Raw genomic sequence first — 55,591 nt, forward strand, 5'->3', positions numbered from 1 at the left:
CAACCAAATAAAGCAATACTACTGATAAGAGAGCAATAAGAGATAAACTTATTAGCTTTTTCATCTATAATCCCTCCTCACTTATTATATTACTATTGAAAACTAAAATCTTGTTCCACTAACCTGCAATTTAACGCAATAAGGTCTATATTTCTTGTTCCAGAAAAGCTCTCCGTTAGTGAAAAATCATATTTCATTATTATTTTTTTCTATCATCTAACTTTCGAACAATTGTAATAACTTCAAGTATGGCTATCCAAGCAAGAATAGTTGCTCCGTGTTCACCAAGTGGCATAGAATAACTACTATTTCCTAACAAAACAAACGCTAATGCTGTGTACAGTAAAGCCTTGAATGAGTAAAGAATTTTATCTAAAGGTCTCATATTCTATCTCCTGTCATTTTTAATCATCCTGCCTCTTTAGTTTAAGATCAACATTTCACAAACTAACAGTTCCTTATACCAAAATTTTACCATAAATGAGAGTTTTATTGTTCTTATTCTTTAGAAATATGGAAATAATTTCTCTATGACATTTAAAATATTTTGGAGGAATCAAGCTATGCAATTAACTAAAGCTTGGGAAACATACAAAAATGAAAAACGGATTGAAGGATTTTCACCTCACACATTAAATGCTTACCGACTGCAAGCGAACCTCTTAGTCCGTCACTTTCAAGATATCAACCCTCAATTCATTTCGACTCAAGGAATTAAAGAATACTTAGCTTCATCCAGCGTAGCATTAAAACCATCAAGTATTGCTCACCGCGTTCGTTTTATTCGGTCATTTTTCCGTTGGTTACATGAAGAAGGACATATAACGGCTAATCCAGCTGCCAAGATTAAAGAACCAAAGGTCGGAAAACGAATCCCGAAATTCTTAACAGATAGGGAAATTGAACATTTGAGGGAAGGTTGCCATACCTCAATGGAGAAGGCTTTATTTGAATTTATGTTTTCAACGGGGTGTCGAATTGGAGAGATTGTTTCATTAGAAAGAATTGTATTAATTGGGGGAATTAATCAGCGATTGTAAGGGGGAAAGGGGATAAGGAGCGAGAAGTGTATTTTAATATCAGATGTGATATTTGGTTAAAACGTTACATTCAAGAGCGTACAGATCAAGACCGAGCTATATTTGTGACGGAGCGCATCCCTCACCGAATGAGCATTGCTCAGATGAGGTATGTCATTAAACGAATATCGCATCGAGCTGGTATAGATAAAACCATACACCCTCACCAATTGCGCCATAGTTATGCAACTCATTTACTGAATAACGGGGCTCCTCTTGATGTTATCCAGAGTTTACTTGGGCATGAAAAGAGTGAAACTACTCGTATTTATGCTCAGTTGAGTGGAAAATTGAGACAAGAATTTTATAGGAAATATTTTTAGTACTGAGTTGTAAACCAATAAGATTTGATTACAATTTAACATTTATGATTTCAAATTCAAATACTACGCTTTTTAAACTTAGAAATATAAAGTGGCAAAGAGTCTTGTCATCTACTTATACATCCTTTGTCACTTGGGGGGGGAATATGTAACAGGCGGTATATCTCAATGGCCGAAATCACCACCTATTAAACTCTCGTATTCACTTACCACTTTATAGAAGGTTGTTTTCTTCATACCAACGTTGTCCATAGTACGTGTAGCGGTCTGTTTACCACCTTTCCAACGTTTATACTGTTCGTTGAATAATTCTTTTTGGTTTAGTGTCAATGTGTAATATGTTAGCGTAGGATGCCCTAAACGTTTCCCTTTTCGTTTAGCAGCTGCAATCCCTTCTGCTTGTCTTTCACGTATATCCGTCCGTTCCTTCTCGGCAAAAGCAGACAACAACGTTAAAATTATATCGGATATAGCACGCTGTAGTACGTCCTCATTTTTGGTTACCCCTGCGGTTGCATGCGTGTTTAACATAGGTTCATGTACGAATTGTAAAGATATACCGTTATCTATGAAATATTTATATTCCGCCTTGATATCATTCATGTTACGGCTCATTCTTGTAATACTATCGAATATCACTGTATCACCTTCACGAAGTACTGCTTTTAACGCCTGATACTGTGGTCTATCAGTATTCTTACCACTTAATTTATCAGTAAATATATCACGTTCATGGACACCTAAGTCTTGCATAGTATTTACTTGCCTAGCTTCATTTTGTTCCTTTGATGAAACGCGAATGTATGCAAATGTTTTTCCAGTTGTCATATCGGTACCTCCGTAAGAGTTATCTTTATCTATAGTATAAACAAACGTCCGTAAAAGTTAAACAACTTTACGGACGTTTGTATTTATAATTTGCGCACTTTTACGAACGGAAAATTGCTAAGGTTTGCTGTGTTCGTATATGTATACTTTTATGAACAGCTTAACTTTAATTGCCTACTTTTTGTTTAATATTAAAGCTAAAAGCACCTTATAAATGACTTATTCAAAATGTACATTTTTGCTCATCTAAGCATGTACACTTCGCCAGTTATTATGCTTCCTATACAGGTGAATGCATAATTACAACTTGACACGGAGCCTCTACGGGCATGACTATTTAGCCGAAAAGCCAGCATTATCAAGGGCTGGCTAGCCAATCAAGGCTATCATGCCCGCCACTCCATGTAAAGTTGTAATATACATAGGAAATCAAAAATGTACATCTTTAAACGAGCGTTTTTGTACATTATTAAATTAGCATTTGTAACCTCAAACCGCAAAATATTTCAAAGTACTAAATGATAATAAAAATGTACTTATAATTCAAAATTATGGATAGACTTCATCAAATATTAAATCATGCCGCCCATATATTAACCATTGAAATAATTAAAAATATTGACCAAAAAACTTGTTGTAACAACATTTATTTTTATTACTTAACATCACTAGTGTTGCATTAATTTTTTCTGAGTTTTCAGTTTAATTTATTGTTCTGTTTAGAGCCAAAAAAGTAAATACCCTAATAAAGGTGGCTCCATCCATTTGATTTTAATTTACAATTATGCTAATGCAACGACGACAAAATGCGCATTAAGGGATCGTTTTCCCTTCAATCTTTCGAAGCCAGATTCTTGCCGGTTTCCATAAGGAAACCCTAAGATAACGGCTGATCTGTAAGGTTTTTCGTTTGCTTTTCGTCTCGATTTGAGCGAGAACGTGTAGGCAAAAAACAATTAATGCAAGGAATACTTGATTTTGGATTGCCCACTCGCTTTGTCCATAGAACTTCTTAATGTTGAGATGCTGCTTGATCCATTTAAAAAATAATTCAATGGTCCATCGTGATTTATACATCTCTGAAATTTCTTCGGCACTTAAATCAAAACGATTCGTAATCAAATGGAGTTCATTTCCCTTTGAATCCAATACCTTAATCAGGCGAAAGTAGTTTTCAGCACGATTTTGTGTAGTACCAATTAAGACCATTTGGTCTGTCAAAACAGCCGTATTTTCGGGAAGTTTAAAGTTGTAAACTTCCCGTATAACAGCGTTTTTCCGTAGTCTTGAAAGAAAAAAGTAGCCATCATCGGTCATTCGGTCAAAACGTTCATAATCTAAGTAACCACGGTCAAACACATACATGCATTCTTTATCGTCTACCATGATTTCAAGTTGGCCACGGTCATGTTCTTTTGCTGTTGTCATAACGGCTTTTTCTGGGTAATACCTACCTTTTTCCATAAAAACAAGACGCAGATGTAGCTTCACTCCTGCCTTTGTTTTGCGGAACTTTGCCCATTTATGATTCGTCAAATTGAGTGGCAATGTGCTTGAATCAATGATTTTTAATGGCATCACAAGTTTTGTATAGTGCGTTTTTGCATGAATTTGTCCGACTAAATCAAGAAATAGCTTTTGAAATAGATCGGGATTCATATTATTTAAACGGCGTGAAAGCTGAGAAATACTGATCGATTCTAATTTAATTCCTTTTTGAAGCTGGTCATCGAAGAGACAATCGCTAAGTGCATGAAGACTTTCAACTTCTTGTAGCTGTGCAAAAAGCAGTAACTTTAGAAACGACTCCGTCGTTGATTATTGCGGATAAATTAGGCCACTTATGCGGACTTTTGAGCCAGTCATTGCGGATAAATGAGCCACCGTTTGCGGAATGGAGAGCCAATAACACAATTAATAAAGTAACCTCTTGTATAATATAGTTGCATGCAAACAAGCATGACACTATTATACAGGAGGTTTTTTTATGGTTAATTGTCGTAAGATTCTAGAACTGTATTTTGAAGGAGTCAGTCAAAGAACAATTAGTTCTAGCACTGGACATTCAAGGAATACAGTATCTGATGTCGTTCATCGCTCCAAGAAACTTGGTGTGGACAGTTTAAACGATACCATGACCAATCCATGGCTAGAGGCGTTTCTCTTTCCAGAGAAACAAGCTATTGAGAAAGGTTACTTCCCGGTTGATTGGGAAAAAGTGCATAAAGAGTTGCAAAAAAAGAATGTAACCCTAACTTTATTACATCACGAGTATGCCACAGAAGCACGTGAGGGTGGAAAGATTCCCTATGCTTATCGAACATTTGCCGAGAAATATGGCAAGTATGCGAAGAAGTATAAATTGACAATGCCTATTCTAAGAAAACCTGGTGAAAGCATGGAAGTAGATTGGGCAGGTTCTACACTGGGAATTACTGATCGTTCAACAGGCGAAACGATTCCTGCGTACATTTTTATTGCAACCTTACCTTATAGCCAATTCAGCTATGTGGAAGCATTTTTAGATATGAAATCAGCTAATTGGCTTACCGCTCATATCCATGCATTAGAGTACTTCGGAGGTGTTCCTGAAACCTTGGTGCCTGATAATCTGAAAACAGGGGTTACGAAAGCAATTCGGAGTGAGCCAGTACTTAATGAAGCCTATCGTGAACTAGCAGACTATTATCGCAGTGTGATTGTTCCGAGCCGTGTTCGAAAGCCAAAGGATAAAGCAAGTGTTGAAGGAACGGTTGGATATATTTCACGGCAGATTATCGCTCCCTTAAGGAATTATCATTGTTTTCATATCGAAGATTTGAATCAACAAATATTTGAAAAGCTAGAAGAAATTAATACAATTGATTTTCAAAAACGCCCTGGTTCTCGTAAGAAGGTGTTTGAGGAAGAAGAGAAATCCTACCTTCAGCTGCTTCCTCAAACAAGGTATAAACTTACGGAATGGAAAACATCAAAAGTTCAACTGAACTACCACATCCAAGTTGAACGCATGTATTATTCTGTTCCGTATGATTACGTCCGTGAGTATGTCGATGTTCGACTAACAACGGATCTAATTGAAGTTTACTTTAAAGAAGCCCGAATTGCATCCCATAAACGATTAAACGGTGAGTTTAGTCAGTATTCGACGAATACTGATCATATGCCAGATAACCATCGGTTATACCTAGAACATAATCCTGAAAACAATCGTAAATGGGCAGAGACTATTGGACCTTCTACGGTGCAATTTGTTTCTTTTATTCTGGAAAAGAATGTGGAAAAGAAAGCATTAAATATTCTTAGCACTCTCAGGAATCTATCAACGAAGTATACAAAAAAAGAACTGGAAAAGGCAACGCAAATCTTACTTGAGATATCAACAAACCCTACAATTTCTGTGTTAAAGGGTGTGTTGGAGAGAAGCAAGAAGCGAAAACAAAAGACGGATACAAGTAATGATCAGATTAACGCTAATAACTATGGATTTGTGCGTGGAGCTAATTACTATGGGGGGAATAAAAAATGATGAACCAAGAAACAATGCGTAAATTAACCGAAATGAAAATGGGAGCAATGGCAGAATTATATCAGCAACAGGAGCAGAATAAAGAATATCGCAGCATGGATTTTGATGATCGCTTTAACCTCTTGGTAGATTATGAGTATGACCGACGTAAATCAAACAAACTTGAACGATTAATAAAACAGGCAACATTTAATGAGCCCACAGCCGCTATTGAAGATATAGAATATCATCCTGATCGCAATCTAGACAAGAAATTAATCCTAGAGTTGGCAACAGGAAACTATATTCAAAATCACCATAACATTATTTTAATGGGAGCATCAGGGAACGGGAAAACATGGATATCTAATGCTTTTGGAGTCCATGCCTGTCGGCAATTTTACAAAGTAAAGTATATTAGATTACCAGAATTACTTGATGAATTAGCTGTAGCAAAGTATGAAGCTGATGGTAGCTTTCGAAAGATCATTCAAAAATATAAGAAGATTGACTTATTAATACTTGATGAGTGGTTACTAACTGAGCTTTCAGAAGAACATGTGATTCACGTATTGGAAATTATAGAGGCAAGGCTAAAAAGAACATCGACTATTTTTTGTTCTCAATTTTCACCAGAGGGGTGGCATTCAAAGTTAGGACAGGCACAAATAGCAGATGCGATACTTGACCGAATCGTTCACGATTCATATAAGATTCTAGTAGATGGAGAAGTTTCGATGAGAGAACGTCATGGATTGGCGGGATCAAAATGATTCCTATTGAAGTTGAAAACCGAATAGCGAAGTATTTTCTTCATAGGTATTTACCTGAGGAGATCATGATAGCGATAGTTGATAAACTACTTCCAACTTGTGTATTTAGCATGGAGGAAGAAGATTTGAATTGTGATGAACTTGTCCTTTGGGCTATCGATATTATTGATCATCAATTAGAAGATAAAAGATTTAGATAAGAATATCAGCCATTGGAAAAGACATTATTATTCCGATGGCTGTTTATTTTAGTGCAGTGGCTCTTTCTCGCACTAAGTGGCTCTATTCTCCGCAAACGGTGGCTCAAAACTCCGCACAGCTGGCTCATTCTTTCCGCAATACTCAGTCGTTAATTTCTTCGTATAATAATCTAATTTCAATGTTTTCACTTGTTCATCAAATAAATTAATGTTTATCGGTGAAAACCATTGTCCAAATGAAGTTTTTCGTGTAATCTTGTCCATGAGATTGGTCCTTTTTTAGTGGATTTGGACGGGTTACCACCTGACTTATTCATTATAAAGGACTTTTTCTTTGCGCGAAATAACTTTATTGAATATTACGAATCTTTTCAATAATCAAATTAAATTAATGCAACACTAGTGACTTAACATGAAAAAATAAGATTTTAAAACTTGTCGGTCACTTTTCGGACACTAAAACATCCGTAAAATTCATTTATTTCAAAGTAAAGAAGGTGAAAGTAATGAGTAACATTGAAACCGATAAAATCATTAAAAAACTATAAGAGGATTTAGATATATACAAAAAAGTAACAGAAGACTATAAAAAACTCATGCAGGAGCAAATCAGTATATTAAACAATACTATTGAAAGATGCCTGCCAGTAATGAAATGGTACGTAAGAAATAGTGTTAATTAACTTTTTATCCTAATTTCGGGATAATGGATGATTTGAAGCTTACTTTTATATTCACAACTTGCGAAATGGAAATAATTTAGTAATAGAACATATATTATGCCTTAGAATTATGCTACACTTAATATAAATTTTATGGAGGGATAATCATGAAAGGTAATATACAAAGATCTATTATGTTTATTTTAGGAGGAGTCGTAGGGTTGGTTATAGTTAGCACCTTGAAAGACGAAAATTATCTAACTTGGAATACAATTTTATCAGTAGTTATAATTACCATAATAGGATGGTTTAGTGGTACAAAAATTAAAAACTTATTGAAAAAAGATTAATACCTTTTCATAAATATTACTTTTTTTAAATAAAATGTATGTTACGCTAGTAGATGTAATAAAAAATAGTTTAAATAATGAGAGGAGAGATTCAAATTGAGAAAAATTCAGAAACTTTTGGTAGGCATTTTAAGTTTAGCTATGGTGACATCACAATTCGCACCTTTTACCGTAGAGGCAGCATCTACTACTAAGTTAGATAACAAGGTAAACATTGTAAACAAGGGTGAAAATTCATGGGAGTACATTCAAGAAATTGATAGTGAAACATATAAGATTATTGAAGAATCCGACCCAAATACTGGTGAAGTGACTAGTTATGTCAAGAAAAAAAATGACAATGGCGAATTTGTCCTAGAAAAAACGCATTATACTAAGCCTATAGAAAATGGAATTGAAGTAGAGACAATAGAGAACGGCTCTAAGACTATAGAACAAATAAACACAGATTATAAGATTAAAAAATCAGAAAAGATAGATTTTGATAATAATTTAGTTACTTTTGATAATAATTTAGTTACTTTAGATAATGATGAACTAACCCCTTGGCTTTATTCTTACACAAGTTATAATGATATTAATTTTAGTGCTATTACAGTTGGTATTGTATCAGCTGCATTATCAAGCGCATTGGGCTTACCTTCAAAAGCAAGCTTCATTTTTAGCGCCGCTACAACAATTGCAAGTTCATTTATCCCTACTGTATATACTAAACAAGTAAGGTATGTTAAAAATATGAAAGGTACTACTATACTTGCTGGAATTATGGATTATAATTATATTTATGAATATAGTAATTTCACAGGATTAATTGAAGCAGGGACAGAAATAGATTGTGCGACAGGTTTTGTATGTAATTAATCATTTTTAATGAGAACCCTTTGTGAGAAGTTGAGAGTAGGTAAAGTGACTTCAAAGTAGATTACAATGCATTTAAACTAAACTGCGAAGTAAGAGTGCATATAGCTCTTACTTCGCAGTTTAGTTTAAACTCACTATTTTTAAGTTTTTACATTAGTTGAAAGTATAACCGCGTAGAACCACATTTTTTAGGATCTATCATATTAGTTCTTGTATATATCGCTTGGAAAATAAAGACAAAATTAGTAATAAGTTAATCTTTATTAAACTAGCATCACGAACTCAGATAGTTAACAATTTAGCCAACTTAAAGTTATATTATTAAATGAATTAAGAACCCTCATCGCAAAAGCGAGAGTTCAACACAATCGGAAAGGACTTTTTTTCTTCCCCACATCTGACCACATCTTTTTTATACCTGTTTCTACCTTAAACATCTTATACTGCTCTCTAATTGCTATTATATACCGTCAGTAAGGCGCTTTATATCCATCTCTCCTGTTAGAACTTTCCTAATAGCTTCTTTGTCCTCAGTAGTAGGTTTTAAACCTTCAATCTCCAATTGGTAATTTATTTCTTTCCAATGTTCTTCAAATTCTTTTGCTGTGATTGGTTTGCCTCTTTCCTCATTGATCACTCTCTCCCTTTCTTACAATTCCATTTCATTCTCTTTGTGTAATGATTTATCTTTCATCTTAGACTTACTTTTGCGCTTTATTTCATCTACATCTTTATCATTATTTTGTGCTTGATTACCTAAATCAACAAACAATTTAGCTACACCACCAATACTAGCCCCTGCTTGAACATAATCTTTATCATACAAATGAGAAATATCTTTTCCTTCTTTTGCAAGATCCTTTTCAACTGTTTTAAGATCTTAAGAAAGTTTACCTGTTGCTCTTTCGTCAAGGTGCAATTCAAGTAATTTTGCTTTTAATTTAGTTGGTATGCGTTCAATTAGTTCAGAAGGTTGATTTTGATACTTAAATGATAAGGTTTCATTCAATCTACCATCTAACTCGTATTTCTGATTTTCTTCCTTCTTCGCACGTTATTCATAAATTAAAATAACGTGCGGAAAGAGCAATTAAACCCTTTGTTTTAGGAAGAAAAAATTGGCTTTTCAGCAACACGGCGAAGGGTGCAAAAAGTAGCGCTCTTATTCATAGTGTCGTTGAAACATCTAAGGCGAATAACCTTAATCCCTTTGCATACTTAAAATATTTATTTGAAGAACTTCCGAATGTAGATCTGACAGATTCTACTGAAATCGAAAGGTATCTGCCTTGGTCAGACTATATACCAGAAAGTTGTCGCATACCAAGTAAGAAGTAAGCTAATCATAGCATGAGCCCAGATCTGAATGATAGGTGTGGGCTATTTGACGCTTACGTTTTAATAGGATATTTAATGTAACATCTTTACCTCCTTTTTACGCTTTTTAATGGGATTGCGTTAAATTAATGTTAAATTTATCGGTACGGATAAAACTAGAAGATAACAGAGATATTGTTTTAATATACTTTAAGTGGACAAAGAGAGAATCACTATAGATTGTCCTTAAGCTAAAAAAATTAAGCTAGATGAAAATAAACTAGTTTATTTATAAGTCTATAATCAATTATTGAATTTTACTCTCGTTAATTTTAACGCTTTGCAAACTTAAGTATTTAAAAGCCCAGAATCGTTGTTACACAACATTTCCAGGGCTTTTCTTTTATCTACTAGTGATGCAAAACAAGTCCTTTTTTCGGGACCTATTGGAACCATTCTAGGGTCAATATTAAAATGTGTTGCATGCGTAAATTGTAAAGTTATTTGTAGTTTTTTAAAAGGGGTAATTCACAGCCCTATTCAATCTACTATTATTTATGGTTCATCAATAATTATTTTTAAGAGAAAATATGTTAACTCTATCATCCAGTAAACTCTTTTTCCAGTTATTTATTCTAAAATTGTACCATATTTGAGAATCGTACTCCTACCTCGTTTGTGATCTCATTATATACATCAATTTCATCATAAGGATCTTCTACCGAAATTAATACTGCAAAGTCTTGTTCGTATCCTTCTGGAACTCCCCATCTATGAGACATTCTTAATTCTAGATTCCATAATCCACTTTGAATGTTACGTTCAAACATTTTCTCTAACCTTGTAACCGGATAAAATTTTTCTTTATAGGACTCTCCATCTAATGTTGAAGCTCCTAAAGGAATTTTACCTTCTTCTCCTTGATCATTGATCTTAAAGATATTTGAATTTATATGAACAAGTGAGTATCCACTCTGTTTTCGCCTATCTACCAATGGATCCCAAATTATAGTTGCTCTAAGCTTTAATTTTTTTCTGCCCCTTCGAACTCTGCCCGAATCCGTTAGTGCACTTGGAATCCAAAAAGGAATTCTGTAATAAGTCTGCTGTTCTAGAATGCCTTCATGAACGTAAGTAACTCTACTCTTTAATGACTCTATACACATATTAAAATTAGTAATCCCAAAACCCATATGTTCAAATTTATCCCTAGGATAATTATTTGCTTCATAAGGAATATTAGCAAAATGAATAAGCATCCCTTTCACTAAATTATTTGATATATCTGGGAATGCATCAAATAATTCAGCTGCATATGAAGATATTATAGGAGCTGCAAAACTTGTACCAGAATCATATACTAAGGAATTTCTCGGACCTCCCAACGCTGATGTTTGTATTTCATTATTATCTTCACCGTTCGCCATTATATTACCACCATCAGCAACTAAATCCGGTTTTCTAGTCCCACCAAATCCCGGACCCCTTCTTGAAAAGGGAGAAGGATGATTTATAGGTGTCAGGGCACCTTCACCATATTTTGTTACCACAGCTCCAACAGAAAGAGCGGTAAAAGCCTCACTGGGGGGAGTAATTCTAGTTGCATCATCATAAGAAAAATAGTTTGGATAACCATGAGCATTTAGATACCTATAGAGAAAATTACTTTTAATATTACCTGCTGATATTACAAACAACACCCCATATTTCTTTGACAGGAAATCAATTTCTGCAGCAATCCTACTTACTTGTACATCGCTTAATGCCGTTTCATCAGTATCCTTGTTTAAAAATCCTAACGATAAATTATAGACTTTTACTTCCCTGTGAAATTTCTGTACGGTTTTCCTTATAGCAATAATTAACTCAGTTTCAGTTAAAGATATTTCTGCACCGGTTCCATCCATACCATAAATACGAACATCTAAAACACGAACTTTTGGTGTTAACGTCCCAACTGTAACCTGCTCTTGTAATGTATCTCTATACACAGCCCTACTAGCCACGAATGTACCATGTCCTGTATCATAATCTTGTGCAACAACTTCATGTACATTATCAGTTATATATGGAGAGAGTAAGGCATTCTCCATATTAACACCTGAATCAAATATACATACAGTCGCTCCACCTTCTAAATTTTCAACTTTTATATTTTCAAGAAATGTTGTTTTGTCTTTCACTTGAGTCAATTTAATATTTGATATAGGTTCAATAAATCTGATAGATTGAAAATTTTCAGCTAAAAACTTGATATTTGAAGGCGAAATTTCTGTTTCTACTACAACTGACCCACTAGAATGAATATAGCTTGAAAAAACCTGACCTTTTTGGCCATTTACAAATTCTTGGACTTTTTCCACAAAACCTTTTTCCTGTATATCTCTTGGTAACGAACTAAATGACTCAATTATCACTTTTACTTTTTCATTATTTTCTTCATCTGTTAACATTTCTCTCAGCTTACTACTAATTTTATCTTTATAATTTATATTTCTATATTCCTCAATAAAAGAGAAATAACTTTTTCCTTTATGGTCTCTACTATTAGAATACTCAAGTATTCTATCCAACAATATTTCCATATCTTGTTTTTTTATCATACCGTATCCAACAGAGTCATTTATAACATCTAGAATTTCTACTCGAGAGTTATCTTTTAAGTTATTATACTTATCTTTTATTTTTTCATCTTCTGCCAAATGAATCTCAAAAAAGTACCTATCTTTTATTAGATCTTCGTCATAAACCTCAGTCTCTTGAATATTATTAAGATTGTTTATTAAGTACCTACCATGACTAGAGTAGTCATTTCTTCTATGAGTTGACCCACCTCCGTCAAAGTCAGTAGGTCTTTTGTTAATGATGTCCTCGTTAATCATAAAATGCGGTCTTTGTTTATTATCAGACATATAATCCCCTCCAAAAGTTTATAAAGAGTTTATTAAGACACTTTCATTTTTTTATGTAGTGTGGATTTAGGTATATTCAAGATTGAGCTTAAATAATGAAATGTATAGCTTTTACTTTGCCTTCTTAATTTCTTAGCTATTTCAATCTTTTCTTCAACACACATAGATGTCAAATCAATAAATTTAAGAGCTTCTTCGACAATTAAATACTGACATTTAATTTTTTTAGCACTTTCATTTAAAATCCATTTCCTAACGCCATTCTCAACAATTCTTTTAATAAATGCAGGGCTTAAACCATTCGTTATTTCAGCTATAAATTCAATCCAATCATTTTCAATAACTAAGTTTACGGACTTTACTAAGCTCTTAACTAGGCTATATCTTTCTTTAAGACCGGGATAAGTAAATTGAACATTGTTATCGAACCTTCTCCATAAAGCAGGATCTAACAAATGCTCATGATTCGTACAAGCAATAATTAATGAATTAGATCCGAAGTTATCAATTCCCTGCAATAGAGAAATAACAATTCTTTTTAATTCACCCAGTTCTTGTGAATCATCTCTTTTCTTTCCAATTGCATCAAGTTCATCTAATAATAAGACACATTTATTTCGATTTACGTAGTCAAAAATATCACTTATGTTTTCGCCAGTTTTCCCTAAGAAAGAAGAGATTAATTTTCCAAAATTAACATAAGCTACTTCTAACCCTAGTTCACTAGCTATCTTGTATGCACTAATGGTCTTTCCAGTTCCTGGTGGTCCATAAAATAAGATTTTGTTCTGTGGCAGCAAATTATACTTGGACAACTTTTCAACTTCATCCCATTGTTTAACAATACCTTCAAGTTCAAATAAGGTTTCCTGTTTTAATACTATTTCCTCTTTACAAACAGGCTTTTTGATGTCTATTAATCCTTCCAAACTTTCATTAAGTTTAACTTTACTATTAAACTTTAAAGTATCTAGCTCAAATATTGCAGATGATGTTTTTTGTGAATTAGTTTTCTCTTTAGGCGTTTCCTCAAGAGCATTTCTAATTTTTGCTGCTATTCTATAATTCCCTTTTTGCTCTTCATGTTTTATTAGTTCGATACAATCCTCAGCAAAAGCATCTCGGTCATTATTAACATGTGAATGAATCATATTCAAAATAAAATCATTTCTTGATAATTTATTCATATTCACAACCCTCCTTTTCAAAAGATAACGAAACAAAATAAAGCATTGTTAAACAAGTATTTATTAATGATAATATCTATATTTTATCATTAATTTCACTTTGTGAACAAAACAAATACAATTAATTATAAAAAATTATATTTATTAATACACTAGCTTAGAATTTATTAAAAGCTAATATTAAAGCTTCCTGAAAACACCTATATAAATTGATAACACGGATTGATAATTTTATAAATTCCTTTATAAGTTGTATTCCTTATAACGAATGTTTTAGGAACATTTTTATTTTTCTGCATTTTGTAGAGTTTTGGGATATTTCACTTCCATTAACTTTTTTATAATTCAAAGTAATATAACTATTGGATTGAAACATTTTATGGATGATGATGCTGTGCAAACGATAAAGTAGGTTATTCTCGTCTATCAACTAAAGGAGCAAAACTTAGATTTATAACTTGATGTGTTAAAATTAGTAATATAGAAACTGTAAGAAATAAACTCTCTCCTTTTAATTTTTGGGCACTAAAAAGCACAAGAACGGAAAAGACCCCCTCAAGGGAACTCTCTAGCCTTGGGGGGGCAGTTTTTCGTTATTTCTCTTAATTCTTTCACTTCATCTGGATCTAAACCTGTTTCATTAAACACTCATAATTTCACCTTCTTAGCACGAATTAGATTACTTATTGTTATTACTACAAAGGAGGTTTTACTACATTATTGATAATCAGTTCATACCTTTCTCATATTTAAACACAACCCTTAACGAATAAGTGTACTGGTTCAATAATTAAACTTCTAATTCCGAGATATCTTCTTTTTCGCACGGATTAACATACTTTTAGAAATTCCGGTCATATTCTCAACTCGTTTATACGAATTAGTTTCTAACAGTACAGTTTTAAAGCGTGGTTTATTTGTTCCTTACCATACTTATTTGGCCTACCTTCTCTAAAGTCATTACGTTGCTTAGCAATAGCTTTGCCTTCTTGAGTACGTTCCTACAATCATATCAACAAACTCAGCAAAAGCACTCATTATATTGAATATAAGCCTTCCAGTATGTGTATCCTCAACCAGCCCCAATTTTCTATATGTTTTAAAGCCCACTCTAAGGATTCATTCTTTATTTTCAGCAATTGTGCAGTAAATGACTGTTTTGTTAATTAATTTTCCTCAAGTTATGTAGGAGTTTATGGAAGTTTTTAATAAGATCCAAAAAATTAATTGACATGTATGTTAAATCAATCAGAGTGGCGAAGATGAACTAATTCAGGGCGTCCAGTAACAGAAAAAAAGGTACCCTACACGCCCCCTTTACCTCGTATACGTAAACACCCTAAGCCTTTTCTTTTCTAGTTTAAACTGTGAGATGTAGTCTTTTCTATCCAACTCACTTAGTAGCGCTTGATTCAGATCGTTATTGGCAATGGCTGGTCTTTTTCCACCTTTCGTGATGCCAGCATAAGGGGTGCCGAGTGCTTGTAGTAGCTCTGTGATTTTTTCCTGTTCCAAGGTTTTCACCTGGCTCGTTAAAAGCATCACCTTGCATCTCTTTGCCATATCGAAGGAAAACAGAACGTCTATTAATGCTGCACCAGCCTCCATACCCTGATGGACGATAAACTCGACTACTTCCTCGGCAAAATCGATCGCCTTTTCTGACTCTGATAAGATAGCAGGATCGATTTGTTTCATCAGTTTCGTTTTGTAGATATCGGGAACATCGGAGTGGAATAACGTTTCGATTTCTTCTAGATTAAGGACATAATCGTCCTGATGGTTGACAAACTTCGCTATATTTTCTTCGATTAAAAACAAATGTAAGCTCGGGTGATTCGCTTTAATATTCTCATAGTTTTTCACTGTTAAAGATAGTATGTCATTTTCAATCATGATTCTTACGCGAGCTTCAGGTAAATCATCTGTGTAATAGAAGTCCCATTTTGTGATACTGGCTGCTAACTTTTCAAACGAAGCATTCTCGATCTCTTGACATTTCATGATCTCTTCGGAAAGCATGTGTCGTTCGTCTTCCTCCATCGCTTCCTCATCTGCTAAACGGTACTTAGCAAGCTCGCGGGCGTGGTAGATATCATTTAGGTAGTCAATCATTGTCTCATCAAAAACTTGTCCCACTTTGAAATACTGAAAAACATTGTGCCAGCTGATAATGAGTTTATCTTTTTCTAGTAAAACATTCCATAATTCCTGATCGACCTCAGTGATATCTTGAATCAGCAAAGCTTGTTGCTCAATAATGAGCTCTTTTAAGCTCCTATACAGATAGTTTCTATTTAATAACTCTATGATTGCCTCCTCTGTCTCCTGGCTGATTTCTTGATCCAACAAAACCTCCCTGACAAACACATTTATATTCTGGTCAATGTAAGCAAGCACCTTTTCCACATTTGCATCCTCTATAGCAGAATAAGTTAAGTTACTAACTTTTCCCTGTAAAATATCAGACAGTGTTTGCTTATTAATTTGATAGAGATTTTTCTCCACAACATAAGTAAACAATTCCCCTTTCGGTCTAAGGTGCGTTGTATTTGTAAATTTGACCCGGAGCCTGGAGAGAATGTCTTGTTCTTTTACGGATGGTAAATCCTCTGACACCTTGAAATAATCATCAAGCTCTGCAAGATAGGCTGCGAGCTTATCCTCTTTATTGAGTTCCTCGAGATCGGCAACATCAGCGAAAAGCAGAATGTCAGCTAAAAAGACTTGAATCTCCTCATCAGATAAGTTAGATGCTTCCTCGATATACACCCATATGTTATCCCAGTTATGACAAAGCGATTTTATAAACGATTGTTTATGTGCAGTTCTTTCCTTAAATCCAGTTACGAATTGGAGGGACGTGTCCTTTTCGTTCGTCAATTGAGACAGGATCAGCTTGAAATGTTCCTGATACTGGTCTTTCTCTAGGATAAAATCCAACAAATCATAATTTAGTATTTCTGCCTGTTTAAATTCGCTGATTCTTAGGCGTGAAATAACTTTTTCAACATGCAGCAAGGAATACGAGAAATCACGACCCTTATAATTTTTAACGCTAAGAATAAAGTCCATATCCCTTTTGGTCAGACTACCCGGGTAGAAATAGGAAATATAATAATGGTACGTATCATCAATATATCCATGCCGCAAGAGATAAACAAGCAGATCTTTATCCAACAGCTCTTCTGGGAATACCCTCTTGTCGCTTTTAGCAATCAGTTCTTTTAGGGATAAATCATGTACTTCCGTTCTCTCGCGTTTTAATTGCGAGATTTGCTGCTTAAAGGCCTCCAGATTTTCTTCCTTTTTTAATTTAATGCTTGTTTCCCTTTCAAAGTAATTGTCTTTCGAGCCAAACACTGTTGCGATTTCATCGATAGTGGCGGTTTTATTGCCATTTCCCATGTTATAGCTGACGTTTTGCGCATTCTTTAATTGTTTAAAAAAACTCGCTGTAATGGTTGTGTTGTTTCCAAAGTTAGTATTGTTAAGTCGAATAAACTTATTATAATTTCCTGTTCTTGCATTTAAGCTTTGTAGATAGATCTGCTGCAATTCATCGATAGAAACCAGCTGTTCTGCCTTAGCCAATTCAATTTTCTGCTCCATCTGTTTTATTCTGTCATCTAGCATCGTCAATTGTTGCTCAATGATCGCATCCTTCTGCTTCATCATTTGATAAACGAGCCCTTGATTATACTGGAGTTGAGAAAAATCAACCGGATACAGATTTTTATAAATGATCAACCCTAGCAGCTTGTTCGTATCTAGTTCGAGGTCTCCCCCAAGTTTTTTCTTATAAATATCGAACTCCGTATAAATATTTTTTAGAATCCGCATATCATCGACATAGAGGCTGACATCTTGGAGAAAATTCGGATCTATTTCGTCAATATATGGAGACTCTATTAATCGGTCACGTAGCACCTCCACGGAATTGTAAGCGTGTAGAATTGGAATTACTGGGATTATGAAATCAAAAAACTTTGTCCGGCTGCGGCTATGTTCAACCGTATCGATTTGGCCAAAGATATCATCCTTGATTGCATAAATAAAAACCACCCGCCTTTTTACAAGCTCCGAATTATTAATAAGTGCATTGAGTTCCCTTAACCGTTCAAAAATATCGAGACTATCAAACCGATCTAGGTCTTCAAATAGCACAACATCATATTTAGTTGCTTGAAAGAAATAAAGGATTTCATCAATGAACCTATCAAAAATCGAATTGTCATCCTTGGTTTTATCCATTTCTAGTGAGGCATTCGCAATTGTTACCTTATTAAAATTGAGGTTACCACGCAAAAATCGATACATTTGTTTTAATAGGAAAAAACCATAGACGCTAATGAAAACAAGCAATAGAATAGCGCCGATTAATGACATCGTTTCCTCACTCTGGTTGAGCACGGTATTTTCATAGAGTGTTCCAAATAGATTCGGGACAAAAAAATAGATAACCCCTGCAATAAACGCGAGAAATAAGAAGAGCTGCTGAATCGTTTGTCTACTCTTCATATGTTTAATCTTTCTGAACCTAGAGAATGGGATAGTCCTATCCCGGACTCTGTATATCATTTGCTGAAGGATACTCTTTTCTAACGCTCTTTCATCCTCCTGACCGCCCCCACCTTCGTTATTGCCAGATGGTGTGTTGGGTTTACTACCAAAGGTTGCAAGCGAAATGTTCAAAAAGTGATAGGTCTGGTTGTGATTTTTCTCAAAGGTTCTCAAAATACTACTTTTTCCCGAGCCATACGGACCGGTTATCGCAATGTTTTTTACCTTCTCATTTTCTAAGCCAGATCGAATGGCCCCAGCATAAATGCCATCATTATCAATATCATCATTCGGGGTCAAATCTTCATATAAGGGTGTAACAGGAGGGTCTTTTAATTTGCCGACAATCCTTTCCAACGAGCGAACGAACCACCTCTTCCATCTATCCTTCCACGAAACCAACATAGAAGTCTCCCCCATTCTATAAGAATACGTCCATTTTACCATTTTTTTCGGGTTGGTGCTGTGAGGTGCGGAGTTGTGTCTCCTTACTGATTACAATACATACAACCTCAGAGGTGGTACATTACAATGTTTGTAATCGAGCATCAATTCTGGAAAAGGAGTACATCACTACTACTTTTTATGCATTTCTTCTTTATATTTTTTAATAAACTTTCTAGTTAGCCGATTCGCTACTTCTAATTTCGCTGAATCTGTGTTCGGTGGTGCATACACTTTATTTAACATTTGATCAATCTGATTCACCAACTCTTTCTCTACCTTCTCTTCTGACCATAAACCGTCTTTTTGAGAAGAATTCAAATTTCGACAAGACTTATTCCAAATTTGATCTACTTCTCTACTTATTCTTTCTCTATTTATCTTATTTAAGTTAGATTGATTTATTTCTTTCTGCGAACGGAAATGTATTTCTTTAAAATATTGATTTTTATTACTCATATATCCAACAACCTTTCTCTGATTACATCGGAACTCCTAAAAATTCATCAATAAATTTATATTCGCAATTGTAAAACTTAGAAATCATCTGATCTGTTGTAGTTATTCCAGCAAGTTGAGCTATATTATAAGTATCTACACCACTGTTAATTAGGTTATATATGTAGGTGTCCCTTAAAATTTGACTTGTAAGACCATAATTATTAAAGATTGTCGCAGCCGCCTGCCTGCTACACCTATTGTTTAACCGAGAGCTAAACATGGCTTCTCCACTATACCCACTTATTTTATATGATTTGAGGATATAGGAATGTAGCTCTTCAGAAATTGGCAAAGTTCTAGTTATCGCCCCTCTAATCTCCACATAAGAATTATCGTTAATAACGTGAAGATCATCTCTATTTAATGCGATTAATTCATATAATTTGATACCAGTCTCTAAGGTCAATAATATCATAGATATGTTTCTCTTTTTCCAAGTTTTATTAGCGTACTTATACATTAAATCTTTAGCATCTTTACTAATTATAGTTTTTTTAGAATGGGCAGATGGGATGTTATTTACAATAAACATTTTCATTGAAAGCCTGATGTTTTCTTCTTTAAACTCAGCGTATGCATTAACAGCTGCTATATAACGATTAAGGATTGCTTTATTCTTGCTCTCTTTGTTTTTTTCTTCTATGAAATTAATTGCATCTTCTTTCTTAAACGAAAGCAGACTACATTTATTTTTTGTAGATAGTCGTTAAAACATTCAATAGAATTTGAATACTCCTTTATCGTTTTAATCGCTTTATCTTGGTTTAACATCCACTTTCTAAACAATACTAACTCTTCATCCATCATAAAATTTCCACCTTTAAGTAAGATAATAAAATAAACTCAGTTGCTCTTTATCATTTATTTCTGCTTCTTAAAATGGTTTAGTTTCCTTTACCTCCTAATCTTTCTACAATCGCTTCCCTAAGCATTGTGAGGCAAATAGGAAAATGTGAGGCGATTCGAATCGCCTCACTATTTCTTTATTACAAATAACCCTTAAATAAGCTGTCACATCAACATATAAAACTGCCTCACAATAATTTTATTTTCATAAATTATTTCGTCATTTAATTACAAATCTCCTTTTTTTAGAAGCAATAAATTTACAATAGATAACAAATTGTAGTACTGAACTGCCACACACATACCTCTTTGTTCATTTTTTTACTAAACACCGTGCTTTTTGTCGAATAAACAGATATTATGTCGAAACTATTAACAATTTATAATGACTCTTTTATACTGTACTTTGCTTTAATTATATTAGGATGTAAGGAGATAGAAATGACTATCAAAATTATTAAATTTAAAATAAAAATTTTAAGAACTATTATGATTCATAAAGCTAAAACTAAAGGAATAACCCATCCAGAGACAGTTAAATCTAGTCAATTATTAGATTCAGTTTTAAATAGATACCAACGAATTAAACAAAAGTCTCGCTATAATTACCAGCAATGACAAGCTCACAGTTTAGTGGTAGTAACAGTAATTTAAAATGAATGGATGTAAAATCCTTTTAATCAGATGACATCGATTTTTGATAACAAATTAAATCACATCACAGACAATTTTCTATTTAAAGATATAACGTAGTGCATTTATTTAGTTATTTTTATACCAAAAGGTTCGGGGATGCATTATTCTAAAATACAACATAATTATCAATGATTTTTCAGTTGAGTGGTAATAACCTTAAAACTAAAGCTATTCATCTCTTTTTTTAAGCCTATATTTATTTTGCTCCCTCCTTTTTGCTATCATTTCTTTTAATTATGGCGACATTTCTTCCTTGAATTTTTATTCCTTTGCATTATGGTAAAGCATTTTAGACACGTCAAGTACTCTATAATTATCTTCATCCGGTAAATATTGACGAACAAATTGTTTCGTTCTTTCATGATCAAAAAAAAGATCTACTTGTTTCACTTCTTTGGCAATATTAAGTGCCAAAAGTGCAGTCTTTTTCCGATAACTTGTTCCACCATTTAATAAATATTCATATTGGTCTTTGAGAGCTTCATAAAAGTTATCGTAAGTATTAGTCACATCTAACTTCCTTTCTTATTTTTGATTCAGTTCAACATATAATTCCCTATGAACATTCTTACACTAAAGAATTAAAACATAAGTAGTTCACATACTTTTCTATCTGTAATCTCAAAGCAGAAAAATTTCTCCGCTCATTAAAAAACGATACGCTCCTATACCGTCTTCATCAACATACCAGCAAATATTAGATGCTAAGCTAATAGATGATTGGTGATCATGTAGTGGATATGGTGAAGCATACGTTTTACCCTTTTTAGATAACTGCTTATTACGATAAATCTTATCAACAGACATCAACGTTTGCTCAGAATGGTTCACTATCCAGCATCCAAAGCTTTGATCTGGAGCTACATACCAAATAGCATCATCTCTATTAGAATCGATATCTGGGGCTAATGGATACTGATAATCTATCTCCACAGACGGTTCTCCTTGATAGCATAGTGTCTCAAACGTATCTATCATTCCCTCTTCCGCAATAGGCTCTTCAAAATCGCTATGTCTCTCTTCCTCTACCTGCTCTATTGATTCATAGTTAATTTGATCTTTACAAGAAGCAAAGTACTGTGGGTTTGTTGTATCTACTCCTTTCCAAATAGCACACTCTTCTGTAAATGCATCATACATAGCACAATGAGTTGCACATGTTTTTTGATCTGTTTTTCTTTCCACATTGTTATTCGTTATTAAGCGAAGCATGGACATCATCCTTTCCTTATAAATTATTAAGTTGGAAAATTATTGATAATACCTACATTCTATGATACACTAATTATAATATATTGTAAAAGTATTTATGTTTTTTGAATATGGTAGATTAAAGGGGGGCTTTTCCTGTGAGAACTTATTCCTGGATCGGTTTACAGACAAATGACTATGAAGATAAAAAAAAGATAAGAGATTATATCTATTTTTTATTAAAATGGATGATTATTCCACCCTTGTATATTATTATGACTTTTCCATATGTTCCGTTAGTGTTAATTTATGATAGCTTCCGAAGGAAAGAAAATCGGCTCAACATAGAAGGATTTAAAATAAAAAGACCGCAGGAGACTGCTGCAGCTAGGGTAGTAGCCAAGGGTAAAAATATGACTGCAGAAAAGTTAAAAGATGGTCGAATGAATATTGCTGAAGCAGTTTTTAGTACACATAACTTTGAAGGAATGGAGATGCGCGTAGATGAAGCATGTGCGGTGTTGCACCGCTGTTACACACAAGACGGCTTAGAATCGGCTTATTTAGCATTAGTTGCGCCATTCAAAGATGAGAAACCTTCTTTATATATAATTGCTTCCACGGCTGATATCGTACAAACACATGGAGATATCATTTTGAAAGATGATTACTTTAACGGTTATCGTATTCACATAGAAATAAACGAAAATGATCAAAGATATACATCTCACGTTGAGAGGGCTTTAAAGGCCGCATTTTTAGAAGAACAGACATACTACTACCATACAGGGTCATATCAAGGATATAAGACAGAGCGCATACCTAAAAGCTCAATTCAGCGTATCCGGTTGTTTCATCAATACGACCCCGTCTATTCTATGTATGATCAATTAGTTCATGGTAAGAAACCAGAACATACTACTCCACCATTAGCAACACAATGGCGATATGAAACAGAGAAATACGTTACTATTAAGACTTATATATTGAAAATGATTGATGAGAACCGAATACCTCGCCCTCTATTTGAAGAAGTTGGAGAGAGATTTCATAGAATGCATGCCTTGGATGATGATTTAGCATTAATGTTTTTCAATGAAGATGAATTATTTTTTTATATGTTGCGTTATGCCGAATATCTATATCCGAATCCCTTTCCGGTAGAACCCAGAGAGTTACTTGTAGATGTCTATGTAAAAGCTTATTTGACTGATAATGCTATTTATACAAAAGAGGAAATGATTGAAAAATTAAAAGAGGATGGTTACGGTTTAGAGACCATGTTTGGGGAGTGGATTAATTAATTATGGTGCATCACCATTGGCAATCTAAAAATCAACGATTACTATATCAACTAAAAAAATATGGTTCATCCGATATTACAGTGCGAAGCTGGGACGAACTTGCAGAGAGAAAAGGATTATCTCGTTCGAGCGTCTATATACAACGATTTGGTACTTTTAACGAGGCCAAAATAAAAGCTGGATTTGATATAGAGCAAAAACAGCAAAGAAAGCCGTTATACACAAAACAAGAGATTTTATCAATCATTAAACAACATAAGGAAGCGTTGGCTGACCAAACATACCTTAAGAAATCATGGGAATCATATCGAAAAAACCAAAAGATAGCTCTTCCTACTTATCAAACTATCATGCGTCATCTCAAGTATGATGAGTTGAACGAACTACTTCAAAGGCCAAAACAACGCTATAACCAATCAGATGAACAAGATTTAATTCAAATTGCTAAGCTTCATGCAGCACACTTTACGACGCATATGCATTGGGATATGTGGGCAAAGAAAAGAAAGCTACCTACAAGTGATGTTTATATCTATCATTTTAATGGTTGGGAACAAGCAAAAAGGAAAGTTTTCGGACAAACCAGTAAAGAACAAAAAAAAGAAGAACTCAAACAACTAGCGAGACTACACTCTTCTTATTTCACTACTACAACAAAATGGGATCAGTACGCTAAAAAAGAAAATCTTCCTCGTACCAATCAGTTCATTTATCATTTCGGTACATGGAAAGAAGCAAAAAAGCAATGTAAGTCTTAATGTCACTTGATTGTCTCAGCAAAATTACATAGAGAGGAGATATAAAATGAGCAGAACTACACCATCATTATTAGCAAACTTAATTACTATTTTTATTGGCATGTTACTAATCGGATTAAAAACGGCAACAGGGTTAAATATAGAATCAATCATAGAACTTTTAAAAGGAGCATTTTTAGCACTTGTAATTTTTCATAGTATCATGTTTTTCATCCAATACTTTTTCAACCTATTAACAGTTCTTACTATCTGGTTTATTCCCGTTGTTTTTCCCATCTTATTAGGTCTTAGTATTATTATTGGATTGATCATTGCTATACCACAATTTATTCGCTCAATATATTACACTATTAAAGATCGACGACAAGTTAGATACGATATTGCTTCATAATTTAAGCCAAAGGAGGGGATATTCTATGACTAAAGGAACCAGATCACCAGAAGTAATAGTAAACGCCTCTGTACGAAAAGTATTAGGTACAGAGGATATCCTATACTTTTTGAAAAAACATCAAAAAGGTGAGTGGGGAAACATATCAAAAATTGAAGAAAAGATAAATGATGCAGCTCTCCAACACGGTTACATGGTTGTTTCTTCATTTGTTTTGGGAGCAGAAACGTTGATTATTAAAACTAACGGCGAACGCACCAAAACATCTATTAATTTGGCAACTAATTAGATGTTCAATTTAGAGGAGGGGTAATGATGTGGTGGACAATAACAGACTGGTTCCTTGCAATTATAACGTGGATTTACTTCTTACTCGTAGTACTTGATTTATTATTTTCTGGTACATATTTTAAAAAAGAAGTTAAAAGGACAAAAACGGCTCACCAGAATAAGGTCAACGCACAAAATACAATTGCATCTATAATTATTATTTTCATAAGTTTAGCTTTTTGGGAGAGTTTGCGTTACTACCTTTTTGATGAGTCAGTCATATTAACAATAACAAATTGGGGCAGGTGGGCAATGAGTAATATGGGATAAGAGAAGAGCATTCCTATTCTCTTATCCAGCCCATGTTGTAGTTTAGCTAGTATTTTACTCTGTTATTCTGACCAACGCACCTCAAATGGCTCACGTAATTTTGTATATTCTTTTGTTCGACAAACTTCCACGATCCAGGCTTTATATTTCGTGGAATAATCTAGACGTTTAAATGAAAAGGGTCTTATAGTTGGCATGAACTTTGTTTCTATTTCTTCAATTACTTCTTTTATATCTAAATCTCCAGGAATATAATCAACTATATAGACTTTATAATGCTCACTATACATTCGATTATAACCTTCTTTAAATAGTCTATTTCTATATGGATTTTTTTCTTGTGCTTTACGACGCCACGATCCTATAATTTCTCGAAGCCTGCTATTTTCTTGTTTTAATCTATTAAGCTCTTCACTCATTTCATTACCTCCTCATATATATCATCGCCAAATCCCATCTATCTTTTCCATGTCCTAATTCACCATGAACGATATTAATTACTTCTTTAACCTTATAGAATAGTTGTTTTTGTTCCGTTGAATGTATTGCATAGTCAGCTTGTCGCCCAATCATCTTGTTCTGAAGGACTTTAGTTAACATTTTGTTGCCTTCTTCTAATATTGCTTGTTCTTTTAGCACCTCATCGATACGATTACGAGCATATGCATGGCGAAATCCATGCGTTCCTCGACCATTAGTATTTATTTCTGCTTTTTTGAATCCCTCAAATATTTGTCTGCGCACACTATCGATCTTTAAGGGAACAAGTTTAGCGTTTTGCTTTTTATTATTTAATATTAACTGTAATTCATCTTTAAAATGTTCTGGAACAGGTATTTGACGAAACCGGCCGCCTTTTGTGATACCGGATCCATCAGTAATCAATACAAATAATTGCTCATCTTTACTAACAATATGTCTTTTTTCAATTCGCACACTCTCTCTAACTCGCAAGCCTAAATAGCGCATAAGCAAAATAGCATTTTTCACATTTTTACTAACATATCGCTGAACTTCTGAAAACTCTTCATGTGAGTAACTTCTATCTTTTGGTATAACATGTCCTGTAATCATTCTATTTTTTGGACAAAATGTAATAAGTTCTTTATTGTGTTTTTTGGCCAACGCAGCCATTCCTTTTTCCAAATGTAATAAACTCGTTTCAATGTTTTTTAGATATCCAATACTCAGTCCTTGCTCTTTTTTAAACAAAATATATGCTTGGTAATGATCAACCTTTAATTGATACAATCGTTTGATTTTATACTCTTGACGCGCCCATTTAACGAAATTTTGACAAATAGATACCGTTTCTTTTTTTTGCTTTAATGAATGAATACCCTGATTATTATTATCACGGGCGGCTTTTTTCGACTGACCTATTTTATCTATTAAATTAATTGTTAGCTTAACATCGTGAACTATACTCCTCTTCCCACGCACTATACGCACTCCTTCATTCTTAATAGACTTAAATAGTTAATTCCTATAAGGTGAGAGTTTTTAAAACATAAATTCAACCTTCCGCTCAATTTTTAAGAGCCGAGCTCATACATTAAAGGCTCTCTTTTCTAGCAACACAATTACCAACCATTTGTGTGGACCTAACAATTACCAACGGGTATCATAATTAGGGTTTTGCTCAATTAATTTATATAAACAGCAAGCAGTAAACAAAAAAGAGCAAATCGCTGCTGATTATCCGATTTACCCATTCGACACTCATTTAAGTTTTTTATTCTACTTGTTGACTTAATTATTGTTGGTTCCATCTCTGATTTTTTATATACAAAAAAAGAGCATATGCTCTTTTTCGCATACACTCCTTATAAAAAGAATTAAATTGTTAATTTTAGACACAGTACGCCCTTTGCACTGTTTTTTAAAGAAATAAAGAAATAAAAAATAATTATACATTTATATTAGACTAACAATATATTTTTGTCAAAACCAACTAACAAATTTTATTTATATTCTTTTACAACCTTTATAATAGCCTTTTCTAAATTACCATTAAACAATCCCATTGTTCTTTTTAGGTGGGGGTTTTTAATGTAATATTCGTCTTTTTGAATTACTAGACGAACTGCATCCGAACCCTTTACACGATTTTTATTTGTAAATCTATCAATTGAAGAATATACATACAATTTTACTTTTGAGTTTATTTTTACTAAATATACATATTCATTTGTATCAAGTTCTCCTTTGTCGCTAAAAAAATCACTAACTTCCTCTATAAAGCCTAACTTTTGCTTATTACAAATTTTATACAAATTATATTCAAACTGACCTTTTGTAAAATTTATATATGTCATAATATCTCCTTTTTTTGTCCCATCTCCCCATCTTTATTTCAGATAGCATTATAAAGCATATTTAACTGGGAAACACCAATTCCCTTGTTGTCCCAATATACCCATTTAAAGAGTAGTGGGGAGAATGGGGAAACGATATCCCCCGTACTCTTTCTGTTCTATATGCCCCTTTGAACAAAAAGGGGCGATGGGATGTTAATTTATTATTATCGGATTAACTTTTATAATCTGCTTTCTATCTTTCTTCATGTTGCTTATATAGTTGAAGTCCTCCAACTCACCTAAAACTTTTGAGAGCTCTACACTTGTTAAGCGATGTTTTGTTAGTTGCTGTACGTCTCGTCTTTTTATTTCTAATTTTTTTAAATGCTTTATCTTATTAAGTACATACTTTATATCTGCAGTTTCTTGGTTAGTGTTATTAATTTGTCGATACGCTTTTTTTGCATGTTTAATAAAATAATCTTTTAAATTGTATACTCTTTTTAAAGTATCAACCCCAATTTCTGTCTGAAATGCAGTACCTTTAGTAATCTCAAAACTGATGTGCAAAAGTGCAGTAATCCTTAATATTTGTCCAATTAACTTTCCTAGCCAAGCCTTGATAGAAGTACTCAGGTCTTGGTTTCTAAGCTCTAACTCAATTTCATGAATCATTTCATTTAAATATTCCTGTGCTTTATTCGAAAGTGTTACATACTCTATTTCGTCGTTTGCTATTTCAAGTAATCGAACTATATTTTTTTTATAGTTATTTTTAACCTTTTGATCAATTAATTTAGGATCTGGGTCTCGAAATCCAACATTAGATTTAGGTAACGAGTAAATAAATCGTTGCGTAACACCTCGATCTGAAAACTCGTTACTCATTCCGCCGATGACGGAAGGCTGAACGAATAATGTCATTGCCATTGTAGGTTTTTGCAAAGTTAGAGTACCACTATTTTTCCTATCGTAAAAAATTGGATCAGATGAATACGACTTGAGATAAACATCAAACGACGTAATTGATGTATATTTGCCTTTCATCATCCCAAATACTTCATCTCCTTCTGCCGTTGCTAAAGTAATACTTTGGTTATTATTAGCCATTAATTCAATCAACTTTTCCTGAGTTGCATCAGCTGCTATATACCTTTTAAAATTTGTATTTTTCTCGTTATATGATTTTAGTTCATAATCAAAAATTGGTTGATATAATAAATTAAAGACAGAAGACTTTCGAGCCGATGGCTCTGCAACAACAACTGAGTATATACCGATTGGTTCTGTCCATTGTCCCCTCACTTTTAACCGAAATTTACTTAAAACGGTTGTTGAGAGTACACTAATCATTGATACAGCAGCAAAACAAATTGGTGTTTGGGTCTCTTCAGCAACTTGTTCAACGAACTTTTTGATCCACTCCGGATAGACATTAGTATCAAATATAGGTAATTGAGGTTCTTCAAAGTCAATTGGATTATCCCATTCTGTTTTTTCACTTGAATTCAATAAATCAATTACATCCTTCATTATCCCTGCCTCCGTATAACTTCGCGTTCGGCTATTGATTCAAACACTTTCTCAATTTCACCAATGGATAGAGGTGGATTAACTCTTGTTTGATTCCACATTTTGATAATCTCAAAGACTAAATATGGATCGACATACCTACGTAACAATAGACCTGTCAGTGATGTCAAATTTACATTTCTTACCCCATCACTTGTATTATTAAAAAGATAACTCCAATCTTTTTTAGATACTCTTTCATCTTTTCGCTTTATAAGATTTAACATAAAGTCTGGTAAATTAGCTAGTTCAACACTCATTGGCCTTAAATCATCCATCCATCTATAACTTTCGCCATTTTGATGGCGAGAAGGTGGTAACACTATGTAGCCACCTTCAGCACGTATATCAATACCTGGTAATGCTTCAACGCTACTCTTCAATCCATTTGGATGTTGGAATAAATAATGAATACCACCGGACCCTGTTTGTTGCGTAATTGTTTTTGGTAATACTCCATATCTATTAGCTATATTCTTTATTGTTTGTCTTCCATCTACATTCTTGATATCTACGTCGACAACAGAAACACCACTCTTACAACCAGTTGCTAGCCCAATATTATAATTTGGGTTATTAATGAACCATTTTTTTATAACTTCATTATCCGTAGTTGCATCCTTGAAACCATTCGTCGTTGCTGGTCGTTTTGACCTTGCTACAACTGGAAACACCGGCCACTTTAACAAATTGACATAAATGAGTGCCGCCCTTAAAATGTTATTGTAGTCTTTTTTTATACCCACTTTCTCGCAAAAAGTGGGCTCCTTTTTATTTGACATCATCACATCGTCCCTTTCCTAAATTTTATATTGCCCGCCTTTTTTATTTACTTTTTGTGTTTCTTCATGAAAATATGAATATCTTGTACATCGATAAAATACTTCGAACCAATTTTTATGGTATTTAAGCCATTCGTAATCATTGATTGCAGTGTTTGATAACTAACATTTAAGTAATCACATGCTTCCTTTTTTGTTAAGTACCTTCTTTCGACTTGTGAGAATGACACTATTTCTTCAATTGCCTCACGATTCATTTGCACTAGTTCCTCAAAATATTTATCAGCGAAACCCTGAGGCACCTCGAAGCTCAACTTATTCATTAATTTCACCTCCTTTAGCTAAAAAAAAAGAGAATACCCCAATTTTGAGATATAGATGCGCAGAGTGTGCGCCTATATCATCTAAATTGGGGTATTCCCATAATTTATATTTAATTTAATATAATACTATAACATAAAAATATGTTTTTCAAGCATTTTCACCAAATTTATTGAAATTTAATTTTATTTGCAATAGTATTATGTTAATTCCTCTATTAATTGCCCGCCAGCAAAATGGAGGCTTTAAATTTATGTCACAAATAAAAAAGTACACAAAAAAAAATGGTTCAACTGCCTATTTCGTAAGAGCATATCTAGGCTATGATCCAAAAACAGGTAAGCAAAGGCAAACAACAAAAAGAGGTTTTAAGACTAAAAAAGAAGCGAAATCTTACCTCATTTCTTTACAAGCAGAAGTCGATAAATTTGGTGCACCAGAAATAAAAAAGCGAACATTTAAAGAAGTTTACGAAGAATGGTTTGAGCAACATAGCAAAAAAATCAAGCCAAGTTCAGCTAAAGCCTTACAATCTAAATTTAATCGAATTCTGCCTCAATTTGGTCATTTAGATATTAAGTCTATTACACCTCAATATTGTCAAAAAGTCATTAATGAATGGGCTGATGAATTGAAATCATTTAAGGACTATAAAATTCAATCGAACTTAGTTCTTAAATATGCTCAAAAAATGGATTATATCATTACAAACCCATTTGAAAAAGTCACTTTACCTGTACAAAAAGATCATTTTTTTGTAGAAGTAAATGGTAGAAAAGAAAATTTTTATTCAAAGAAGGAACTAAAAGACTTCCTGAGCCTGATTAAAGATGAACCACTCAATTATACCTTCTTTCATTTGGCGGCTTACTCAGGGGCACGTAAGGGCGAAATTTTAGCATTAAATTGGTCAGATATTAGTTTTGATAAAAAACTTATGTATATTAGTAAAACATTATACTTCGAGAAAAATACAATGCATTTATTAACACCTAAATATACAAGTTCCAATCGTGTTATCAGCCTTGATCCTGACACAATACTTGTTTTACAGTTTTGGAAGCAAGAACAATTTAAACGTTACCAACAAATAAACCAACCTATTTTAGAAGATCAAGAACAACCAATATTCACTAATTATCATCAATTCCATAGAAAGATGGGAAGAATCAGACTAGCTTATTTTAATGATCAATTAATACGTATCATTAAAAATAACGCTCAATTACGTAGAATAAGCATACACGGCTTTAGACACACACATGCGAGCCTACTAATAAGCTCAGGTGCTAGTCCTAAAGATGTTCAAGAAAGGTTAGGACATAAAGATATTCAAACTACATTTAATGTTTACGTACACTTATTGAAAGAAGCTAAGGCGGAAACTGCAAACAAGTTTTATTCATTTATGAACGATGATGATCATTAATTTATTTCGCTATAAAAATTGTGAGTCATTTGTGAGTCAATTTAACAAAAACATAAAAAACCTCTTTCCCATAAAAATAGGAAAGAGGTTTTGATTCCTTGTATGACAAGGTTTTAACGTTTTGAGAACTGTGGTGCACGACGCGCGCCTTTAAGACCGTATTTTTTACGTTCTTTCATACGTGGGTCACGTGTTAAGAATCCAGCGCTCTTTAATACAGCGCGGTATTCTGGATCTGCTTCTAATAATGCACGAGAAACGCCGTGACGAATTGCACCAGCTTGACCAGTGAATCCTCCACCATCAACGTTTACTAATACATCATAGCCACCTTCTGTTTCAGTTGCAGCTAATGGTTGTTTAATGATTGTACGTAAAGATTCGTATGGGAAGTAGTCTTCCGCATCACGTTTATTAACAATGATACGTCCAGTTCCTGGTACTAAACGTACACGTGCAGTTGAGCTTTTACGGCGTCCGGTACCGTAGTATTGTACTTGTGCCACTATTCATTACCTCCTTTAAATTATCCGCGAAGTTCGTATACTTCTGGTTTTTGTGCTTGATGAGTGTGTTCAGGTCCTCTGAATACGTGCAATTTTTTAGCCATCTTACGACCAAGGCTACCCTTTGGAAGCATACCTTTAATTGTAAGTTCTAGCATTTGCTCTGGATATTTCGTACGCATTTCATCTGCGTTACGTGCTTTCAATCCACCTGGGTGGTTTGAATGACGGTAGTACATTTTGTCATTTAGTTTATTACCAGTTAATTCGATTTTCTCAGCATTGATAATGATAACATGGTCACCAGAATCAACATGCGGTGTATAAGTTACTTTATGCTTGCCACGAAGAATAGAAGCTAATTCACTAGCTAAACGCCCTAGTGTTTGTCCTTCTGCATCAACAACAAGCCATTTACGTTCAACAGTATTTTCATTTGCCATGAAAGTTGTTTGCATGATGAGTTACCCTCCTATATATAAATTTACCTATTCATATTACGTTTCATTTGCTATTGCTAGCTTGATTTGATCTTATATTCTACACAATTAACTTTCCGGGGCCAATCGTGGGATAGAAATAAAATGCCATATATCATCATATAACAAGCCTACCCTAAAGTCAATAGATAATCACCCGGATCCGTTGTTTTTTTCATAAAAACTATATTCTACAAGATTGTTGTTTATTTTATCAGTATTTTTAAATAAACTATGCACTAGTAACGTACTTTACCGCTCCTCAAATGAAATTGAATCCTGTGGGAACAGCACGAGCTGAAGATCCACTCGGACAGCGAGACCATTTCACTTGTGAGCGGGTTAGTAACTTACTGCCCGTTTATATCAAATCCGAATAATGAAAAGGAACAATGTTCTTAAAAAAGGCTGTTTAAAAAAGCTTTTAACTTATTATCTATAGGTGACTTCCCATAGAAAGAGCCCTTGTGGTGGTGCAGTTTTCCCTGCTTTATTACGATCTTTACTATTAATTGTATCTATTATGAAACTTGGAAGACGTTCACCTTTACCTATTTCAATCAACGTACCCACCAATATACGTACCATATTATATAAAAAGCCACTTCCCTTGAAAACAAAAACTACTTGATCTCCATCTTTCTGACAACTCGCATGATAAACGGTTCGCACTTTACTTCCTTTTATATCTGTTTTAGCAGAACAAAAAGCTGAAAAGTCATGTTCCCCTTCTATATACGTACAAGCCTCTTGCATTGCATGGATATCTAAATAGTCCCTAACATGTGTACGATGGTTCCTTACAAATATATCTGGATCTTTTCTGTTTAAAACAAAATAACGATACTCTTTTACAATTGCGTCATACCTCGCATGAAAGTCATCAACTACGTGGTGTACGCTCTCAATAAAAATATCTTTTGGTAAACGTGTATTCAAAGCCATCTTCCAATTCTTTTCAGGGATTGTTAAAGTCGTGTCAAAATGAAACGTTTGACCAACTGCATGCACTCTTGCATCTGTCCTTCCTGATGCAATAACCTGGACCTCTTTGCCCTTATGCAAAGCTTTTAGTGCTTGTTCAATCTTTTCCTGAATGGTTATACCGTTATTTTGAATTTGATAGCCAGCATAATTTGTCCCATCATAGCTCACGACACACATTATTCGTACCATTTGACTACTCCTTTATACTCTTAACAAAAATAAGACAATAATAACAAGTCCAAATATAATAAACGAAAAAATATCTCTTTTTTCAATTTTTAATTCACGTAGTTTTGTTCTACCTTCACCGCCTTGATAACCACGGGCCTCCATTGCCATTGCCAGGTCTTCAGCACGCTTAAAGGCACTAACAAATAAAGGAACTAGTAACGGAACAATTGCCTGAATTCGATCTTTTACTGGGCCTGTTTTAAAATCAACACCTCTTGATGCTTGAGCCTTTGAAATTTTTTCTGTTTCCTGCATAAGCGTTGGAATAAAGCGTAAAGAAATTGACATCATTAATGCTAATTCATGTACAGGAAATCTTATTTTTTTCAAAGGATCTAATAAACTTTCAATTGCATCTGTAATTTCTATTGGCGTTGTCGTTAAAGTAAGTAATGATGTTACCAAAATAAGTAGAAAAAACCGAAAAGAAATCGCAATACCTTGAATAACGCCACCAGAGTAAACTGGAAAAGAAAAAATTTGAAAAAGGATGTCACCATCTTTTGTCACTATTAAATGCAAAATAAAGGTAAAAATAATCAAGAACCAAACTGGGGTTAGCCCACGTAGGATAAAGGGTATTTTTATTTTTGTTGCCAAAGCTATCCCAACTGCAAATGCCGTTAACCACGCATAACTAGCTGCCGAGTTAGCAAAGAAAACAAATATAACAAAAAGAAAGATCATTGTAATCTTTGTTCTTGGATCAAGGCGATGTATGAACGAATCACTTGGTACATATTGACCAATTATCAAAGAATTACTCATCCGTTACATCCCCCTTCAAATGTTCCTTCAACTGGATTCCAAGCTCTGAAATTGTTTGACCTTCGTAAGGAAGAGACACTTGAAACTTGTCTTCTATTTTTCGTAAGAATTGTATGATTTCAGGTAAATCTAATTGAACAGCCTGCAATTTGTCTTTTTGTACAAATAGATCTTCAGGTGTTCCTTCCATATACTTCGTTCCATGATCCATGATAATGACATGGTCTGCATATTGTAATGCGTCTTCCATACTGTGTGTAACTAAGATAGTTGTTAACCCTTTAGCATTGTGCAATTGATAAAACATATCCATCATTTCTTTTTGACCTCTTGGATCCAATCCAGCTGTAGGTTCATCTAATACAAGTACAGATGGATCCATTGCTAGCACACCCGCAATGGCCACACGTCGCATTTGACCACCACTTAAATCAAATGGGGATCGTTCAAGTAATTCCTCAGGTAACTGTACTGCATCTAATATTGGTGGGATCCTTTTTTCAATTTCTTCATAATCAACCCCGAAATTTTTGGGGCCAAAGGCTATATCTTTTTTTACAGTTTCATCAAATAACTGGTGTTCAGGATATTGAAATACAACACCAACTTTTTCACGCAAAACCTTTATGTCTTTTACCTTTTTACCAGGCATTAGTTGATAAGGACCAATAGATACTTCTCCACCGGTTGGTCTAAGAAGTCCATTCAGGTGTTGAATTAATGTCGACTTACCGGATCCAGTATGACCCACGATTGCAACAAATGAACCAGAAGAAATAGTAAAGGATAAATTTCTTAATGCATGGTGTTCAAAAGGGGTATTAGGTTGATACGTATAATTTACTTGTTTGAATGATATGTCCATAATTCCTCTAATAACTCCTCATGGTTTAATGGTTGCTGACTAATTGGAACGTCTACTTTACCTAACTCATTTGCCAGTTTTGCAACAAATGGAATATCTAACCCAATCTCTTGCAATTCCTTTTCCCTTGCAAAAACTTCTCTCGGGGTAGCTTCTAACCAAACCTCTCCTTTGCTCATTACAATAACACGATCTGCCTGCGTTATTTCATTTAGATCATGCGTAATTGTCAAAAGAGATAGTCCTTGTTGGTCTTTCACCTCATTTACAGTATGCATGATTTCTTTTCTACCTTTAGGATCTAGCATAGCTGTTGCTTCATCTAAAATAATGATCTGGGGTGAAATAGCTAACACGCTAGCAATTGCCACCCTTTGTTTTTGTCCACCAGACAATCGGTGTGGCTCATGTAGCATATAGTCTATCATACCGACAGCACGTAAGCTGTTATCTATCGCAGTAATCATTTGAGAACGGTCTACTCCTCTGTTTTCTAATCCAAAGGCTACATCATCACGTACCGTTGTACCAACAAATTGATTATCTGGATTTTGAAAAACCATTCCGACTTTTTTACGCACTTCCCAGATTGTCTCCTCTGTAACTGGAGTACCAAGAACAACCACTTCACCTTCATCAGCAAACAATAAACCATTAATTAATTTAGCGATTGTTGATTTACCTGATCCATTATGGCCAATAATTGCTACCCCTTCATCTGCAGGAATACGAAAACTAACATTTTTTAAAACCCATGGTCCTTCCTCGCTATACCGGAATGAAACATTTCGAAATTCTATACACTCTTTTTTCATATACGATTCCCCCGCCGTTATATGTCACATTATTTCCCCGGAAATGATGGAATTAAAGGGGAGAATGTCGATATATATTTAAATACGTCTTTAAAAGTCTATTTTATCATAACCAGGTGCAAAAAAATTTATAAATGTAGCAAAAATAAAAAACACCGAATGGCTTATCCTAGGGGAGAAGTCAACGGCGTCTGTGTTATTTATCAATATTTACTTAATGTGCAAAAAGGGCTTGGATTGACCTCGTGGAGAGATTCTATCCTGCCCTTCACCTTCTTTTATCAAGTTTATACTAACTCAATAATTGCTGTTTTTGCACCGTCACCACGACGCTGTCCTAATTTCAAGACACGTGTGTATCCGCCTTGGCGTTCTTCATAACGAGTTGCAATATCGCTAAACAGTTTTTGAACTGCATCTTCATTTTCTGCCGTTTTTGATCCATATAAGTAAGCTGCTGCCTGACGACGAGCATGAAGATCCCCGCGCTTACCAAGTGTGATCATTTTTTCTACGACAGAACGAAGATCTTTCGCTTTCGCTTCTGTTGTTTCTATACGTTCATGAATAATCAAGTCAGTAGCAAGATTTCGAAGTAATGCTAAACGTACATCAGTTGTACGACCTAGTTTTCTAGCCATGGATTATCCCTCCCTTATTTCGGAATGTCTCAAGTTGTTATATGATTAGTCTTCTTTACGTAATCCTAGTCCCAAATCTTCCAATTTGTGTCTCACTTCTTCAAGTGATTTACGTCCTAGATTACGTACTTTCATCATATCTTCTTCTGACTTATTCGCAAGTTCTTGTACTGAATTAATACCTGCACGTTTTAAACAGTTATAAGAACGAACTGATAAATCAAGCTCTTCTATTGTCATTTCTAATACTTTTTCTTTTTGATCTTCTTCTTTTTCAATCATGATTTCTGCATTTTGTGCTTCATCTGTTAAGCTAACAAATATGTTCAAATGCTCTGTATAGATTTTAGCACCTAATGATACAGCTTCTTCAGGTCGAATACTTCCATCTGTCCAAACATCCAATGTCAACTTATCAAAATTCGTGATCTGACCAACACGTGTATTTTCTACTTGGTAGGTAACTCGTGATACTGGCGTGAAAATTGAGTCAACTGGAATAACTCCAATTGGTTGATCATCATGATTGTTTGAGTCAGCTGGACGGTATCCTCTACCACGTTCAGCAGTCATTTTCATACGTAATGCTGCATTACTTCCTAATGTAGCAATATGAAGATCTGGATTTAAAATTTCTACATCACTATCGTACGTAATATCCGCAGCTGTAACAATTCCTTCCCCTTGTACATCTATCTCTAAAGTTTTCTCTTCATCAGAGTAAATTTTTAGAGCTAGCTTCTTCAGGTTAAGAACAATCGTTGTAACGTCTTCTACAACGCCTTCAATCGTTGAGAACTCATGAAGTGCACCATCAATTTGTACAGATGTTACAGCAGCACCAGGAAGTGAGGATAATAGAATACGACGTAAGGAGTTTCCTAGTGTAGTCCCATATCCACGTTCTAGCGGTTCTACAACGAACTTTCCAAATGTAGCATCATCACTGATTTCTACTGTCTCTATCTTTGGCTTTTCAATTTCGATCATTAATAAAAACCCTCCTTCAAACGTCGAAACCCCGGCTAGATGATTTATCTAACCGAAATTCCTCAGGTCGGCAGTTCCCGTTTCTGCACTATGTCAATTTGTATACTTTAAGTCTGTCCGATGCTGATTAACAATAGAAAAAAATTAACTACTGCCTTTATTTTGCATTTTCTAGTTTAAGCTAACATAACCCATTATAGACAGCCTAACAAATTCTATACGGATAAATTTACACGCGACGACGTTTTGGTGGGCGACAACCATTGTGAGGAACAGGTGTTACATCAACAATGGCAGTAACTTCAATGCCTGCTGCTTGTAGCGAACGAATTGCTGCTTCACGTCCAGCACCAGGACCCTTTACCGTTACTTCTAACGTTTTGATGCCATGCTCTTGAGCAGCTTTAGCTGCTGTTTCTGCTGCCATTTGTGCTGCAAATGGTGTTGATTTACGAGAGCCTCTAAAACCAAGCGCACCAGCACTACTCCAGCTAATCGCATTACCTTGAATATCAGTAATTGTAACAATTGTGTTGTTAAAAGTTGAACGAATATGCGCTATGCCACTGTCAATATTCTTTTTCACACGTTTTTTACGTGTATTTGTTTTACGGACCATTAGATTTTCGAACCTCCTTTAAAAATTATTTCTTTTTGTTGGCCATAGTCTTACGTGGGCCTTTACGTGTACGAGAGTTATTCTTCGTTTTTTGTCCGCGAACTGGTAAACCTCTGCGGTGACGAAGACCTCTGTATGAACCAATTTCAATTAGACGTTTAATATTTAATGATACTTCACGACGAAGATCACCTTCTACCGTATGCTTATCAACTGCTGTACGGATTTTTGACAACTCATCTTCTGTTAGATCACGAACACGAGTATCTTCTGAAACGCCAGCTTCTTGTAAAACTTCTTTAGCAGTAGTTTTACCGATACCATAGATATAAGTTAAAGAAATTACTACACGTTTTTCACGTGGAACATCAATACCTGCAATACGTGCCATTAGTTCTGTGCACCTCCTTATTGATTAACCTTGCTTTTGTTTGTGTTTCGGGTTTTCACATATTACCATTACTTTTCCATTACGACGAATAACTTTACATTTTTCGCACATTGGTTTTACAGATGGTCTTACCTTCATCATCCATACCTCCTCTTGTTTCGGAGCTTATATTATTTATAACGGTACGTAATACGTCCTCTAGTTAAATCATACGGTGAAAGCTCAACCGTTACTTTATCTCCAGGTAATATTCGAATGAAGTGCATACGAATCTTACCAGATACGTGAGCTAAAACGGTGTGACCATTCTCTAATTCAACTTTAAACATTGCATTCGGTAACGTGTCAGTAACAGTACCTTCTACTTCAATTGCATCGTCTTTCGCCATCGAGTTGATCTCCCTTCTTCAAATCAGTCAGTACTTCATTGACAAATTTTGATATCGCAAAACGCAGCTTACCATTTGTAACGCGACCAGTTTCTAGAAGGCTGTTTTGGACTTCTGGAGAAATAAAATTCAATGATCTAACGTGTTGTAAGTTCTTCTTTTTTGGTCGATCATACTTTCTTTTTTCCCCGTCCGCAAGCAAGACAAAACGATCATCCACAATGTTTATGACAATAGCATATTGGCCTGCTTCTCGTCCTTGTATAATCTGAACAATTTGACCTATTTCGGGACGCGACTCCGTATCATTCAAACATGATCACCTTCACTTAGGTTATAGTTTTAGTCATCTTTTAAAACAACTAACTTCTCTATCATAAAAAATACATATTTAAAATAAGCATATATTTTATCATGTTTTGTGACAACCGTCCAATTATCTGCAAAAGTAGTTATCTGACATATTCCCGCATTCAACATTGATTCTTCAATTAGAATCATATCTGGTTAAATAGTGGATCATTTTGAGGACTGTAAATAATCAGGCATCTTCGTTTATAGCGAGTACAAACGATCCTATCTCATGTTCCTTACAGTAACAATTCGCTCCACATCTTGTCTGAAATTTCATGCGATATATTGGAAAGGCGGGCACCTGGTTTTGCTTAATCAAGACTTATTGTTTTAAACAAGTCTCATTTATTTCTAGTAATCAATTCACTGTCATGATGGTTACATAAAGTGTGTGAATCGAATACCTTTTTCTTAGATCACCTTTATATGAAATAGTGCAAAATAGTACCACGAAAATCATTATACCCTTTCCAGAAAATAATTGCATCTTTGATACGATTTCTTTGGTGATATACGTTATTTCTCGTGGTATTTTTGCAACATTTACTTATACCAGTGATTTAAGTTTTTGATCAATGTCTTCAAATACTTGATTGATCTCTTGCGAACCATCTATGGAGACAAGATATCCTTTGTCATGATAAAAGTCTAACAATGGTTGTGCTTGTTGAACATTTACTTCCAATCGCTTTGCAACTGTTTCTGGACGGTCATCATCACGTTGAATTAAAGTTGCACCATCATTATCACAGATTCCCTCTTGTTTAGGAGGATTGTAGATAACATGGTAGGTTGCGCCACAAGTTGGACAAATTCTTCGACCGGTTAACCGATCGACCAATTGATCCTGTGGTACATCAACATGTAAAACAAAGTCTAATGAACGCTCCAACTCTTGAAGTAAGCTTTCCAATGCATCTGCTTGAGCAACTGTTCTTGGAAAACCATCCAAAAGAAACCCAGTACTGCAATCAGGTTTACTCAAACGTTCACGCACAATTCCAATTGTTACTTCATCAGGAACTAGTTCTCCCTGATCCATAAATGTTTTAGCTTTTTTTCCAAGGTCTGTTCCTTCTTTAATTGCAAGTCGAAACATATCTCCAGTTGAAATATGAGGGATCTGATATTTATCTACTATCTTTTCAGCCTGAGTACCTTTACCAGCACCAGGAAGACCCATTAGAATCAAATTCACTGCAATTCCCCTCGCTTATAACCAATTTATTTAATAAAACCTTTATAGTGACGTTTTACAAGTTGGCTTTCTAACTGTTTCATCGTTTGAAGTGCTACACCTACTACAATCAGCAAGCTAGTACCTCCAATTTGAATTGCTTGAGGTAAGTTAGCAATACTACCTAAAACAAGTGGTAATACCGCAACCGCAGCAAGAAAGATAGACCCAACAAATGTGAGGCGATACATAACTCGCGTAAGATACGTTTCTGTATTTTTACCAGGTCGTATCCCAGGAATATATCCACCTTGTTTCTTAAGGTTTTCAGCCATTTGTTCTGGATTCACCTGTACAAATGAATAGAAATAGGTGAATGCAATGATTAACGCGACATAGATTACCATACCAATAGGTTGTGTGTAATCAAAAATCGTCTCAATTGTACCAGCAACACTTCCTTCAAAGAAGCTAGCAATAGTACGTGGTGCCATAATAAAAGATACTGCAAAAATAACGGGGATAACACCAGCAGCATTAACTTTTAACGGTAAATGTGTCGAGTGTCCACCTACTGGCGAACGATTTACTAAACGTTTTGCATATTGAATTGGTATTTTACGCAATGCTTGTTGAATGTAAATTACACCAACAACAACAGCAAGTATTACCAATACAATTAATGCAACAATCACGATATTGATGAATAAATCGTCACCAACATCTCCACCAAAATATTGCTCATATAATTGATTTACTCCATTTGGAATCGCAGCAACAATACCTGCGAAAATAATAATGGAAATACCATTACCTACTCCATTTGCAGTAATTTGTTCTCCAAGCCACATTAAAAAAGCTGTTCCACTAGTTAACACTATCGCAATTACGATAAATTTACCCACGCCAGGATCTGCAATCAATTGTCCATTAGTCATTGCATTAAAGCCAACTGACATAGCAATAGCTTGAATAAATGCAAGAATGATTGTAGCATAACGTGTGAATTGAGCTAACTTTCGTCGACCAACTTCCCCTTGTTTTTTCCACTCGGTAAACTTAGGTACTACATCCATTTGCAATAACTGCATAATGATGGAGGCGGTAATGTAGGGCATAATCCCCATCGCAAAGATGGAGAAGTTCTGTAATGCCCCACCTCCAAAAGTATTTAAGAACCCAAATACACTTTGTTGATCATTCATAAACCCAATTGCATCTCGATCTGAGAATGGAACTGGGATAAATGTTCCTAATCGAAAAACGATTAACATTAATAGTGTGAAGACAATTTTACTTCTAATATCTTTTACACGCACGAAATTAGAGATTGTACGAAACATTACATCACCTCAATTTTACCGCCCGCTGCCTCAATAGCTTCTTTTGCAGAAGTAGAGAACTTGTGAGCTTTTACAGTAAGTTTCTTTTCCATATTGCCATTTCCAAGAACTTTAATGCCGGCTTTTAACTTGCTAACTGTTCCAGTTTCAAGTAAAAGTTCAGGTGTTACTTCTGTACCTTCTTCAAATTTATTTAGTGTATCTAAGTTGACGATTGAATATTCAGTACGATGGATATTTGTAAATCCTCGTTTTGGTAAGCGTTGGAATAATGGCATTTGTCCACCTTCAAATCCTAGACGTACGCCACCACCTGAACGAGCTTTTTGCCCTTTATGTCCGCGACCAGATGTTTTTCCGTTACCAGAGGACATTCCACGACCTACACGATTTCGCTCTTTACGAGCTTGTGATGGTTTCAATTCATGAAGTTTCATGCGAGCACCTCCTCTTTGCGCTAATGTTATTATACTTCTTTGACCGTTACAAGATGTGATACTTTATTAAGCATGCCTCGAACCGCAGGCGTATCTTCACGGACAACAGATTGACGAATTTTTCTTAAACCCAATGTTTTTACGGTTGCCTTTTGAACTTCAGATCTGCCGATGACACTGCGCATGAGGGTAATTTCTAAATTTTTAGCCATTGTATTTCCCTCCCTATCCTAACAGTTCTTCTACTGATTTACCACGTAATTTCGCTACTTCTTCTGCACGTTTTAAGCCAGCAAGACCGCTGATTGTTGCGCGAACCATGTTGATCGGTGTGTTAGATCCTAATGATTTAGAAAGAATGTCACCTACACCAGAAAGTTCAAGTACGGCACGAACAGGTCCACCAGCAATAACTCCAGTACCTTCAGCAGCTGGTTTCATTAAGATGCTTCCTGCACCAAATTCACCAATTGTTTCGTGTGGAATCGTTGTACCAACGATCGGTACAGTAATAAGATTTTTCTTTGCATCATCGATTGCTTTTTTGATAGCTTCTGGTACCTCTTGTGCTTTACCAGTACCAAATCCAACATGTCCGTTTTTGTCTCCGACTACAACTAATGCTGCAAAACGGAAACGACGTCCACCTTTTACTACTTTAGCTACACGGTTGATTGTTACTACGCGTTCTTCTAAGTCTAATTTATTCGGGTCGATATTAGTACGCAATATATGTCCCTCCTTTTATATTAAAATTCAAGACCTGCCTCACGGGCAGCATCTGCTAATGCTTTTACACGTCCGTGATATAAATATCCTCCACGGTCAAACACTATATTCTTGTGGCCTTTTTCTTGAGCGCGTGTTGCGACTAGTTCGCCAACTTTTTTTGCTGCTTCTACATTTCCAGTAGCATCACTGTCAAATCCATTATCTACTGTTGAAGCACTTACTAATGTAACTGCATTTACATCATCAATTAGTTGTGCATAGATATGTTTATTTGAACGATATACGTTTAGACGTGGACGTTCCGCAGTTCCAAAAAGGTTCTTACGAACACGTTGATGTCTTTTTTTACGTACGACGTTTTTATCTGGCTTTGTGATCATCTAGGTCACTCCTTTCTGTTCCCTACCTAACCTGAATCATCGGTTAACTAACTTTATTTAGCTGTTTTACCTTCTTTACGACGTACTTTTTCACCTTCATAACGAATCCCTTTACCTTTATAAGGTTCAGGTGGGCGAATAGCACGAATGTTTGCAGCAACTGCACCAACTAGTTCTTTATCAATACCCTTAATAATAACTTTTGTGTTTGCAGGGACATCAATTTCGATACCATCTTGTGGTTCAATTTCTACCGGATGAGAATAACCAGCGTTAACAACAAGTTTTGTACCTTGTTTTAGCGCACGGTAACCAACACCTTGAATTTCTAATGCTTTTTCAAATCCTTTGTGTACCCCTTCAACCATATTACCGATCAGACTACGTGTTGTACCATGTAGGGCACGGTGTTCTTTATGATCACTTGGTCGTTCAACCGTTAATACGTTATCTTCAACTTTAATTGTCATATCCTGATGGAATTGACGAGATAATTCTCCCTTAGGACCTTTTACAGTCACAAAGTTGTTGTCATTTTTGATTTCAACACCTTCAGGGATTTCTAGTATTTTTAAGCCTATACGAGACATTTTTGGAGCACCTCCTATCTTGTTGAATAATTATTACCAAACGTATGCGAGTACTTCGCCGCCAATCGATTGTTCACGTGCTTCTTTATCCGATAAAACACCTTTTGAAGTAGAAACGATTGCAATACCAAGTCCATTTAATACTTTTGGAATTTCATCAGCTTTTGCATATACACGCAATCCTGGTTTACTAATACGTTTTATACCAGAGATTACACGTTCTTCACCTGTACCATATTTTAAGAAAATACGAAGTACACCTTGCTTATTATCTTCAATGAATTCATAATCGCGAACAAAGCCCTCACGTTTTAAGATATCTGCAACTTCTTTTTTTAAGTTTGACGCAGGAAGCTCTAGCTTCTCATGGCGAACCATGTTTGCATTACGAATACGAGTTAACATATCTGCAATTGGGTCAGTCATAACCATTATTTATTACCTCCTTCCCTAATCGGGGTTTTACCAGCTTGCTTTTTTGACACCAGGAATCTGACCTTTATAGGCAAGTTCACGGAAACAAATACGGCAAAGTTTAAATTTACGTAATACCGAATGTGGACGTCCGCAACGCTCACAACGTGTGTATTCTTGTACTTTGAACTTTTGTGTGCGTTTTTGTTTCGCAATCATAGATTTTTTAGCCACTATTTTCCCTCCTTGTACTAGCTCAGGACGCTTATTTTTGGAAAGGCATGCCAAGCTGTGTTAATAATTCACGTGCTTCTTCGTCAGTGTTAGCAGTTGTAACGATAACGATGTCCATCCCGCGAACCTTACTTACTTGGTCATAATTAATTTCTGGGAAAATTAATTGTTCTTTTACACCTAGCGTATAGTTTCCACGACCATCAAATGCTTTATTAGAAATACCACGGAAATCACGTACACGTGGAAGTGATACATCAATAAGTTTTTGAAGGAATTCATACATACGTGCTCCACGAAGAGTTACTTTTGCCCCAATAGGCATTCCCTCACGAAGACGAAAGCTTGCAATTGATTTCTTAGCTTTTGTTATTAAAGGTTTTTGTCCTGATAGAAGTGCTAGTTCTTCAACAGCACTATCTAATGCTTTTGAGTTTTGAACTGCATCTCCAATACCCATGTTGATAACAATTTTATCAACTTTTGGTACTTCCATTACTGAATCATAGTTGAATTTTTCCACTAATGATGAAACGATATCGCTTTGGTATCTATTTTTTAGTTCGTTCATCGAGTAGCCCTCCTTTCGTCGCTAATTTATTTATCTAACGCTTCACCGGATTTTTTAGCGATACGAACTTTCTTTCCGTCACGTTCTTCAAATCCTACACGAGTTGGCTCGCCGGATTTTGGATCAATCGGCAATACATTAGAAACATGAATTGGTGCTTCATGGTTTAAGATTCCACCTTGTGGATTATCTTGTGAAGGTTTTGCGTGTTTTTTTACAACGTTAATCCCTTCAACTAGTACACGATCTTTTTTTGGGTATGCCACAAGGACTACACCTTGTTTCCCTTTATCTTTACCAGAAATTACTTGTACTTTATCACCTTTTTTTACATGCATGCTAGACGCACCTCCTTACAAGGCTTTTCATTAAGAGCTTTTTCATTAATTAAAAACAAGAAGCTTGATACGTTGTCTGAATTTGTCAACGACGTATCAAAACATAACGTGTTTTCAAATTTTATAATACCTCTGGAGCTAGAGATACAATTTTCATAAATTTCGCATCACGTAATTCACGTGCTACAGGTCCAAAGATACGAGTACCTCTTGGGCTTTTATCTTCACGTACAATTACTGCTGCATTTTCATCAAATCGGATATATGAACCATCTTTACGACGGGCACCAGTTTTTGTGCGAACAATAACAGCTCTCACAACTTCACCTTTTTTGACAACGCCCCCAGGTGTTGCTTGTTTTACAGTACATACAATTACATCACCAATATTAGCAGTCTTACGGCCAGAGCCACCAAGTACTTTAATTGTTAGCACTTCACGTGCGCCAGAGTTATCTGCCACTTTTAAACGAGTCTCTTGCTGAATCATACTATTGTTACCTCCCTTCGGAATCAATCCGAGCGAACTTTACTTTAATTAAATTATAACGGCTTCTTCCACAACTTCAACAAGACGGAATCGTTTTGTTGCTGATAATGGACGAGTTTCCATAATGGTTACAATATCACCAGTTTTTGCTTGGTTGTTCTCATCATGTGTTTTGAATTTCTTTGAGTATTTTACACGTTTTCCATAAAGTTTATGGAATTTATACGTTTCAACTAATACAGTGATCGTTTTGTCCATTTTATCTGAAACAACACGACCAGTGTAAACTTTACGATTATTACGCTCAGTCATTTGAGGTTAACCTCCTCTCGGGTTTACTAATTATTTACACTTAGCTCTCTTTGACGTACAACAGTTTTCATACGAGCAATGGATTTACGAACTTCACGAAGACGTGCTGTGTTCTCCAATTGTCCTGTAGCTAACTGAAAACGCAAGTTGAAAAGCTCTTCTTTTAATGACTTGATTTTCTGTTCAATTTCGGCAGTGGTTAGTTCTCTGATTTCATTAGCCTTCATTGATTTCACCACCAATTTCTTCACGTTTTACGAACTTAGTTTTTACCGGTAATTTATGAGAAGCAAGACGTAGTGCTTCACGAGCCACTTCTTCTGAAACTCCAGCAATTTCAAACATAATTTTACCAGGTTTTACAACTGCAACCCATCCTTCAGGAGCACCTTTACCTGAACCCATTCGAACTTCTAATGGTTTTGCTGTGTAAGGTTTATCTGGGAAAATTTTAATCCAAACTTTACCGCCACGTTTCATATAACGAGTCATTGCAATACGTGCAGACTCAATTTGACGACTTGTAATCCAAGAAGCATCAACAGCTTGTAACCCATACTCACCAAATGCGATTGATGTGCCACCTTTTGCTTTACCTCTCATTTTACCACGATGTTGCTTACGATGTTTTACACGTTTAGGCATTAACATAATGCGTGCCCCCTTCCTTACTTTTTGTTTTTAGTTGGAAGGACTTCACCACGGTAGATCCACACTTTAACACCTAGTTTACCGTACGTAGTATCTGCTTCTGCAGTACCGTAATCGATATCAGCACGTAATGTGTGTAGTGGTACAGTTCCTTCACTATAGCTCTCCGCACGTGCAATATCCGCTCCACCTAAACGGCCGGATACTTGTGTACGAATACCTTTTGCTCCCATACGCATAGCACGTTGAATTACTTGTTTTTGTGCGCGACGGAATGAAATACGATTTTCTAATTGACGTGCAATGTTTTCTGCAACAAGTTTCGCATCCATGTCAGCTTTTTTGATTTCCACGATGTTAATGTGAACTTTTTTACCAGTTAAAGCATTTAATGATTTACGAAGTGCTTCCACTTCTGAACCACCTTTACCAATAACCATACCTGGTTTTGCAGTAGATATAGAAATGTTTACACGATTTGCTGCACGTTCGATTTCAACTTTAGAAACCGACGCATCTTTTAGACGTTGTTCGACATATTCACGAATCTTAATATCTTCATGTAATAAGTCTGCATAATCTTTGCCAGCGTACCATTTGGATTCCCAATCACGGATAACGCCAACACGAAGTCCTATCGGATTAACTTTTTGACCCACAGATTATCCCTCCTTCTTTTCTGATACAACCACCGTAATGTGGCTTGTTCTTTTATTAATTTGACTTGCGCGACCCATCGCACGTGGACGGAAACGTTTCAAAGTAACGCCTTCGTCTACAAATGCTTCAGATACATATAGATCATCTACGTTCATTTCGTAGTTATGTTCTGCATTAGCAATCGCAGAATTTAGTACTTTTTCAACAACTGGCGATGCGCCACGTTGAGTATGCTTTAGAATTGAAATTGCTTCTCCTACTTGTTTTCCTCGAATTAAATCAATGACCAAACGAACTTTACGAGGAGCAATTCGAACAGTTTTTGCAACAGCTTTAGCTTGCATCAAGAGTGCCTCCTCTCATTTAGCGTTTTGTTTTTCTGTCATCGCCTGCATGCCCTCTGAATGAGCGGGATGGAGCGAATTCACCTAATTTATGTCCAACCATATCTTCCGTTACAAAAACCGGTACGTGTTTACGACCATCGTATACGGCGATAGTGTGTCCTACAAAGTTTGGGAAAATGGTAGAACGACGTGACCAGGTTTTAACTACTTGCTTTTTGTCATCTTCATTTAATTTTTCAACTTTCTTAATCAAATGGTCATCTACGAAAGGTCCCTTTTTTAAACTACGACCCATACATAAACCTCCCTTCGTGATTGACGGACGGGTATTTCCCGTCGTTCAATCCCGTTATTTTTTACGTTTACGTACAATAAATTTATCTGTTGGTTTGTTGCGTTTACGTGTTTTGTAACCAAGCGTCGGTTTGCCCCATGGTGACATAGGTGATTTACGACCGATTGGCGCGCGACCTTCACCACCACCGTGTGGGTGATCGTTAGGGTTCATTACAGAACCACGTACTGTTGGACGGATACCTTTCCAACGAGAACGTCCAGCTTTACCTACATTGATTAATTCGTGTTCTAGGTTACCAACTTGACCAATTGTTGCGCGACAAGTTCCAAGTACTAGACGAACTTCACCAGATGCTAATCGAACAAGAACATATTTGTCCTCACGTCCCAAGATTTGAGCTTGAGAACCAGCAGAACGTGCAAGTTGTCCTCCGCGTCCTGGTTTTAATTCTACGTTGTGAATGATTGTACCAACTGGAATGTCCATAAGTGGTAATGCGTTACCTAATTTGATATCTGCATCTTTACCAGAAATAATTTCTGTACCTACTTCTAATCCTTTTGGTGCTAAGATGTAGCGTTTTTCACCATCTGCATAATGAATTAAAGCGATGTTAGCAGTACGGTTTGGATCGTATTCGATCGTAGCAACGCGTCCTGGTATACCATCTTTTTCACGTTTAAAATCAATTATACGGTATTTACGTTTGTGTCCACCACCTTGATGACGAACAGTCAATTTACCTTGATTATTTCGTCCACCACGTTTAAATAGTGGGCTTAGTAATGTTTTTTCAGGTTCAGTTGCTGTGATTTCAGAGAAATCAGAACCTGACATACCACGTCTACCATTCGAAGTTGGTTTATACTTCTTAATAGCCATCTTTTTTCCCTCCTTCTTCTATAGCGTTATATTAAACACTCTCGAAAAATTCTAGTTCTTTACTGTCTTCAGATAGTTGAATAACAGCTTTCTTGCGGTCCGAACGAAATCCTCCGTAACGGCCCATGCGTTTGAATTTACCTTTAAGGTTCATTGTGTTTACTTGAACAACAGACACACCAAAGATTAATTCAATAGCTTGTTTAATTTCTGTTTTATTTGCTTTCGGATCTACTTCAAACGTATATTTCTTCTCAGCCATAAGGTCTGAAGAGTGTTCCGTAATAACCGGGCGCTTAATAATATCACGTGGGTCCTTCATTATGCAAGCACCTCCCCTGCTTTTTCCGCTGCATCCTTAGTTAAGATCAGCTTGTCATGCGTAAGCAAGTCGATTACATTAACTTCACTTACAGGTAAAACTTTTGCATTTGGTAAGTTATTTGCAGAGCGTGCAATAACTTCGTCTCTATCAGCAGTTACAATCAATGCTTTTGCATCAACGTTTAACGCGTTTAATAGATTAACCACTTCTTTTGTTTTAGGCGCATCAAATGCTAAACTATCTAAAACAACTAAGCTGTCTTCCTTCACTTTTGAAGAAAGAGCTGAACGTAGTGCTAAACGACGTACTTTCTTCGGTAATTTGTAGCTGTAGCTACGAGGTGTTGGTCCGAATACGACTCCACCACCAACCCATTGCGGGGCACGAATGGTACCTTGACGCGCACGGCCTGTACCTTTTTGGCGCCATGGTTTACGGCCACCACCACGTACTGCTGAACGATTTTTAACAGCGTGTGTACCTTGACGGCGAGACGCTTGTTGCATCACAACTGCATCATGTAACACGTGCTCATTTGGTTCAATACCGAATACAGCATCGTTTAATTCTACATCACCTACTTGAGATCCACTTTGGTTATATAGTGCTACTTTAAGCATGACATATCCTCCCTTCGATTTATATTAGTTAGCTTTTATTGAGCTAGTGATTTTTACAAATGATTTTTTCGGTCCAGGTACGTTCCCTTTTACTAGTAAAAGATTACGTTCTACATCTGTTTTTACTACTTCTAGGTTTTGAATTGTAATTGTTTCTCCACCCATTTGACCTGGTAACTTTTTACCTTTGAAAACACGCATTGGATCAATAACACCCATTGAACCTGGTCTTCTGTGGTAACGAGAACCGTGAGTCATAGGACCACGAGATTGGTTGTGGCGCTTAATTGCACCTTGGAAACCTTTCCCTTTAGATGTTCCTGTTACATCAATTTTGTCTCCAGCTTGGAAAACCTCTACGCTAAGTTCTTGACCTACTTCATAATCATCAAGATTTGCGTTACGGAATTCACGAATGAAGCGCTTAGGGTTCGTGCTCGCTTTCGCAGCATGCCCTTTAGCTGGTTTATTAGAACGAGATTCCTTCTTGTCTGCAAAACCTAATTGAATAGCTTCATAGCCGTCATTTTCTAATGTTCTCTTTTGCAAAACAACATTCGGCTCAGCTTGAATAACTGTTACTGGTGTCAACTCTCCATCTTCAGAGAAAAGTTGAGTCATGCCGATTTTGCGACCTAAGATTCCTTTCGTCATCCGTTACACCTCCTAAATTAATTTCTATTAAAGTTTAATTTCAATATCCACACCAGATGGTAAATCAAGACGCATAAGCGCATCAACCGTTTGTGGTGTAGGACTAACTATGTCAATTAGACGTTTGTGTGTACGCATTTCAAATTGCTCACGAGCATCTTTGTATTTGTGTACAGCACGCAAAACCGTATAAACAGATCTTTCTGTAGGTAACGGAATTGGTCCTGATACCCCCGCTCCAGATCGTTTCGCTGTATCTACAATCTTAACGGCGGATTGATCTAAAATTCGGTGATCGTACGCTTTTAATCGAATTCTGATTTTCTCTTTTGCCATTATTTTCCCTCCTTTTCGCCCATTTTATAATAGACATTCTCCGCGAAAATTCTCTTGACACCCCGCCATGGCAAAGGGGCCGGGTGTGCCAACAACCTTCCGCATCATCGCCTTTTATGACCAACATTATTCATTATATACAACTACTTAATGAAATGCAAGATTAATTGAGAATTTTTTTAATGAAATATTAAACTAGCTGATTTTATGTAATTATAGGTTCTATTAGATACCCCATTTATAAATATATTATTATAAAAAAACAGACAACGGTTAAATCGTTGTCTGTTTTTAAATGTTTTAATTACTCAGTGATTGTTGCAACAACGCCAGCGCCTACAGTACGGCCACCTTCACGAATAGAGAACTTAGTTCCATCTTCGATAGCGATTGGAGAGATAAGCTCAACAGTCATCTCAACGTTGTCACCAGGCATAACCATTTCTACGCCTTCAGGAAGTTGAATTACGCCAGTTACATCCGTTGTACGGAAGTAGAACTGTGGGCGGTAATTGTTGAAGAATGGCGTATGACGGCCACCTTCTTCTTTAGATAAAACATAAACTTCTGCTTTAAACTTAGTGTGCGGAGTGATTGAACCTGGCTTAGCAAGTACTTGTCCACGTCCGATATCTTCACGTGCAACACCACGTAATAGTGCACCAATGTTGTCGCCAGCTTCAGCATAGTCAAGAAGCTTACGGAACATTTCAACACCAGTTACAGTAGTTTTCTTAGGTTCTTCAGAAAGACCAATGATGTCAATTTCGTCTCCAACTTTAACTACTCCACGCTCAACACGTCCAGTAGCAACTGTTCCACGACCAGTGATTGAGAATACATCCTCAACTGGCATCATGAATGGTTTTTCAGTATCACGATCAGGACGTGGGATATACTCATCAACAGCATCCATTAATTCGTATACTTTATTAACATATGACTCTTCGCCTTCAAGTGCTTTAAGAGCAGATCCTGCAATAACTGGTACGTCATCACCAGGGAAGTCATACTCAGAAAGAAGGTCACGTACTTCCATTTCTACTAATTCAAGAAGTTCTTCATCGTCTACCATGTCAACTTTGTTTAAGAATACAACAATCGCAGGTACACCAACTTGACGAGAAAGTAAGATGTGCTCACGAGTTTGTGGCATTGGGCCATCAGCTGCAGATACAACTAGGATAGCTCCGTCCATTTGTGCAGCACCAGTGATCATGTTTTTAACATAGTCAGCGTGACCTGGACAGTCAACGTGTGCATAGTGACGGTTTTCAGTTTCGTACTCAACGTGTGCAGTTGAGATTGTGATTCCACGTTCGCGTTCTTCTGGAGCACCATCAATTTGATCGTACGCCATTGCAGTACCTGAACCTGAACGATTGTGTAGTACTGTTGAAATTGCAGCTGTTAGTGTAGTTTTACCATGGTCAACGTGTCCAATAGTACCAATATTAACGTGGTCTTTGGAGCGGTCGAATTTTTCTTTACCCATTTATAGTTCCTCCTTTAAATAAATAAAAGTTAATTTTTATAAAACATGTATGCTCACTTAGAGACAAAATTATATTCATTTCTAAGCGTACAATACAAGTTATACTTTATATTTTGGAAAAAATCAATTATTCTCCAGTGTTTTTCTTAATAATTTCTTCAGAAATACTTTTCGGTACTTCTTCAAAGTGGTCAAAGTGCATTGTATACGTTCCTCGACCTTGTGTGTTAGAACGAAGTGCAGTTGCATAACCAAACATTTCAGAAAGTGGAACAAAAGCTTTAACAACTTGTGCATTACCACGAGCTTCCATGCCCTCTACACGACCACGACGAGATGTAACATCACCCATAATGTCACCCATGTATTCTTCTGGAATAACAATTTCAACTTTCTCGATTGGCTCAAGAAGTGCAGGGTTACATTTGTTTTTCGCTGCTTTAAGTGCCATAGATGCAGCAACTTTAAAGGCAGTTTCATTTGAATCGACATCGTGATAGCTTCCATCAAACAATGTTGCTTTCAAATCAATTAGTGGATAACCTGCAACTACACCATTCTGCATCGCTTCTTTTACACCAGCTTCTACAGAGGAGATGTATTCACGTGGAACTGAACCACCAACTGTTTTGTTTACAAATTCGAATCCAGCACCCTCTGTGTTAGGCTCGAATGTAATCCATACGTGACCATATTGTCCACGACCACCAGATTGACGAACGAACTTACCTTCAACATTAGCAGAGTCACGGAATGTTTCTCTGTAAGATACTTGTGGTGCACCAACGTTTGCTTCTACTTTGAATTCTCGCTTCATACGATCAACGATAATATCAAGGTGAAGTTCACCCATACCAGAAATGATAGTTTGACCTGTTTCAACATCAGTTTCTGTTTTAAATGTAGGATCTTCTTCAGCTAACTTACCTAAAGCAATTGCCATCTTATCTTGGTCAGCTTTTGATTTAGGTTCAATCGCTACAGAAATAACCGGTTCAGGGAATTCCATAGACTCTAAAATTACAAGATTTTTCTCATCACATAAAGTGTCTCCTGTTGAAGTATCTTTTAGACCAACAGCACCCGCGATATCTCCAGCATACACAGTAGAGATTTCTTCACGTGAGTTAGCGTGCATCTGTAAAATACGTCCAACACGTTCTCTTTTATCTTTAGATGAGTTCTTAACGTAAGAACCTGAACTCAAAGTACCTGAATAGACGCGGAAGAATGTCAGTTTACCAACGTATGGATCAGTAGCTACTTTAAATGCTAACGCTGAGAATGGTGCGTTATCATCTGCTTTACGAACTACCTCTTCATTTGTTTGTGGTACATGTCCTTCAATTGGAGGTACGTCTGTCGGAGATGGTAAGTAATCAATAACTCCGTCAATTAATAATTGAACCCCTTTATTTTTGAAAGCAGATCCACAGAATACAGGATAAAATTCTACACTTAGTGTAGCTTTACGTACTGCAACAGCAAGTTCTTCATTAGAGATTTCTTCACCATCTAGGTATCTCATCATAAGGTCTTCATCAAGTTCTGCTACAGCTTCTATTAAATTAGTACGATATTCTTCAGCCTGTTCTTTATACTCATCAGGAATCGGACGAGCTTCTGAACGTGTACCTAAATCGTCTAAATAGAAGTGTGCTTCCATGTTAATAAGGTCAATGATCCCTTCGAAATCATCTTCAGCACCAATTGGAAGTTGTACAGGATGTGCATTTGCACCAAGACGATCTCCCAAAGTACCTACAGAATAAAGAAAGTCAGCACCGATCTTATCCATTTTGTTTACAAATACAATACGTGGAACACCATATGTTGTAGCTTGACGCCAAACAGTTTCTGTTTGTGGTTCTACACCTGACTGAGCATCAAGTACAGCTACCGAACCGTCAAGCACACGCAATGAACGCTCAACTTCTACCGTGAAGTCCACGTGTCCTGGTGTATCAATAATATTGATACGGTGACCTTTCCATTGCGCTGTTGTTGCAGCTGATGTAATTGTAATTCCACGTTCTTGCTCTTGTTCCATCCAGTCCATTTGAGAAGCACCTTCGTGTGTTTCTCCAATTTTATGGATACGTCCTGTATAGAAAAGAATACGTTCTGTTGCTGTTGTTTTACCAGCATCAATATGGGCCATAATCCCAATATTACGTGTCTTTTCCAAGGAGAATTCTCTAGGCATATTTCCTTTCTCCTTCCTATTATCTAAGTTCGTTTTGTTTTATAGTTAACCACATGCGAAACTCAATGCTCAAATGCTATTAACCAAACAATTACGTAGTTTATTATTAACTCCATTGTCCAATGACAAATGAGGCTTCCTTCATCTATGTAAGATAAGGCAACATTGATGTGCTAAAGCTCATCATGTTCCGTATCTTCTTCGACTCATTCCAGCCAAAAGTCATTAGCTGGACAATTAAAGTTTTTAACCTACCAACGGTAGTGCGCGAATGCTTTGTTTGCTTCCGCCATTTTGTGCATATCTTCTCTTTTCTTGACAGCAGCACCTGTATTGTTAGATGCATCAAGAATCTCATTTGCTAGA

The 55,591-nt window shown here is 35.6% G+C and carries 72 protein-coding genes and 4 pseudogenes (1 of these 76 cut by a window edge); 15 read left to right on the top strand and 61 right to left on the bottom strand.

Annotated elements, in window-relative coordinates; translation table 11 throughout:
- Positions 1-199: 199 nt before the first annotated feature.
- On the bottom strand, positions 200-385 hold the full coding sequence (locus tag D2K40_RS09855) for a hypothetical protein (protein ID WP_117155484.1): 186 nt from the start codon (positions 383-385) through the stop codon (positions 200-202).
- A 178-nt stretch (positions 386-563) separates the two neighbouring features.
- On the opposite strand from D2K40_RS09855, the gene D2K40_RS16820 reads away from it, so the two are divergent.
- Positions 564-1,040, top strand: coding sequence for a site-specific integrase (locus D2K40_RS16820; protein ID WP_373285567.1), 477 nt, complete (start codon positions 564-566; stop codon positions 1,038-1,040).
- Between the two features lie 26 nt (positions 1,041-1,066).
- Positions 1,067-1,402, top strand: a complete 336-nt coding sequence (locus D2K40_RS16825) for a tyrosine-type recombinase/integrase (protein WP_373285568.1) — start codon at positions 1,067-1,069, stop codon at positions 1,400-1,402.
- Between the two features lie 165 nt (positions 1,403-1,567).
- On the opposite strand, the gene D2K40_RS09865 is transcribed toward D2K40_RS16825, so the two are convergent.
- Together D2K40_RS09865 and D2K40_RS09870 are read right to left on the bottom strand one after the other, a co-directional pair.
- Positions 1,568-2,230, bottom strand: a complete 663-nt coding sequence (locus tag D2K40_RS09865; protein WP_117155486.1) for a recombinase family protein — start codon at positions 2,228-2,230, stop codon at positions 1,568-1,570.
- An 813-nt stretch (positions 2,231-3,043) separates the two neighbouring features.
- Positions 3,044-4,045 (bottom strand): annotated as a pseudogene (locus D2K40_RS09870) (IS4 family transposase); the annotation flags it as partial.
- Positions 4,046-4,217: 172 nt separating this feature from the next.
- Here D2K40_RS09870 and istA point away from each other — a divergent pair.
- The 3 genes from istA to D2K40_RS09890 are packed head-to-tail and all read left to right on the top strand — an operon-like array spanning position 4,218 to position 6,711.
- Positions 4,218-5,759, top strand: coding sequence for an IS21 family transposase (istA, locus tag D2K40_RS09880; RefSeq protein WP_117155490.1), 1,542 nt, complete (start codon positions 4,218-4,220; stop codon positions 5,757-5,759).
- On the top strand, positions 5,756-6,511 hold the full coding sequence (gene istB, locus D2K40_RS09885) for an IS21-like element helper ATPase IstB (RefSeq protein WP_117155492.1): 756 nt from the start codon (positions 5,756-5,758) through the stop codon (positions 6,509-6,511). Before istA ends, istB begins: the two co-directional genes overlap by 4 nt.
- Positions 6,508-6,711, top strand: a complete 204-nt coding sequence (locus tag D2K40_RS09890; protein ID WP_117155494.1) for a hypothetical protein — start codon at positions 6,508-6,510, stop codon at positions 6,709-6,711. The genes istB and D2K40_RS09890 overlap by 4 nt, the downstream gene beginning before the upstream one ends.
- Positions 6,712-6,852: 141 nt before the next feature.
- On the opposite strand, the pseudogene D2K40_RS09895 reads toward D2K40_RS09890, so the two are convergent.
- Positions 6,853-6,975 (bottom strand): annotated as a pseudogene (locus D2K40_RS09895) (DUF4372 domain-containing protein); the annotation flags it as partial.
- Positions 6,976-7,540: 565 nt separating this feature from the next.
- On the opposite strand from D2K40_RS09895, the gene D2K40_RS09900 reads away from it, so the two are divergent.
- Together D2K40_RS09900 and D2K40_RS09905 are read left to right on the top strand one after the other, a co-directional pair.
- Positions 7,541-7,723: a hypothetical protein gene (locus D2K40_RS09900; RefSeq protein ID WP_117155496.1), complete on the top strand. Its 183-nt coding sequence runs from the start codon at positions 7,541-7,543 to the stop codon at positions 7,721-7,723.
- A 96-nt stretch (positions 7,724-7,819) separates the two neighbouring features.
- Entirely contained in the window at positions 7,820-8,584 is a 765-nt protein-coding gene (locus D2K40_RS09905) for a hypothetical protein (RefSeq protein WP_117155498.1), read from the top strand.
- A 460-nt stretch (positions 8,585-9,044) separates the two neighbouring features.
- On the opposite strand, the gene D2K40_RS16400 is transcribed toward D2K40_RS09905, so the two are convergent.
- From D2K40_RS16400 to D2K40_RS16720, 3 genes are read right to left on the bottom strand one after another with little or no spacing between them, the layout of a single operon-like run.
- Positions 9,045-9,221 (bottom strand): hypothetical protein, encoded by a 177-nt coding sequence (locus tag D2K40_RS16400; RefSeq protein WP_162879188.1) that lies wholly within the window; start codon positions 9,219-9,221, stop codon positions 9,045-9,047.
- A gap of 12 nt (positions 9,222-9,233) precedes the next feature.
- Positions 9,234-9,410 (bottom strand): hypothetical protein, encoded by a 177-nt coding sequence (locus D2K40_RS16405; protein ID WP_162879189.1) that lies wholly within the window; start codon positions 9,408-9,410, stop codon positions 9,234-9,236.
- Between the two features lie 54 nt (positions 9,411-9,464).
- A complete protein-coding gene (locus tag D2K40_RS16720; protein ID WP_268237323.1) occupies positions 9,465-9,593 on the bottom strand; it encodes a hypothetical protein in 129 nt (42 codons plus the stop codon).
- Between the two features lie 65 nt (positions 9,594-9,658).
- On the opposite strand from D2K40_RS16720, the pseudogene D2K40_RS09910 reads away from it, so the two are divergent.
- Positions 9,659-9,922, top strand: a pseudogene (locus D2K40_RS09910) (transposase domain-containing protein); the annotation flags it as partial.
- A gap of 614 nt (positions 9,923-10,536) precedes the next feature.
- Here D2K40_RS09910 and D2K40_RS09915 read toward each other — a convergent pair.
- The 7 genes and pseudogenes from D2K40_RS09915 to D2K40_RS16410 form a co-directional block, all read right to left on the bottom strand.
- Complete coding sequence (locus tag D2K40_RS09915; RefSeq protein WP_117155500.1) at positions 10,537-12,813, bottom strand: S8 family peptidase; 2,277 nt, start codon at positions 12,811-12,813, stop codon at positions 10,537-10,539.
- Between the two features lie 32 nt (positions 12,814-12,845).
- On the bottom strand, positions 12,846-14,000 hold the full coding sequence (locus D2K40_RS09920) for an AAA family ATPase (RefSeq protein ID WP_117155502.1): 1,155 nt from the start codon (positions 13,998-14,000) through the stop codon (positions 12,846-12,848).
- Positions 14,001-14,798: 798 nt separating this feature from the next.
- Positions 14,799-15,086: pseudogene (locus D2K40_RS09925) on the bottom strand (recombinase family protein); the annotation flags it as partial.
- 231 nt (positions 15,087-15,317) lie between these two features.
- Positions 15,318-18,920 (bottom strand): YobI family P-loop NTPase, encoded by a 3,603-nt coding sequence (locus D2K40_RS16545; protein ID WP_188618812.1) that lies wholly within the window; start codon positions 18,918-18,920, stop codon positions 15,318-15,320.
- A gap of 219 nt (positions 18,921-19,139) precedes the next feature.
- A complete protein-coding gene (locus D2K40_RS09935) occupies positions 19,140-19,466 on the bottom strand; it encodes a hypothetical protein (RefSeq protein ID WP_117155504.1) in 327 nt (108 codons plus the stop codon).
- Positions 19,467-19,488: 22 nt separating this feature from the next.
- Complete coding sequence (locus tag D2K40_RS09940; RefSeq protein WP_117155506.1) at positions 19,489-20,046, bottom strand: site-specific integrase; 558 nt, start codon at positions 20,044-20,046, stop codon at positions 19,489-19,491.
- A gap of 101 nt (positions 20,047-20,147) precedes the next feature.
- Positions 20,148-20,315 carry a hypothetical protein gene (locus tag D2K40_RS16410; protein WP_162879190.1) on the bottom strand — a complete coding sequence of 56 codons (168 nt, stop codon included), beginning with the start codon at positions 20,313-20,315 and terminating at the stop codon, positions 20,148-20,150.
- 480 nt (positions 20,316-20,795) lie between these two features.
- On the opposite strand from D2K40_RS16410, the gene D2K40_RS09945 reads away from it, so the two are divergent.
- Positions 20,796-20,972: an aspartyl-phosphate phosphatase Spo0E family protein gene (locus D2K40_RS09945; protein ID WP_117155508.1), complete on the top strand. Its 177-nt coding sequence runs from the start codon at positions 20,796-20,798 to the stop codon at positions 20,970-20,972.
- 339 nt (positions 20,973-21,311) lie between these two features.
- Here D2K40_RS09945 and D2K40_RS09950 read toward each other — a convergent pair whose 3' ends face one another.
- Together D2K40_RS09950 and D2K40_RS09955 are read right to left on the bottom strand one after the other, a co-directional pair.
- Positions 21,312-21,560: a hypothetical protein gene (locus D2K40_RS09950; protein ID WP_117155510.1), complete on the bottom strand. Its 249-nt coding sequence runs from the start codon at positions 21,558-21,560 to the stop codon at positions 21,312-21,314.
- 111 nt (positions 21,561-21,671) lie between these two features.
- Positions 21,672-22,262, bottom strand: a complete 591-nt coding sequence (locus D2K40_RS09955; RefSeq protein WP_117155512.1) for a hypothetical protein — start codon at positions 22,260-22,262, stop codon at positions 21,672-21,674.
- A gap of 137 nt (positions 22,263-22,399) precedes the next feature.
- Between D2K40_RS09955 and D2K40_RS09960 the strand changes: the two genes are divergently transcribed.
- Genes D2K40_RS09960 through D2K40_RS09980 form a run of 5 tightly spaced genes read left to right on the top strand, consistent with a single transcriptional unit; the run spans position 22,400 to position 25,294 of the window.
- Positions 22,400-23,545 (top strand): hypothetical protein, encoded by a 1,146-nt coding sequence (locus D2K40_RS09960; protein WP_117155514.1) that lies wholly within the window; start codon positions 22,400-22,402, stop codon positions 23,543-23,545.
- A gap of 2 nt (positions 23,546-23,547) precedes the next feature.
- Positions 23,548-24,303: a hypothetical protein gene (locus tag D2K40_RS09965; protein ID WP_117155516.1), complete on the top strand. Its 756-nt coding sequence runs from the start codon at positions 23,548-23,550 to the stop codon at positions 24,301-24,303.
- Between the two features lie 46 nt (positions 24,304-24,349).
- On the top strand, positions 24,350-24,694 hold the full coding sequence (locus tag D2K40_RS09970) for a hypothetical protein (RefSeq protein ID WP_117155518.1): 345 nt from the start codon (positions 24,350-24,352) through the stop codon (positions 24,692-24,694).
- A 25-nt stretch (positions 24,695-24,719) separates the two neighbouring features.
- Entirely contained in the window at positions 24,720-24,983 is a 264-nt protein-coding gene (locus D2K40_RS09975; protein ID WP_117155520.1) for a hypothetical protein, read from the top strand.
- Between the two features lie 26 nt (positions 24,984-25,009).
- Entirely contained in the window at positions 25,010-25,294 is a 285-nt protein-coding gene (locus D2K40_RS09980) for a hypothetical protein (protein ID WP_117155522.1), read from the top strand.
- 62 nt (positions 25,295-25,356) lie between these two features.
- Here the strand turns inward: D2K40_RS09980 and D2K40_RS09985 are convergent, their stop codons facing one another.
- The 6 genes from D2K40_RS09985 to D2K40_RS10010 all read right to left on the bottom strand — a co-directional run bounded on the left by D2K40_RS09985 (position 25,357) and on the right by D2K40_RS10010 (position 30,271).
- Positions 25,357-25,713 (bottom strand): hypothetical protein, encoded by a 357-nt coding sequence (locus D2K40_RS09985; RefSeq protein ID WP_117155523.1) that lies wholly within the window; start codon positions 25,711-25,713, stop codon positions 25,357-25,359.
- Between the two features lie 4 nt (positions 25,714-25,717).
- Positions 25,718-26,737: an integrase domain-containing protein gene (locus tag D2K40_RS09990; protein ID WP_117155525.1), complete on the bottom strand. Its 1,020-nt coding sequence runs from the start codon at positions 26,735-26,737 to the stop codon at positions 25,718-25,720.
- 521 nt (positions 26,738-27,258) lie between these two features.
- Positions 27,259-27,612, bottom strand: a complete 354-nt coding sequence (locus D2K40_RS09995) for a hypothetical protein (protein WP_117155527.1) — start codon at positions 27,610-27,612, stop codon at positions 27,259-27,261.
- Between the two features lie 195 nt (positions 27,613-27,807).
- Positions 27,808-29,127 (bottom strand): YfjI family protein, encoded by a 1,320-nt coding sequence (locus D2K40_RS10000; protein ID WP_117155529.1) that lies wholly within the window; start codon positions 29,125-29,127, stop codon positions 27,808-27,810.
- Positions 29,127-29,948: a bifunctional DNA primase/polymerase gene (locus D2K40_RS10005; RefSeq protein WP_205417568.1), complete on the bottom strand. Its 822-nt coding sequence runs from the start codon at positions 29,946-29,948 to the stop codon at positions 29,127-29,129. The genes D2K40_RS10000 and D2K40_RS10005 overlap by 1 nt, the downstream gene beginning before the upstream one ends.
- Before the next feature lie 47 nt (positions 29,949-29,995).
- Positions 29,996-30,271 (bottom strand): helix-turn-helix domain-containing protein, encoded by a 276-nt coding sequence (locus D2K40_RS10010; protein WP_117155533.1) that lies wholly within the window; start codon positions 30,269-30,271, stop codon positions 29,996-29,998.
- A gap of 251 nt (positions 30,272-30,522) precedes the next feature.
- On the opposite strand from D2K40_RS10010, the gene D2K40_RS10015 reads away from it, so the two are divergent.
- Positions 30,523-31,698, top strand: coding sequence for a site-specific integrase (locus D2K40_RS10015; protein WP_117155535.1), 1,176 nt, complete (start codon positions 30,523-30,525; stop codon positions 31,696-31,698).
- Positions 31,699-31,811: 113 nt separating this feature from the next.
- Here D2K40_RS10015 and rpsI read toward each other — a convergent pair whose 3' ends face one another.
- The 39 genes from rpsI to rpsG all read right to left on the bottom strand — a co-directional run.
- Positions 31,812-32,204 carry a 30S ribosomal protein S9 gene (rpsI, locus tag D2K40_RS10020; RefSeq protein ID WP_117155537.1) on the bottom strand — a complete coding sequence of 131 codons (393 nt, stop codon included), beginning with the start codon at positions 32,202-32,204 and terminating at the stop codon, positions 31,812-31,814.
- 20 nt (positions 32,205-32,224) lie between these two features.
- Positions 32,225-32,662, bottom strand: a complete 438-nt coding sequence (rplM, locus tag D2K40_RS10025; protein ID WP_117155539.1) for a 50S ribosomal protein L13 — start codon at positions 32,660-32,662, stop codon at positions 32,225-32,227.
- Between the two features lie 453 nt (positions 32,663-33,115).
- The gene (gene truA, locus D2K40_RS10030; RefSeq protein ID WP_117155541.1) at positions 33,116-33,859 is read right to left on the bottom strand and encodes a tRNA pseudouridine(38-40) synthase TruA; all 744 of its coding nucleotides are present in this window, start codon (positions 33,857-33,859) and stop codon (positions 33,116-33,118) included.
- Positions 33,860-33,871: 12 nt separating this feature from the next.
- Positions 33,872-34,669 (bottom strand): energy-coupling factor transporter transmembrane component T family protein, encoded by a 798-nt coding sequence (locus D2K40_RS10035; protein ID WP_117155543.1) that lies wholly within the window; start codon positions 34,667-34,669, stop codon positions 33,872-33,874.
- Entirely contained in the window at positions 34,662-35,534 is an 873-nt protein-coding gene (locus tag D2K40_RS10040; protein ID WP_117155545.1) for an energy-coupling factor ABC transporter ATP-binding protein, read from the bottom strand. The genes D2K40_RS10035 and D2K40_RS10040 overlap by 8 nt, the downstream gene beginning before the upstream one ends.
- Positions 35,510-36,349 (bottom strand): energy-coupling factor ABC transporter ATP-binding protein, encoded by an 840-nt coding sequence (locus tag D2K40_RS10045; RefSeq protein WP_117155547.1) that lies wholly within the window; start codon positions 36,347-36,349, stop codon positions 35,510-35,512. Before D2K40_RS10045 ends, D2K40_RS10040 begins: the two co-directional genes overlap by 25 nt.
- 287 nt (positions 36,350-36,636) lie before the next feature.
- The gene (gene rplQ, locus D2K40_RS10050; protein WP_117155549.1) at positions 36,637-36,990 is read right to left on the bottom strand and encodes a 50S ribosomal protein L17; all 354 of its coding nucleotides are present in this window, start codon (positions 36,988-36,990) and stop codon (positions 36,637-36,639) included.
- Positions 36,991-37,035: 45 nt separating this feature from the next.
- Positions 37,036-37,980 carry a DNA-directed RNA polymerase subunit alpha gene (locus D2K40_RS10055; RefSeq protein ID WP_117155551.1) on the bottom strand — a complete coding sequence of 315 codons (945 nt, stop codon included), beginning with the start codon at positions 37,978-37,980 and terminating at the stop codon, positions 37,036-37,038.
- A 229-nt stretch (positions 37,981-38,209) separates the two neighbouring features.
- The gene (gene rpsK, locus D2K40_RS10060; RefSeq protein WP_117155553.1) at positions 38,210-38,599 is read right to left on the bottom strand and encodes a 30S ribosomal protein S11; all 390 of its coding nucleotides are present in this window, start codon (positions 38,597-38,599) and stop codon (positions 38,210-38,212) included.
- A 25-nt stretch (positions 38,600-38,624) separates the two neighbouring features.
- Positions 38,625-38,990 carry a 30S ribosomal protein S13 gene (rpsM, locus tag D2K40_RS10065; protein ID WP_117155555.1) on the bottom strand — a complete coding sequence of 122 codons (366 nt, stop codon included), beginning with the start codon at positions 38,988-38,990 and terminating at the stop codon, positions 38,625-38,627.
- 24 nt (positions 38,991-39,014) lie between these two features.
- Positions 39,015-39,128 (bottom strand): 50S ribosomal protein L36, encoded by a 114-nt coding sequence (rpmJ, locus tag D2K40_RS10070; protein ID WP_089831635.1) that lies wholly within the window; start codon positions 39,126-39,128, stop codon positions 39,015-39,017.
- A gap of 32 nt (positions 39,129-39,160) precedes the next feature.
- Complete coding sequence (gene infA / locus D2K40_RS10075) at positions 39,161-39,379, bottom strand: translation initiation factor IF-1 (protein ID WP_003464670.1); 219 nt, start codon at positions 39,377-39,379, stop codon at positions 39,161-39,163.
- Complete coding sequence (locus D2K40_RS10080) at positions 39,357-39,692, bottom strand: KOW domain-containing RNA-binding protein (RefSeq protein WP_117155557.1); 336 nt, start codon at positions 39,690-39,692, stop codon at positions 39,357-39,359. The genes infA and D2K40_RS10080 overlap by 23 nt, the downstream gene beginning before the upstream one ends.
- Positions 39,693-40,280: 588 nt before the next feature.
- On the bottom strand, positions 40,281-40,931 hold the full coding sequence (locus tag D2K40_RS10085; protein WP_117155559.1) for an adenylate kinase: 651 nt from the start codon (positions 40,929-40,931) through the stop codon (positions 40,281-40,283).
- 26 nt (positions 40,932-40,957) lie between these two features.
- Positions 40,958-42,253, bottom strand: coding sequence for a preprotein translocase subunit SecY (gene secY, locus D2K40_RS10090; protein WP_117155561.1), 1,296 nt, complete (start codon positions 42,251-42,253; stop codon positions 40,958-40,960).
- Positions 42,253-42,690, bottom strand: a complete 438-nt coding sequence (gene rplO, locus D2K40_RS10095; protein ID WP_117155563.1) for a 50S ribosomal protein L15 — start codon at positions 42,688-42,690, stop codon at positions 42,253-42,255. Before rplO ends, secY begins: the two co-directional genes overlap by 1 nt.
- 29 nt (positions 42,691-42,719) lie before the next feature.
- Positions 42,720-42,902: a 50S ribosomal protein L30 gene (gene rpmD / locus D2K40_RS10100; protein WP_117155565.1), complete on the bottom strand. Its 183-nt coding sequence runs from the start codon at positions 42,900-42,902 to the stop codon at positions 42,720-42,722.
- 13 nt (positions 42,903-42,915) lie between these two features.
- Entirely contained in the window at positions 42,916-43,419 is a 504-nt protein-coding gene (rpsE, locus tag D2K40_RS10105) for a 30S ribosomal protein S5 (protein ID WP_117155567.1), read from the bottom strand.
- 20 nt (positions 43,420-43,439) lie between these two features.
- Positions 43,440-43,802, bottom strand: a complete 363-nt coding sequence (gene rplR, locus D2K40_RS10110) for a 50S ribosomal protein L18 (RefSeq protein ID WP_117155569.1) — start codon at positions 43,800-43,802, stop codon at positions 43,440-43,442.
- Positions 43,803-43,855: 53 nt separating this feature from the next.
- Positions 43,856-44,392: a 50S ribosomal protein L6 gene (gene rplF / locus D2K40_RS10115; RefSeq protein ID WP_117155571.1), complete on the bottom strand. Its 537-nt coding sequence runs from the start codon at positions 44,390-44,392 to the stop codon at positions 43,856-43,858.
- Between the two features lie 33 nt (positions 44,393-44,425).
- Positions 44,426-44,824: a 30S ribosomal protein S8 gene (gene rpsH / locus D2K40_RS10120; RefSeq protein ID WP_117155573.1), complete on the bottom strand. Its 399-nt coding sequence runs from the start codon at positions 44,822-44,824 to the stop codon at positions 44,426-44,428.
- A gap of 30 nt (positions 44,825-44,854) precedes the next feature.
- The gene (gene rpsN / locus D2K40_RS10125) at positions 44,855-45,040 is read right to left on the bottom strand and encodes a 30S ribosomal protein S14 (RefSeq protein ID WP_010285078.1); all 186 of its coding nucleotides are present in this window, start codon (positions 45,038-45,040) and stop codon (positions 44,855-44,857) included.
- 31 nt (positions 45,041-45,071) lie between these two features.
- Entirely contained in the window at positions 45,072-45,611 is a 540-nt protein-coding gene (gene rplE, locus D2K40_RS10130; RefSeq protein WP_117155575.1) for a 50S ribosomal protein L5, read from the bottom strand.
- Positions 45,612-45,637: 26 nt separating this feature from the next.
- Positions 45,638-45,949 carry a 50S ribosomal protein L24 gene (rplX, locus tag D2K40_RS10135; protein ID WP_117155577.1) on the bottom strand — a complete coding sequence of 104 codons (312 nt, stop codon included), beginning with the start codon at positions 45,947-45,949 and terminating at the stop codon, positions 45,638-45,640.
- Between the two features lie 121 nt (positions 45,950-46,070).
- Positions 46,071-46,439, bottom strand: coding sequence for a 50S ribosomal protein L14 (rplN, locus tag D2K40_RS10140; protein ID WP_117155579.1), 369 nt, complete (start codon positions 46,437-46,439; stop codon positions 46,071-46,073).
- A 48-nt stretch (positions 46,440-46,487) separates the two neighbouring features.
- Positions 46,488-46,751, bottom strand: coding sequence for a 30S ribosomal protein S17 (rpsQ, locus tag D2K40_RS10145; RefSeq protein ID WP_117155581.1), 264 nt, complete (start codon positions 46,749-46,751; stop codon positions 46,488-46,490).
- A 26-nt stretch (positions 46,752-46,777) separates the two neighbouring features.
- Positions 46,778-46,978 (bottom strand): 50S ribosomal protein L29, encoded by a 201-nt coding sequence (gene rpmC, locus D2K40_RS10150; protein ID WP_117155583.1) that lies wholly within the window; start codon positions 46,976-46,978, stop codon positions 46,778-46,780.
- Positions 46,968-47,402: a 50S ribosomal protein L16 gene (gene rplP, locus D2K40_RS10155; RefSeq protein ID WP_117155585.1), complete on the bottom strand. Its 435-nt coding sequence runs from the start codon at positions 47,400-47,402 to the stop codon at positions 46,968-46,970. Before rplP ends, rpmC begins: the two co-directional genes overlap by 11 nt.
- A gap of 17 nt (positions 47,403-47,419) precedes the next feature.
- The gene (gene rpsC / locus D2K40_RS10160; RefSeq protein WP_117155587.1) at positions 47,420-48,061 is read right to left on the bottom strand and encodes a 30S ribosomal protein S3; all 642 of its coding nucleotides are present in this window, start codon (positions 48,059-48,061) and stop codon (positions 47,420-47,422) included.
- Positions 48,062-48,064: 3 nt separating this feature from the next.
- Positions 48,065-48,406 (bottom strand): 50S ribosomal protein L22, encoded by a 342-nt coding sequence (gene rplV, locus D2K40_RS10165; RefSeq protein ID WP_117155589.1) that lies wholly within the window; start codon positions 48,404-48,406, stop codon positions 48,065-48,067.
- A 19-nt stretch (positions 48,407-48,425) separates the two neighbouring features.
- Positions 48,426-48,704, bottom strand: a complete 279-nt coding sequence (rpsS, locus tag D2K40_RS10170; protein ID WP_117155591.1) for a 30S ribosomal protein S19 — start codon at positions 48,702-48,704, stop codon at positions 48,426-48,428.
- Between the two features lie 54 nt (positions 48,705-48,758).
- Positions 48,759-49,589, bottom strand: coding sequence for a 50S ribosomal protein L2 (rplB, locus tag D2K40_RS10175; protein ID WP_117155593.1), 831 nt, complete (start codon positions 49,587-49,589; stop codon positions 48,759-48,761).
- Positions 49,590-49,620: 31 nt separating this feature from the next.
- Positions 49,621-49,911: a 50S ribosomal protein L23 gene (gene rplW, locus D2K40_RS10180; RefSeq protein WP_117155595.1), complete on the bottom strand. Its 291-nt coding sequence runs from the start codon at positions 49,909-49,911 to the stop codon at positions 49,621-49,623.
- The gene (gene rplD, locus D2K40_RS10185) at positions 49,911-50,534 is read right to left on the bottom strand and encodes a 50S ribosomal protein L4 (RefSeq protein WP_117155597.1); all 624 of its coding nucleotides are present in this window, start codon (positions 50,532-50,534) and stop codon (positions 49,911-49,913) included. The genes rplW and rplD overlap by 1 nt, the downstream gene beginning before the upstream one ends.
- A 24-nt stretch (positions 50,535-50,558) precedes the next feature.
- The gene (rplC, locus tag D2K40_RS10190; RefSeq protein WP_117155599.1) at positions 50,559-51,188 is read right to left on the bottom strand and encodes a 50S ribosomal protein L3; all 630 of its coding nucleotides are present in this window, start codon (positions 51,186-51,188) and stop codon (positions 50,559-50,561) included.
- Between the two features lie 27 nt (positions 51,189-51,215).
- Positions 51,216-51,524, bottom strand: a complete 309-nt coding sequence (gene rpsJ / locus D2K40_RS10195; protein ID WP_117155601.1) for a 30S ribosomal protein S10 — start codon at positions 51,522-51,524, stop codon at positions 51,216-51,218.
- Between the two features lie 304 nt (positions 51,525-51,828).
- On the bottom strand, positions 51,829-53,019 hold the full coding sequence (gene tuf / locus D2K40_RS10200) for an elongation factor Tu (protein WP_117155603.1): 1,191 nt from the start codon (positions 53,017-53,019) through the stop codon (positions 51,829-51,831).
- A 127-nt stretch (positions 53,020-53,146) separates the two neighbouring features.
- The gene (gene fusA, locus D2K40_RS10205) at positions 53,147-55,225 is read right to left on the bottom strand and encodes an elongation factor G (RefSeq protein ID WP_117155605.1); all 2,079 of its coding nucleotides are present in this window, start codon (positions 55,223-55,225) and stop codon (positions 53,147-53,149) included.
- 251 nt (positions 55,226-55,476) lie between these two features.
- Positions 55,477-55,591: the final stretch of a 30S ribosomal protein S7 gene (rpsG, locus tag D2K40_RS10210; protein WP_117155607.1), read on the bottom strand. It continues 356 nt past the right edge of the window; only the last 115 of its 471 coding nucleotides appear in the window; its start codon lies off the right edge, out of view — the gene reads right to left on this strand; its stop codon occupies positions 55,477-55,479.

This window comes from Paraliobacillus quinghaiensis, from assembly GCF_003426025.1.
Classification (GTDB): domain Bacteria; phylum Bacillota; class Bacilli; order Bacillales; family Amphibacillaceae; genus Paraliobacillus_A; species Paraliobacillus_A quinghaiensis.

What these genes read in the sequence shown, in the direction of transcription:
- D2K40_RS09940 (WP_117155506.1), bottom strand. Translation starts at nt 20,046, where the DNA reads ATGAAAATGTTTATTGTAAATAACATCCCATCTGCCCATTCTAAAAAA.
- rplE (WP_117155575.1), bottom strand. Translation starts at nt 45,611, where the DNA reads ATGAACGAACTAAAAAATAGATACCAAAGCGATATCGTTTCATCATTA.
- D2K40_RS09995 (WP_117155527.1), bottom strand. Translation starts at nt 27,612, where the DNA reads ATGACATATATAAATTTTACAAAAGGTCAGTTTGAATATAATTTGTAT.
- rplX (WP_117155577.1), bottom strand. Translation starts at nt 45,949, where the DNA reads ATGCATGTAAAAAAAGGTGATAAAGTACAAGTAATTTCTGGTAAAGAT.
- rpmC (WP_117155583.1), bottom strand. Translation starts at nt 46,978, where the DNA reads ATGAAGGCTAATGAAATCAGAGAACTAACCACTGCCGAAATTGAACAG.
- truA (WP_117155541.1), bottom strand. Translation starts at nt 33,859, where the DNA reads ATGGTACGAATAATGTGTGTCGTGAGCTATGATGGGACAAATTATGCT.
- D2K40_RS10015 (WP_117155535.1), top strand. Translation starts at nt 30,523, where the DNA reads ATGTCACAAATAAAAAAGTACACAAAAAAAAATGGTTCAACTGCCTAT.
- infA (WP_003464670.1), bottom strand. Translation starts at nt 39,379, where the DNA reads ATGGCGAAAGACGATGCAATTGAAGTAGAAGGTACTGTTACTGACACG.
- D2K40_RS09965 (WP_117155516.1), top strand. Translation starts at nt 23,548, where the DNA reads ATGGTGCATCACCATTGGCAATCTAAAAATCAACGATTACTATATCAA.
- D2K40_RS09980 (WP_117155522.1), top strand. Translation starts at nt 25,010, where the DNA reads ATGTGGTGGACAATAACAGACTGGTTCCTTGCAATTATAACGTGGATT.
- rplO (WP_117155563.1), bottom strand. Translation starts at nt 42,690, where the DNA reads ATGAAACTTCATGAATTGAAACCATCACAAGCTCGTAAAGAGCGAAAT.
- rplD (WP_117155597.1), bottom strand. Translation starts at nt 50,534, where the DNA reads ATGCTTAAAGTAGCACTATATAACCAAAGTGGATCTCAAGTAGGTGAT.
- rplQ (WP_117155549.1), bottom strand. Translation starts at nt 36,990, where the DNA reads ATGGCTAGAAAACTAGGTCGTACAACTGATGTACGTTTAGCATTACTT.
- D2K40_RS09855 (WP_117155484.1), bottom strand. Translation starts at nt 385, where the DNA reads ATGAGACCTTTAGATAAAATTCTTTACTCATTCAAGGCTTTACTGTAC.
- D2K40_RS10010 (WP_117155533.1), bottom strand. Translation starts at nt 30,271, where the DNA reads ATGAATAAGTTGAGCTTCGAGGTGCCTCAGGGTTTCGCTGATAAATAT.
- rpsK (WP_117155553.1), bottom strand. Translation starts at nt 38,599, where the DNA reads ATGGTCCGTAAAACAAATACACGTAAAAAACGTGTGAAAAAGAATATT.
- istB (WP_117155492.1), top strand. Translation starts at nt 5,756, where the DNA reads ATGATGAACCAAGAAACAATGCGTAAATTAACCGAAATGAAAATGGGA.
- D2K40_RS09945 (WP_117155508.1), top strand. Translation starts at nt 20,796, where the DNA reads ATGACTATCAAAATTATTAAATTTAAAATAAAAATTTTAAGAACTATT.
- rplV (WP_117155589.1), bottom strand. Translation starts at nt 48,406, where the DNA reads ATGCAAGCTAAAGCTGTTGCAAAAACTGTTCGAATTGCTCCTCGTAAA.
- D2K40_RS10035 (WP_117155543.1), bottom strand. Translation starts at nt 34,669, where the DNA reads ATGAGTAATTCTTTGATAATTGGTCAATATGTACCAAGTGATTCGTTC.
- D2K40_RS09920 (WP_117155502.1), bottom strand. Translation starts at nt 14,000, where the DNA reads ATGAATAAATTATCAAGAAATGATTTTATTTTGAATATGATTCATTCA.
- rplM (WP_117155539.1), bottom strand. Translation starts at nt 32,662, where the DNA reads ATGCAAACAACTTTCATGGCAAATGAAAATACTGTTGAACGTAAATGG.
- istA (WP_117155490.1), top strand. Translation starts at nt 4,218, where the DNA reads ATGGTTAATTGTCGTAAGATTCTAGAACTGTATTTTGAAGGAGTCAGT.
- rplB (WP_117155593.1), bottom strand. Translation starts at nt 49,589, where the DNA reads ATGGCTATTAAGAAGTATAAACCAACTTCGAATGGTAGACGTGGTATG.
- rplW (WP_117155595.1), bottom strand. Translation starts at nt 49,911, where the DNA reads ATGAAGGACCCACGTGATATTATTAAGCGCCCGGTTATTACGGAACAC.
- rpsM (WP_117155555.1), bottom strand. Translation starts at nt 38,990, where the DNA reads ATGGCACGTATTGCAGGTATTGATGTTCCACGTGAAAAACGTGTAGTA.
- D2K40_RS09915 (WP_117155500.1), bottom strand. Translation starts at nt 12,813, where the DNA reads ATGTCTGATAATAAACAAAGACCGCATTTTATGATTAACGAGGACATC.
- D2K40_RS10045 (WP_117155547.1), bottom strand. Translation starts at nt 36,349, where the DNA reads ATGAAAAAAGAGTGTATAGAATTTCGAAATGTTTCATTCCGGTATAGC.
- rpmD (WP_117155565.1), bottom strand. Translation starts at nt 42,902, where the DNA reads ATGGCTAAAAATTTAGAAATTACCCTCATGCGCAGTGTCATCGGCAGA.
- D2K40_RS09955 (WP_117155512.1), bottom strand. Translation starts at nt 22,262, where the DNA reads ATGCTTCGCTTAATAACGAATAACAATGTGGAAAGAAAAACAGATCAA.
- D2K40_RS09890 (WP_117155494.1), top strand. Translation starts at nt 6,508, where the DNA reads ATGATTCCTATTGAAGTTGAAAACCGAATAGCGAAGTATTTTCTTCAT.
- rpsJ (WP_117155601.1), bottom strand. Translation starts at nt 51,524, where the DNA reads ATGGCAAAAGAGAAAATCAGAATTCGATTAAAAGCGTACGATCACCGA.
- rplN (WP_117155579.1), bottom strand. Translation starts at nt 46,439, where the DNA reads ATGATTCAGCAAGAGACTCGTTTAAAAGTGGCAGATAACTCTGGCGCA.
- D2K40_RS09865 (WP_117155486.1), bottom strand. Translation starts at nt 2,230, where the DNA reads ATGACAACTGGAAAAACATTTGCATACATTCGCGTTTCATCAAAGGAA.
- rpmJ (WP_089831635.1), bottom strand. Translation starts at nt 39,128, where the DNA reads ATGAAGGTAAGACCATCTGTAAAACCAATGTGCGAAAAATGTAAAGTT.
- D2K40_RS10000 (WP_117155529.1), bottom strand. Translation starts at nt 29,127, where the DNA reads ATGAAGGATGTAATTGATTTATTGAATTCAAGTGAAAAAACAGAATGG.
- rplF (WP_117155571.1), bottom strand. Translation starts at nt 44,392, where the DNA reads ATGTCTCGTATAGGCTTAAAAATACTAGAAATCCCTGAAGGTGTTGAA.
- D2K40_RS10040 (WP_117155545.1), bottom strand. Translation starts at nt 35,534, where the DNA reads ATGGACATATCATTCAAACAAGTAAATTATACGTATCAACCTAATACC.
- D2K40_RS16410 (WP_162879190.1), bottom strand. Translation starts at nt 20,315, where the DNA reads ATGATGGATGAAGAGTTAGTATTGTTTAGAAAGTGGATGTTAAACCAA.
- rplR (WP_117155569.1), bottom strand. Translation starts at nt 43,802, where the DNA reads ATGATCACAAAGCCAGATAAAAACGTCGTACGTAAAAAAAGACATCAA.
- rpsQ (WP_117155581.1), bottom strand. Translation starts at nt 46,751, where the DNA reads ATGACTGAGCGTAATAATCGTAAAGTTTACACTGGTCGTGTTGTTTCA.
- rplC (WP_117155599.1), bottom strand. Translation starts at nt 51,188, where the DNA reads ATGACGAAAGGAATCTTAGGTCGCAAAATCGGCATGACTCAACTTTTC.
- tuf (WP_117155603.1), bottom strand. Translation starts at nt 53,019, where the DNA reads ATGGGTAAAGAAAAATTCGACCGCTCCAAAGACCACGTTAATATTGGT.
- D2K40_RS09985 (WP_117155523.1), bottom strand. Translation starts at nt 25,713, where the DNA reads ATGAGTGAAGAGCTTAATAGATTAAAACAAGAAAATAGCAGGCTTCGA.
- D2K40_RS09900 (WP_117155496.1), top strand. Translation starts at nt 7,541, where the DNA reads ATGAAAGGTAATATACAAAGATCTATTATGTTTATTTTAGGAGGAGTC.
- rpsS (WP_117155591.1), bottom strand. Translation starts at nt 48,704, where the DNA reads ATGGGTCGTAGTTTAAAAAAGGGACCTTTCGTAGATGACCATTTGATT.
- fusA (WP_117155605.1), bottom strand. Translation starts at nt 55,225, where the DNA reads ATGCCTAGAGAATTCTCCTTGGAAAAGACACGTAATATTGGGATTATG.
- D2K40_RS16820 (WP_373285567.1), top strand. Translation starts at nt 564, where the DNA reads ATGCAATTAACTAAAGCTTGGGAAACATACAAAAATGAAAAACGGATT.
- D2K40_RS10005 (WP_205417568.1), bottom strand. Translation starts at nt 29,948, where the DNA reads ATGTCAAATAAAAAGGAGCCCACTTTTTGCGAGAAAGTGGGTATAAAA.
- D2K40_RS09975 (WP_117155520.1), top strand. Translation starts at nt 24,720, where the DNA reads ATGACTAAAGGAACCAGATCACCAGAAGTAATAGTAAACGCCTCTGTA.
- D2K40_RS10055 (WP_117155551.1), bottom strand. Translation starts at nt 37,980, where the DNA reads ATGATCGAAATTGAAAAGCCAAAGATAGAGACAGTAGAAATCAGTGAT.
- D2K40_RS09935 (WP_117155504.1), bottom strand. Translation starts at nt 19,466, where the DNA reads ATGAGTAATAAAAATCAATATTTTAAAGAAATACATTTCCGTTCGCAG.
- rplP (WP_117155585.1), bottom strand. Translation starts at nt 47,402, where the DNA reads ATGTTAATGCCTAAACGTGTAAAACATCGTAAGCAACATCGTGGTAAA.
- rpsH (WP_117155573.1), bottom strand. Translation starts at nt 44,824, where the DNA reads ATGGTTATGACTGACCCAATTGCAGATATGTTAACTCGTATTCGTAAT.
- D2K40_RS09970 (WP_117155518.1), top strand. Translation starts at nt 24,350, where the DNA reads ATGAGCAGAACTACACCATCATTATTAGCAAACTTAATTACTATTTTT.
- secY (WP_117155561.1), bottom strand. Translation starts at nt 42,253, where the DNA reads ATGTTTCGTACAATCTCTAATTTCGTGCGTGTAAAAGATATTAGAAGT.